Raw genomic sequence first — 55,024 nt, forward strand, 5'->3', positions numbered from 1 at the left:
CGCCAAACGGCTTAAGACCTTGCGCGGCCTCACGCCACATGAATTTGTCTGTGCCGAGTGGCAGAAAAACCCCGTTAACTTTACCCAGGACCCGACCCACCTCACGCTGGGACTATACATCTAGGTCATGGCCGTTGCGCTCAGTGAAGGAGTAGAACGGCGGGGCCTGCTTGGTTTGGGCATAATGGCGCGACAGCTTAATCAGGTCCGCATCGAGCAGGTTGCTGGTGTTGTCGCTCGGGTCAAAGAACTCGGCAATCCACCGCGCGGCTTGCTGCTGCATCACGGCTTCATCGAGGTTGTCGTCTTCCCACTGCGGGGGCAAATTGGTTTTAAGGTGCTCTAGGAAGCGTTCGAACTTGGGCTGCGCCTGCGCCGATACCACTACAAATTCGCGGTAGGTTTCGGTGTCTTCGGCCGTGGTGGCCAGCACTTCGGTTTCGTACCAGCCAACCGGCAGACTATCGAGGTAGGGCTGGTCGGCGAAAACCCGGCCGCTGTCTATCTGCCGCGACAACTCCTCGACCAGCGCAATGGAGATGAACTCGATGGGATAGGCCCCGCGGGTGCGCGGCTCCATTTCCTCGCGGCCGCCCTGGCCTTCGGGCGTGGCGAAGTTGATGACCTTCTTCCAGTTATCGACGAAGAAGACGATGTTAGCCACTTCCTTATCGGGGCCACCACCAGCGGCTTTACCGCGTAGGGCCCGGCCAATCATCTGGGTGAGAAGGATGGCGCTGGTAGTCTGGCGGGTGATGAAGACGGTGTTGACGTTGGGCACGTCGGTGCCTTCCGAGAGCATGCGCACGTTCAGCAGCACATCCAACTCGTTGTTACGGAACTGGTGCAGGATGCGGGTATTCTCGGCCGTGTTGCGCTGGTTGCGCTCGGCCACGGTGTTAGCGCGGGCGTCGACGTGTGAGTACACCGCATCCACATTCAGCTCAATACCCTGCTCCTGGGCCCGCTGCATCAGCTTTTCCTTGATGTAAACGCACTGAAACCAACGGTCAGCGAAGATGATGGTTTTGCCGTAGGTTTTGCGGTTAGCCAGGTAGTCGTCTACGATGTAGTCGTTGCGGCCACTGTCTCGCGCTAGGCGCTCAATGAGGTCTTCGGGCAGGTCTTTGTGCTGGCGCACCAAGCGGTCAAACAAGCTGTCATCGACGGCAATTTCCTGACCCGTGTTCTTCTGCACGTAGTGCGGCACGGCTAGGATATTCTGGCTTATCAGGTCGGCTTTATCTACCTGGTCGATGATACCGTCCTGGAAAATATCCCAGAGCCAGCCCCGGCGGCGGGCATCGGAGTAGCTCGGCGTAGCCGTGAGGCCCAGAAAGTAGCAGCCGGGCACCTTCTGGCGGATACCCTCGGCGAAGCGGCTGCCCCCGATGAGCAGGTTGCGGCAGCCGTAGGCGGGCGCGTGGTGGGCCTCATCGAGCACCACAAACAGCCCCGTCTGGCGGGAGTGGTCCAGGAACCGCTCGAAAGCAGTTTTGCGGGGCCGGCCCGTTTCGTCCAGCGCCGCCGGCTCGGTGTTGGATATAGCTGTCTGGGTGGTGATGATAAGGATGTCGTCGCTGGGGTCAATCTGCGAGGCGTTGGAGTGCTCGGGGTCACTCGATACCAGGCGCATGTTGATGCTGCGGCGCGACGGCGGCACTTGCAGCAGGTTGCTCTTGAACGTGTCGTAGGCCTGCTCCAGTAGGTGGCCGGTGTGGGCCAGCCACAGCACTTTGGCCCCTTTGGGTAGCACGTTCCGGCAAATCCAGTTCACCGACGTGAAGGTTTTGCCGGCCCCGGTAGGCAGCACCAGAATACCGGCCTTATGCTCCTTATCGGCAAACGTGAACAGCTTGCTGAGCTTCACAAACGCATCCTTCTGATGCTCGAAGGGAGTTTTGGAAATAGCCTGGGGATTGTCGCGGCGGAGCTGTTCGAGGTCGATAGATTGGTACATTATCAGTAAGTAACAAGGTATAGTGGTAGCAGGCAATGCGGCGGTGAGTTGCTGAGCAGCGGAGGGCCTAGTCGCAAGGTATCAATTGAGCTGGCAAAAGCTCGTCAGTTTTGCGGAGTCAGGTTTAACAACTGCCGGGAATCACCGTAAAATAACTACTTTGCTAAACCGGCGCACTTAACTAACCCGATTAGCGTTACCTTTGCGTCCCATTTAGCAAGATTCACGTCATTGCTTTTCCAACCCATGCTGACTGATGCCTTCGACTACGAGAAAGCGCTCAACGTACTGCTGTATGTGGTAGACCAGCTTGGTATGCCTGGGTATCACCAGACGTTTAAGACTTTATACTTTGCCGAGCAGCGTAGCCTGGCTACGTATGGTAGCGCTATTGTGGGCGACGGATTTGTGAAGATGGAGGCCGGCCCGGTGCCATCCGAAATCTACAACATGGTGAAAATTGCCGATGGCCGCAACCAGGACAATCGCCTAAGTGAGGGATATATCCAAACCGTTCGGCAGCACTTGAGGGCCGTAGCACCGCACCGCTTGCAAGCCCTAATGACGCCTGACCTGGATTTTCTATCCGATACGGACCGGGAATGTTTGGATGCCGCTATTGAGTTTTGCCGTAACAGGAGCTACCAGGACCTAAAGGATATTTCGCACGATACGGCCTGGGACGCGGCGTCGATGAGCAGCTTTATGGATACGCTAAAGATTGCAGCAGCTGGTGGGGCCGATGAGGTAGCCTTGAAGTACCTGGAAGAGGGGCTGATGGATAGCAGCTACTACGCGGCCTAAGCGCGCCATTTCCACCTGCGGCATTTTGGCAAACCTCGGCGATTTTTTCTCGGAAGAACAACGGGCGGCACATAGTCTGCGGGCCTTGGTGGTCGGGACGCTGGTACGCTCGCCGGTGCCGGATACCACGCCGCCAAAATTCAAGTTCTGGGTCATCATCGGGTTTGCTGATGAGGGCGCCGAAATGGGCGTAGTGTACCTGAATACGCAGCCCAATGCCTTTATTCAGCGTAATCCGGTGCTGGCCGCTTTGCAGATGCCGGTGCGCCATGATGCCCGCAACCTGGTGGACTATGACTGCTACGCGGATTGCACGGAGCTAAAACGTAAGAGTACCGCCGCCATTCAGCAGCAGCTGGCCGACGAGCCAGCCTTTGTGCGAGGCATTTTAGAACCGGCCGAGCTGGCAGTTTTACAGGCGGCCCTCCGGACGAGCCCTAAGATTTCGCCGCGAGATAAAAAGCGCTTTGGGATTTGGTAAGTCAGTCCCTATTACAAAGCAAAGGCTCCGCTGAAGCGGAGCCTTTGCTTTGTCGATTAGTTAGGAATCATCCAGCTACTTTAGGACTGAGAGAAGCAGACTGACCGGTTACTTAAACTGCTGATAGTGCTGTGGCTCCTTCCAGAACTCATGGCAGGCAGTTATTTGCTGAACGCCAAATATGTCACGCTCCAGCTTTTTCGCATTACCAATACCTAGCTGCTCGCACAACGCATAAAAGCCTTTGCCATGCTCAAATGTGTTTTTGAATACGGCCACCGCACTTAGCACCGGCCGCCCAGCTTGATACTCATGGGTACCAATGTCGCCCAGGATAACTGCAATGGCATTCCGGTGGTGGGCCAGGCCCATATCGAGGCCCAGCCCACAAGCGTTAGCCAACTCCTGGTAGGAGATAGTTTTGCTGGCGTGGGCCAAATCAATCAGGTGCTCCCGGACGGTGTTGTTCATCTGTTCAGGCGTTGGTGGGGCCGTCAATCATTTCGACCAGCGCCCGGGTTACGGCTTCGAGTTTTTGGGCGACGGGCTGCCAGTTCTCCGTGCTGGTATCGAGCTGCTGGAACTCGCTGTAGGGCAGGTAAACCGAAACAGCAAAGCCCAGGGCCACGGCCGCATAATTCCGGTCTGTATCGACGAAGTGCTTTTTCCAGGCGGGCTCTAGGCGGCGCCATTCCTTTTTCGTGTCCTGGTCGAGCAAGGCTTCCAACTCCGGCCAGGAATCCCGGTTCCATTTGCCGGCGTACTTATCGAAAGCGCTCCGGCTCATGAAGTCGTTGTAGACGGGAATCTCGAACAGGTAGCGGTTGAAGTGCGAGAATTTTATGTACTCTTCCACTTCTACTCCATAGACTTGGCCATCCACCGTGAGTTCGGTAGTATTGACCCAGGCCAACGACTTGCTGAAGATGGGCCATCCCTGCTGCTTGGTGTTGGCGGGCCACACACTTGCCACGATGTAGGGCTTGCCATCGTGCAGCCTTAAATTCGTGATTACTTCGCTGGCCCATTTTACATTGATGGGCATAGCTACCCGGCTGTTATACCACTTCAGCTTGTCGCCGAAGGCCTGCTGCTGAATGTAGTGCAGGCGCTTGTAAAGCGCCGATTCGTTGATAGCGCCGGCGCGCTCAAACGGAATGGAACGGAAGGGCAGCACCTCATCCCAGTGGGGATAATGATACTGGATGTATTGCACGAAATCGGTGGTGTAGGGGCTGGCGTGGCCGGTGAGCTGGTGCAGGTTGCGGGTGTTGGTAGCCAGGCGTACTACCTGCGCCCAGCTCAAGGCTTTAGCCTGCACGGTAGCGGCATGGTCCTCGCCCTGGGCTTCCTGGTAGGCTTCGACCTGGCCTTTCAGCTGGGCCAGGCAATCTTCGCCGGTGCGCTTCACTTCTACCAGTACCAGCACATCCTTATAGCGAATGGTGAGGTCGGTGATGGGCGACTCGTTGCGCCAGGCCCGGACCGTTTCGTAAGTGGCGGCATTCAGGCTGGCCCCGGTGATTGCCACCGCATAGATGGCGGCGTAGGGCCCCAGGTCGCGCACCGACTGCTGCACGTCTATTTCCAGCCGCTCCTGGTTATCGGTGAGGTCGAGGTGGCGGCGCAGTTCTTCTTCCCCCACGATGGTGCCCAGCAGGCTGTATAGGAAAAGCGTGTCGTGTTGCAGGCACAGGGCCAGGGCACGCGTCAGGTTGTTTTCGAGCACTTGCTGGTCTTCGCTGGCGGAGTAGTGCCGGAATAGATTTAGATGGGCGTTCACTAGAAATGGAGATAATGGATGAGAATGTATTTACAGCGCCAAGTGCAACTGCCCTGCTACCACCTTGCCGGCCGGTTTCGGCTGCCCCAACTCGCCGCGAAAGGCTTGCTGTAGCAGGCTATTGAACAGGGCTTCGGACTGAAGCTGAAGCTGCTGCGTAGTGGCTTTTTGAACTTCAATTTGAGCTACAATTTCAGCGAATTGATTTTGTAAGTCAACAGGTGGAATTGGAATGGAAATATTCTGCAACTCCTGCGCGTTTATGTTCGCCATACCCACAATGCTTTTACACATATTAAGTAGGGTCAGCTTTCCATATTTCGAGTTCAGGAAGGCAGAAATGTACTCGGTATTACTCCGTTCATTAGACCGAACTCGGATTAGATAGCCAGCAATTGCCATCTCCTTTTCCATTCGATACACAGCAGTCTTTCCAACAAGCTCCTTGCTGTTTGTACGGTTGAATAAAAGGTCACCTTTATGGACTAAGTATTTGGGCTCTTCCTTCTCATCTAGGTTGATGTACTTCAGTGATTTGAAATCCATCGAGCCCTCATAAGTAAGGTTATTCATGCGTAGGTATGGATAAGTACCAGCGTCTTCAGCGGGTTTGCTCGTTCCATACTTCGCCTCCGTAATGATGTCCCTTATTGTTCCCATCGGCCACCCCTTCTCATTGCGCACCGGGTCGCCGAACATATCCACGAACACGGCCTGCACCAACTGGTCGTAGTGAGCCAGCAGCTGCCGGTCCTGCTGGCGCAGGCGGTCAGCCTGATCCAGCACTTGGGCAATCTGGATTTGCTCGGCTAGGGGCGGGAGGGGGATTGGAATACTATCTAGCGCGCCTTTAGTTAATTTGCCGCGTGTTGAGCCAGTCACATATTGCGTTAAATCTTCTTGATTAAGGTAATACATCAAGTACTTAAGATGGGTACCGCTTTTTGCAGTAAGTACGTGAGCATGATTATTCACCCAGCACTTCTCATTGTAGATAACGGCGCATTTTTCCCCTTTGCCCCAACTGCCACCGTCCTCAGCTACACATAGAATTTCTTCGTCAAAAAGGTATTCATCAACCAAGCCCATAATATTATTAGCGCCGATGTATGGGTAGAGTCCTTTTTGCGTGATGACTTCGCGCTGCGTTGAGTTTAACGGTTTTCTTCTATTATCGAGGTTATTCGTTACGGCACTGAGTTTTTGCACCTTCATCTGAGTAGGTTTTAGAGCACTCATCCCAGTAACTCTTCAAGTTGCAGGAGCGACTGCTGGCGCTCCGAGTCCAGGGTGCGGATGGCGGCCAGGATGGCCTGCGGGGTTTCGTAGCTCACCTCGGCGTGCACGGTTTCCTTGTAGCGGTTGATGCTCAGGTCGTAGCCCTGGGCGCGGATGTCGGCCACGGGCACCAGGAAGCTCTGCTCGGTGCGGGCGCGTTGCTGCTCACCGGCCTCGTGGCGCAGGTGCCAGCGGGCCACCAGGTCGGGAATGTCGTTGGTGCCGGGCTTGGCCGCATCGAGCGGGGTGCGCTTGTCGTCGAGGGAGTAGCCATCGGCGCGCATGTCGTAGAACCACACCTGGTCGGTGCCGCCCGAGTTGGTTTTGGTGAAGATGAGCACCGCCGTGCTCACCCCCGCGTAGGGTTTAAACACCCCGCTGGGCATGGATACCACGCCTTCCAGCCGGTGCCCGTCAATCAGCATTTTGCGCACCGCTACGTGGGCCTTGCTGCTGCCGAAGAGCACCCCGTCGGGCACAATCACGGCGGCGCGGCCACCGGTTTTCAGCATGCGCAGCATCAGAGCCAGGAAGAGCAGCTCGGTTTTCTTGGTGTCCACGACCTTGCTCAGGCCCTTCTCCACGGTTTCCTTGTCGAGCGAGCCTTTGAAGGGTGGGTTGGCCAGCACCAGCGTGTACGCCTCCCGGATGCCAGCATTGGCCTCGCTCAGCGCGTCGCGGTAGTGCAGGCCGGGGTTCTCAATGCCGTGCAGCAGCAGGTTCATGGCCCCGATGCGAATCATGGTCGCATCGAACTCGATGCCGTTGAAGGCCTTGTTCTGGAAGTGGTCGGCGGCGGCGGCATCATTAAGCACCTCCGGGAAATGCTCGCGCAGGTACTCGCCGGCTCCCACCAGAAAGCCGCACGAGCCGGCCGAAGGGTCGCAGATGGTATCCTGGGGCGTGGGCCGCATCAGCTCCACCATCATCCGGATGATGTGGCGCGGCGTGCGGAACTGCCCGTTGGTGCCGGCCGTAGCCACCTTGCTCAGCAGGTACTCATATAGGTCGCCCTTGGTGTCCCGGTCGCTCATGTCGATGGCCGAGAGCATGGTCACCACCCGCTCCAGCAGGTTGGGCGTGGGTATCATGAAGGTGGCGCCCTTCATCTGCTCGGCAAACACGCCCTCGGTGCCGCCGGCTTCTTTCATAAACGGAAACACGTCCTGGCTAATCACCCGGTACATAGTGTCGGCGTCGGCTTCCTTGAAGTTGGTCCAGCGCAGCCCCTGCTGGTCGGCCCCAAAAATGGGGTTCTCGATGGGCTGCCCGGTCCACTGGGCCTGACTCTCGCGGGCGGTCTGCAGCTCGTCGAGGCGGCGGATAAACAGCAGATAGGTAATCTGTTCGATGACGGTGAGCGGGTTGGCAATGCCTCCGGTCCAGAAGGCCTCCCACACCCGGTCCACCTTATTGCGAAGGTCTCCGGTTAGCATTAGAAAGGGGGGGGTGATGAAATGCCGCCGGTAAAAGGCGGACATTAAAGGTAAGGCGTGGTATATGAGCCGATGTCTTATTCACTCACTGATTCTCCCGCGAGAACTATTTGTTTTTGGGCAATCAGGTTAGTAAACTCTCCGGCTCGATAGCTATTAAAAGCATCCATGCGGCCTATATCACCAGTGAATCTTTCATCCCAGCTGAATTCCGTATGATGCCATTGCTTTTCATCTTCCTTGTGCAGCAGTGCCTGCAGCCCATGAGGGAACATGTTGCATACATCTCCATAAAGGGAGTGCGCTTTTTGAAGCATCAGGCGTCGCAAAGGTCCATTCAAGTCCGTTGGCCGCATCAGTTCAGCGGGAATGAAGCACAGGTTTGCGGCACTAGTATATAAGCCTGAAAAACTGTACTCAGGTAATACTTCCGGCCAACCGCCCAGCCAATGGTCACCGCTTTTCTCTGAGGAATCACGCAGTTGCTTTAGCGTGTAATCGTTATGTGGAAACAAGTGCGCCAGATGGAAACCCACGTTGCGCGGGTCAGGTCCCGATTTAACTCCTCTTACCACATAGCGCCATAGCTCGTAGGGATAAGAATTGTCATCGGTAGCTAAAGATGCTTTCTGCCTATACATCTCCCGCAAATGTTGCGGCAGGCTTGGAGTCCAATGCGGGTCTTTCTCTAATGCCGATACTCCAGTTGGCTTGCGCTTTGCATCTTTGAAAGCAGATGGCTTATCACCACTGCCATGCCGCCTTACGCCTGGAAAAACACACGGACTACGCTCCCACAGATAAGATTCCATGGGTACCCCAACAGAATTTAATTGAGCAGACCACACAGTACGGTGTTGCTCATTAAAATCGGCAATGCTTTTTACGATGTCTGGGGAAAGCCATTTGATGTACGGCGTCACCAGCTTCACAAAAGCCTTTAACTGCTCATCGTTAGGCAAATCCCACTCATTCCAGTGGGTGTAATTATTCGTCATAGAAGTGTTTGAGTGAGTTAGAAGGTTAGTTACAAAAGCTGATGCAGTGCAGCACGCCGCCCAGCTTGGCCAGCTCCGTGCAGTTAATCGGCACGATGCTGCCGTTGGGGTTGAGCCGCTGGAGCTGGGCTAGCGTTTCCGTGTCGCTCGGCAGGTCGTAGGTAGGCACTAGCCACGTATCGTTGAGTTGCAGCAGGTTCACGTAAAGCCCCACAGCGCTATCAATTTCGGTTCCGGCCTGTTCCTCCACTGGATATTCCATAATACGCTCTACTTCCAGCCCCAGGGCCTGCACGCGGCGGGCCAGGGCAGTTACGCACTGCTGGTCCTCCGAATCGGCCCAGTGAGGTGGATAAGTGCTTACGAGGGCCGTGGTTGGCGATATAAACGTGATGTAGCCGTCCGTATGAGCGAGTTTATCGGCTTTAGGCAGTTTCACCCACTCCGTCTGCAAGCCTAGCTTCTGGCGGATAAGCGCCTCAATTTCCGGCTTTGAATAGTGCTTGGCGTTATCCTTGGCCAATTGCTCACTGACGAAAGCATACTGACCATTGGTTACCAGATTGCCCCCGTCCCATACTAGGTCCAGCAACTCCAGGTCGAGGTCTAGCAGCGAGTGCAGCATTTTCATGTTGTCGCTTATCTGCCGCGCAACCGCCATGCCCCCCCAGTAAACCTTGGGCTCAAACTTGGGCTTCACCAGGTGGGTGCCCATATTGAAGCCGGCGTAGTCGCGCAGCCAGACACCCCGTAGCTCGTTATTGACCACTACACGTAAGCGCGGATGCAGGCCGACGCTACGGAGCCGGTTGGCTATTTGGCGCGTTTTCACTTGCAGCACCACCTCGATATCGACAGGAATCAAGCCGAGTAGCTCCTCGTAAAAGCGCGTCAATACGCCGTAGTTGATTGGTTCGCCGTTACGGTCTGGCTCGCTTACTTCCTCCGGGTAAACAAGATAAAGTTGCCGCACGGGGGCAAAGTCGGTGCGCACGGCAGTAGCGGGCTGCTGCACTTGGCCGGAAGTGGCAAAATCTGCCTCGATACCGCCAAAAGCCTGTTGGGCCGCAGTTTTAAATTCTGCTATCAAGTCGTGTCCGTGACCGCGAATCTGGCGCCAGATGTGATAGTTAAGCACGAAGTTTTTGTGCCCTGCACCCGCGTACCAGGCATCCGTGGATTCAGTCGGCTGTAGGCGAATCATGTTTAACACCGTCTCTTGCACAAAAACGGTGTCTAAACGGTCAAGTATGCTGCGCAGCTCGGTGATTTGCTCGTTCTTGGAATTTTGCAGCGCTGGCGAAAGGCGCTTGGCTTCCTGCATCGCGTGTTGCTCGTTGGATAGTTCTTCTGGCATTATGGATAAACTGTAAAAAATGGGCGGCAATAGCATTACCCGATGCTAGGTCAGTGCAAATAGATTAACAGCACAAAAGCAGGCTTCCAACTTCCCGTTACATTCTATGCCTCAAGGGGCGAACGGCGCCAGAGGATGAAGCAAACTGCAGAACGGGTAGCACAGAAGTATCTTCTTCACAGCCATAACCTGGGAGCAACCACCAGACCACATAGATACAGGAACTCCGGCAGTTTCAACAGCTAATTTGTTTCCCGGCCATGATACTGCAGGCTGCCGCTCTCCATCGCTTTGTCCCCCAAATTCTTCCGCTGGTCGGCCCCCAACTATAAACCACCGGGAGGTAGTGCAATCCTGAGGGGTAAGTACTACATTTGAAATTGGGCCTCTCTTATCGGCCCGCTATTCAGCTGGTTATTTCGTTATGCAACAGCTTGCCGTTGATAATTTCCGGGTCTTCGCGTCCCCAGCGAACTTCGAGCTTTCTCCCATTACCATTCTTACCGGCCGTAACAACGCTGGCAAGTCCTCGCTCATCAAGTCGCTGCTACTACTGGCCGACTACCTGGAGCAAGATGACCAGACGGTACTACGTCTTGACGGCCCCCGGGCCCGACGCCACAAAATCAGCCAATTCAACAACCTAAAAAACTGGGAGACGGCCGCCGATACGGTGAGCCTGAGCTATACGGTAGGAGGCATCCGGCTTGAGTATGAGTTCGGCCGCCACCAAGAGCCCGTCATGGCCCGACTGCTGCGCTTTCGGGTCGTAGCGCCCGCTCTCAATGAGTACTTGGAGCTGCGCTTAATTGGGACTGAGCACACCACCTACAAACTTTCCGTACGGCAGGCGTTGATTGACTTTCTTATCAAGGAAGACGCTTATCTAGCCGCACAGAGCTTAGGGTATTTGGCGGAAGCCAATAAAGTGCGCGAAAAGCTAGACAACCTCGACAAAGAAATTGAGAGCAAAACAGCCCAGTTCGAGAAGTCGCCCGAAATGCTGAAATTCCTGGCTGTGGCTTCAGCATTCGAGCAGCTTAACGGCCGCCGTGGTAAGCTGCTGGCTCAGATTGACGAGCTCAAGGCATCGGCTGAAAGCAGCCGGACCCGCGACAAGGGCATTACCTACAGCGCCAACGTTACCCCCGACGAGTTGGAGCCCGGCTCGGCAAGTCTGCCCCGGCTCATTCAGGCGGGCCTACTCAGCTACCTCGATGACGACGCTACCCGCCCGGTGCAGTTTTTCAAGTATCGGGCCGAGCAGGAGCGCCACACGCTGGTCCGTTTCTACCAGGGTCTGCAGCTTGCGCTACGCTTCCCTTTAGTGCACCTCGGGCCCAACCGCACCTACCAGTCGCGGCTATACTTCAGCCACCAGGGCAGCAGTGAAATCATGGCCATTGTGGAAGCCTTCATGCACCGCGGCATCCGCCCGGGTAGCGAGGCCGACCAATTCCTACGCCATTGGCTGCCACGCTTTAATGTCGGCGACTCAGTTAATGTAACGCCAGTGGAAGGCATGGCCTTCAAAATTACCATTAACCCCACCAGCCGCCGCGGTAACCCCATCAACTTGGCCGATTTAGGTTTTGGAGCCGGTCAGATTTTAACCATTCTGCTGCAGATTGCTTCCGTGGTACAACAACAGGAAGAGCGCCGCAAAGCCGTCAAGTCCACTGACTCGCCACCCGTGCTTTTACTAATTGAGGAGCCCGAAGCTAACCTGCACCCGCGTCTGCAATCATTGCTGGCCGTGCTGTTCGAAGAGGTAACCCAGCGCTACCACATCCGGCTGCTGGTAGAAACCCACTCCGAGTATGTGGTCCGCAAGCTCCAACTGCTGGTGGCCACCCGCCCCGTGAACGATGGGCTACCCCCGCTCCCCGGAGCCGTCATCTACTACATGGACCAGCGTCTGGAGCCTACTTCGGACGAGCCAGAAAAGTTGGTAGCCGTGGCCCGCCGCATCACGATTTTGCCCGATGGCAAGTTAAGCGAAGCCTTCGGTGAAGGGTTTTTCGACGAGGCCGATGAGCATGCCATGGAACTCTACCGCCTCCAGAAAAAAGCAGCCCGCCAAGCTGCAGACCGCCTCTCCTGAGTTTAAATCGTTACTCTTTCGCTATTCATTATGGCTCGCAAAGCTTACTGTACTCTCGAAGCACTCGAAGAAATATTTGACGACCCCGTCACGCACGCCGACCTCTACCATATCCTGCGCGACTACCACGACGTAGTGCTCAACTTGCCCGAGGAAGACCTGGAACTGGAAATACTCCAAAACCAGTACCTGCGCACCCTTTGCAAGCGGGGCGTGTACCAGCTAGCTGGCGAAACCAATTTCTACGAGTGCCTGCCCGAAGAATTCATGGCCTGCACGGCAGGGGGCCTGTTCATTCTCGACGAGAGTCCGGCCGTCTGCGCCGACCTGTCGACCCGGTATGGGGCCTGCGTGCTTTCGCTGCGCGACCCGGCCCCTTCGCACACTCTCACTCACCACTATTACCGCCAGATGGCCCACCAGGACTCGTTCACTGAGTCTTCGCCTACCGGCTCCTCCCCGACCGATATCCCGGCAACATCGGCCCGCCAGGGTTGGCCGGCCTTGCTGGCACCAATGGGCCGGCTGCCCATGAACTCGCTGCTGCTTGTTGACAACTACCTATTCACCAACCTGCACGAGGGCCGTAAAAACTTGCTGAGTCTGCTCGACGGCCTGCTACCCCCAAGGCTCGACGTTGAGTTTCATCTGCTGCTGGTTACGACCAACCCCCGCAACGTACTAAGCCCCGCTGTGCTGGCCGATTTGTTCGACCAGATTCGCACCCACCTTAACCGCCCTTACCCGCTGTTGCTGGGCCTGCTCACCCATGGGGGTCAGGACCGGCGATTCCACCGCCGCGCTTGGGTAAGCAATTACCACTTCGGCAGCAGCGACCGGGGCTTTGTCTGCTTCGATGAGCAGGGCCGGGTAAAGGCGCACAACGATATCCGGGTGCAAGGGGCTTTCCGGGACGCCCGCACTCCTTACAGCGACGTCCCCTGGCGCAGTATGGTGCTGGAGTTGCAGTCAGCCGCCGCCCTGCGCCTGCATAACGAGCAACTTGGCGGGCTAATGGCCACTAATCTGCTCTACGGCAACTGCAATAACCGTCTGCTGCAGCTCGTGAACTAATCTTACTGGGGCAAAACGGGCAGCCGTCCTTCCCCGGCCTATTGGACGCCGCCTGGCTGGTGATGAACGATACCGTTCGTCACCAGCCGGGCCGGCGTTTTGCATGGAATCTGGCGTCGGCAACGCACGGCAGCCTGCCTATAACTTTACGATGCTTTAATTAATATCATAAAATGATATAGATGCTAGCACAATATGACATACACATAATTCATAAAACCCCTTTAAAACCTATTAAAGGGGTTTTAGCGCAGTGGCACAGACTTCGCAAATAGAGTTAATACCGCCGGCAACGTAGCTGCGGCCAATTCGCTGCCCCATGCACCTCGCCTACTCCGCCGCCGCTGCCACTTCGTCCGCCGAAACCCTGCAACTCTGCACTGGTGCTGACCTGCAGGCCGGGCTCCAGCAGCGGGTGCGGGCTGCTCTGAGCCAGGGCATCGAAGCGCTGGAGGCCACCGTTACCGAGCTGCTGGCTACCACCGGCCAAGGTCGGGGTTCGTGCCCAGTATTGGCCAGCATCATTGGCGAGCTATGCCAGCCCGACACCCTGCGGCTGCTGCTGGCCCAGCTGCTGGCCAGCGAGCCGGCCCTAACCGGTGTGCAGGACCGCTCCTACTACCACCACAATGGCTTCCGTAAGCTGGTACTGCTGCAGAACGCGGCATTCAAGCTGCGCCTGCACCTGTGGGAAGCCAACAGCGAGCGGCACCACGAAAATATCCACGACCACCGCTGGAACTTCGCTTCCTGCCTGCTGGCCGGTCGCTTCCAGACCGTAGTGTGGGAAGAAGACCCCACCGGCCCCGAGACCCGCCTCGACTGCACCTACACCCCAGCCCAGGGCAATGGCCACTACGGGGTGCGCGAAAACGGCCAGGTGCGGCTGCGCCAGCGGGCCACCCACCAGTTGCAGGCCGGCGACCTGTACTACATGCCGGCTAGCACCCTGCACCAGGTAACCGACCCGGGCCAGGGCGAAACCATCACCCTGATGCTCACGGCCACTCCCGTTTTGGACCACTGCAAGCTCTACGCCGAGCACTCCATCCCCGAGCAGGACAAGCAGAACGTCCCCTTCTCCCGCGCCGAGATTCAGCACGAGCTCCGGGCGCTGCTGCGCACCACCTGCCAGCCGGCCCTGGCTGCTTAAACCCGGCTAATCCCGCTGCTTCACTCAGTTTCCTCTTTACTGCTTGCGTTATGTATATCTGCCTCGAAGGCCTGAAAGGCTGCGGAAAATCCACCTTGCTCGGCCGCGCCCGCCAGCTGCTCACCACCCGCCAGGTTTCCTTCGACCTGGTGGCTCCCACCAGCTCAGCTCCATTGGAGCGCAGCTGGACCGAGCGAATGTCAGCTTGGGCGCCCTGCCTGCGGCGGCTCGATGCCTGGAATGAACGCCTGTACGCCGACCGCTCGCGCTACGCCACCGAAGCCGGCCAGTGGCAGCGCCCGCTGGTGCTCGGCGACCGCAGCATCGTGACCAGCTACGCGACCCGCTGGCACAAGTGGGCCGACCCGCACCAGTGCGTAAGCCGGGTCAATACGCTCGAAGCCCACCTGCCCGCCCCCGACCACATTATCCTGCTCGACCTCGACCCCGGACAGGCTTGGGAGCGCGCCCAGGCCCGCCAGCGCACCTACGGGCAATGCGACGAAACGCTGCCCCGGCTCCGGCAGGCCCGCGAGGCCTACGAGCAAATCCGGCGCTTCGGCATCCCCCGCCTGCGCCACACTCAGTGGCACGTGCTCGATGCCGGCCAGGAGCCCGCAGCCGTCTTCCACGACTGGCAGGCGCTAATGACTCGCTTGGCCCCCGGGGCTTTCGCTGGCGCACCAGCCTAGAGCTGACTCCTGTCTGCCCCTTGCCCCCTCTGCCGGCCACCGGGCCGGCTTTTACTCCCCTTGTAAAAACAAACCCCTTAGTAATGAAGCACTACATCACCGAAGCCGGCCGCCAACTCCTCGAAACCCGCATCAGCGCGCAGAACCGGAAAATTCGGACCATCCAGGCCGAGAAAAGCATTGCCTACACCGCCAGCGGCGACGGCTGGCACGACAATCCCGGCTACAACCAGCTTATCCAGCTTGAGGAGCGTGCCATCACCGAACTCAAGAACCTAGAGCAGCAACTGGCCCAGGGCGTGCTGTGGCTGAGGCCCGACCGCAATACGGAACAGGTGCAGATTAACTCAATCGTGCGCTTTTCCATGCAGGCCACCCGTGACCGTAGCGCCCGGGAAGTAACCTACGAGATTGGCGGGCACGGCGAATCAGACCTGGCTCGCCAACTCATCAGCTACACCTCCCCCATCGGGGCCGCCCTCTACGAGCTGCTGCCGGGCTCGGAAGTGGAAGTGCAAATTCCGGCCGGCCAGACCCGCCTGCGCATTCTGCAACTCTACCCCGACTGGGATACGGTGCGCGCCTCCCCAGTTCTGCGCTGATGCTTCCGCTGCCCGGGCCAGCCGCTCCTCCTCCGGCCCGAGTAGGTTAGCTCCGCCTACCACTCCACTTCTGCTTCTAGTCCTTTCTATGAACCACGAACTACTCCTGGCCTCACTCTGCCACTCTGGCCACCTGCGCCCTTTGGCCGATGAGCACTACCGCCGCCAAGAGCAGCAGAGTCTACTGCGGCTGCTGGCCAACCCCCGCCGCACGTTTCTGCAGGACTACGATGTATTGTTTCGCTACGTGAGCCTGTGGCTGCTGGCCCGTGGCTACGTGCTCAGCAACCACCAGCCCCACCAGGTGTTAAGCCGGGTTTGTGGGCAGCTGGCCCCGCCCGCCCTGGTCCAGCAGGTGGTCAGCAGCCGCCATGCCATCAAGTACGATGGCCGGCCGCCCACGCCCGCGGCCGTAGCCAGCTTAAGCCAGCTCACGGCGCAGCTGCAGGCGGCTGTCGGCACGGGCCCCATCGGCCGCTGAGGCAAACTGCCACAAAAACGGCCTTGGTTAAAAGTTTTGCACAGAGGTTAAAGGGGCAGTCACTCGGCGGGCGTGCCACCGCCCGCTAGCGTTACCTCGTTATTGTTCAACAAGGTACACCATACTGGCCCCCACCAATCAATAGCAGCTATTCCCGGAAATGAGGGGCCAGAAAGTGGGGCCAGCCATGTATCTTCGTGGCCCCACCTTTTTGACCTATTTTCCATGAACTTCGGCTACGCCCGCGTCTCGGCCAAAGACCAGCATCTCGATACCCAGCTTGACCTATTAAGCGCCGCCAGCGTTGACCGCGTGTTTCAGGAAAAGATCAGCGGCGCCATTACCCAGCGGCCCGTACTCACTGAGCTACTGGCCACCTTGCGGGCTGGCGATACGGTGACCGTGGCCCGCCTGAACCGGCTGGGCCGCAACAGTACCCACATCATGCAGCTGGTGGCCGAGCTGCACGCGCGCCAGGTGCGCTTCGTGGCTCTGGACCTGGGTATCGACACGGCCACGCCCGCTGGCCGGCTCGTGCTGGGCATCTTCGCTGCGCTGGCCGAGTACGACCGCGAGAGTATTCGGGAGCGGTCTGCCGCAGGCATTGCCCTGGCCAAAGCACAGGGCAAGCACTTGGGCCGTCGCCCGGGCGTGGATGCTGGCAAGTTGGGTAAGGTGCAGGCGTGTCTGGCCGCCGGCATGTCGGTGCACCAGACGGTAGCCGCCACGGGCGTAAGCGAGTCTAGTGTCAAGCGTTATCGCCGCCAATTGGCACTGGGCAATCTGGACATAGGGTGAGGAGATGTAATTCCGCTTACCCTATTGCGTACTCGCTAAAGCTTTAGGCTCCCCCATTACCATACTAGCTCAGTTTTCACACGCTGGTTCACATCTGCCAATTAGCCTCTCTTTTCGGGTACCTGTCTGGTTAGCACGTGCCGATTACCGTGCCCCAAAATTTATATACGCTGGCGAAGCGATGCTACGCGCAGCCATTTTACCTGCTTAGGTGCGCCCCATTGACTATCTGACCGGCAGTAGCCGATGCTGGTTCCCCAACCCCAGGAGGGGATGCTGCTTTTAGCGGACGGGTTTCTTTAACAAGCGGTTTTGCAGCGCCTCCCGGTAGCTCTCGGCCAGCGGAATAGGGACTGTTCCGACGGTTACCTGATGGCGCTCAATTTTGCGAATAGCCTTCAAGGCCACTATATACGACTTATGCACCCGGATGAACTCCTGGGCCGGCAGGGTGGCCAGCATGTCGGTGATCGTCATGCGAGTGCTCACCTGTCGATCCTGCTCCTGAATGAATAGCAAATTGGTATCCGACTGAATGTAGAGCACCTGCTCCACGTTGACGCGAATCCAGTCGTAGCCATCCTTCACGAAAATGCTGGGTGGGCCCTCCGGCGCGGGCATTACGTGGGCGTAGGCCCGGTTGCAGGCCTGCAGAAACCGGCCAAACTCGATGGGCTTGAGCAAGTAGTCGAGCGCTTGCAGCGAAAACCCCTCCACCGCATGCTCGGCATAGGCCGTCGTAAACACGATAGGCTTTTGCAGGGGCGCAATCAGCCGGGCAAAATCCACCCCGCGCACATCGGGCATCTCGATGTCGAGAAACAGCAAATCGACGCGTTGGGTGTGCAGGCAGGCCAGGGCCTCACTGGTGCTCAGAAAGGTATGGGTGAGCTGCATAAACGGCACCTTGGCCGCGTAGCGCTGCAATACCTCCAGCGCGGCAGGCTCATCATCGAGGGCGATGGCGTGTAACATGAGCACCTATAGGTCGAGGGTGAGAAGGACGATGAACGAATCGGCGGTTTGCTGAATGTGCAGCTCGTGCCGCCCGGCATACATGAGGGCCAGCCGCTGCCGGGCGTGGCAATACCGGTCCCCGGACCAGGCCGGTCGGCTGCTGCCGGGGCAATGCTGTTGGCTACCCGCATCCGCAGGCGCCGGTTTTCCACCACTACCTCCAACTCGATGAAGGCGGGCTGCACAAAGCTAATGCCGTACTGGTAGGCGTTTTCGATGAACGGAATCAGCAGCAGCGGGGCAATGTCGGCGCGCTGGCCGTCCCATTCCAGCTGAGTGGCCACCTGCAGGCCTTCGCGCTGGGGAAGGCGGGCGCGCTGTAGGGCCAGGTACTTTTCCAGAAACGAAAACTCGTGCTCGACAGAAGTCAGTGGCTGGGTCGACTCCTGCAGGGTGAAGCGCATGATGCCCGCCAGCTGCTGAATTAGGTCGGCCACCGTTTCGTTGTCGGCGCGCTGGGCCTCGTTGTAGATGGTGTTGAGGGCGTTGAACAGAAAATGCGGGTTTACGCGGGCCTTGAGCGCCGTCAGCTCGGCCTCTACTTTCTGCCGGAGTAGGTGGCCCTGCGCCCGACGGGCCCGAAACGAGTCGGCTACGTACCCATAAGCCCCGATGAAAGCCAGCAGCACCGCCGTCAGCAGCAGGTTCTCATCGATGAATTCGGGCACGTGCCGTGCGGATCTGCAGCAGTTCGAACAGCCCCCAGCCCAGGGCGCACAGCCAGTTACCGTACAACCAGCCGGCTCGGCCGGGGCCCAGCAGCCAGCGCTGGAACGCCAGCCGGTAGTTAAGGTGGGCCACGGCCCCCAAAGCGGCCAGCAGCAGCGCGATGCCGAGCAGGTAGCGCGCCAGTCCCCCCACGGCGGGCGCATCGGCCTCGTTTTGCCACATGGCCACGTATAGCAGCCGGCCCCAGTAGGCGAGCAGGCCGGTGAGGACCAGGGCAAAAAGTAGGGCCGGAGCCGGCCGGAGACGAGGCATAAGCGGGCAGTTACTTGGCGCGGGGCACGGTTAGCTTGAGACGCTGGGTTTCGCGCTGCCCCTGCTCCTCGCTCACGGGCGCCATCAGCAGCGTACGAGTTAGAAAATCCACTTCTTCCACGGCTTTAATATAGTATGTGCGGCCAGCTTGGACCTCCAGCCGCGTGATTTGGTTGTCGGATGGATAGCTCACCGACTCAATCTTTACCCGCCCCGGTGCCACCTCCAGCTGCAGGTACCGATTGGTGGGCAAGCTACCCCATTGTTTGTCGTTGATTTTGATGGCGTAGGAAGTACCGTAGAACTCGCGCTGCCGGTAAATTACTAGCCGCGCCGGGGTGCTCTGCGGCGCGGGGGGCGCCTCGACCCAGCCACTCAGCAGCAGCCACGTCGCCAGGAGTACGGACGTCCTCATTTGCCAGGGCGGAAGTTACTCGACACATAGAAGCCGACCTGCAGGTAGAGCTGACTGATCCGGTCGGCGGGAAACCCATCTACTACAAACGGCCCCGACTTCCACTTGCTCGGCTGCCACCCCCGCCGGTAGCCCAGGCGAAGGACGCTACCAACGTTTGCGCGGCGCTTCTCCCGCTGCGAAAGCTCCACGTTAAGGTCCCAGTACGGGTTGTCCAGCTTCAAAGACGAAATGTCACCATTATGGCTGTAACGCGCCAAGCTGCCCGTATAAGCCACGGTTTGATTGAAGCGGTTGATAACGGCGTAGTCGTAGCTGAGATTACCCGCGCCGAAGTTGAGATACAAGCGCATATTCCGGTCGTTGAGCACATCGTACCCCAGCATGGCGCCCGAATTGTTGGCGTAGGTGCGCCGCACTACGAGGGCATCGCGCTCATTCGGACCGTAAGCATTGACGCCGTATCCGAATTGTCCCAGGAATTTGAACCGCTTATAGCGCCCCCCCCCGTGGTAGTGTACGAACGGGTCGCCCGTAGCTTCCCGCTTGATCGCGTACTGGCGAAAAAACGAGTTCATATTGGCCATGTTGGTCAGGGCCATCATGTACCCCCCTTCGACTATAACGCTAAATCTGTAATCACTTTTGGGTAGGATGATGGCGGCCGGGGCAGCAGCCACCTGGGTCGAGTCTACCGCCGTTTGGCTTACGGCCGCCCGGCTCAGCAGCAGGAGCAATACAAGTAAGATGCGTGGCATACACGAAGGGGGCTAAGCAGTGATTGATGCTCCAAAACAACCCCCGCCTAGCCGCCCCCGCAACGCCGCGTGGCCAACACCCCCAACTTTGTGGGCAAATGCTTCTATTTTGTGTCGTCAGTTATGCACTATGCGCGTTGCACGATACAGTGCGTCCTTACCACAGCCTTTAGAAACCACCGTTTGGCTGAACACATCTGAGACCGACATACGCCTTCCTATTCTTTTTCTTTCTGTACGCGTACTGCGCCTGTTCCCTCCATGCCCGATATTACCTCGTTTGACTCCCTAGACTATGCCCTGCAGCAGGTGAGCGGCAAACCTACCGTACTAGAAGCGCTCTGGGATGGCGACACGCAGGGCTGGTATTTTGAGGTGGTAGGGTAAATGTGGACAGAATAGGGTCTTATCTTTCGAATGTCATGAAAGACAGCCCCAAACCTACTAAACGCCGGCACTACGACGCCGCCTTCCGGGCCGAAGCCCTGCGCCTGGCTGATGAAAGCCGCTCGACCCAGGCCGCGGCACGCGCCCTGAACATCGACCCTAAACGCATCTACAAGTGGCAAAAGGAAGCCCTTACCCCGGTGGCTGCTGCCCGTGGAGCGGAACTCGACCCGGCCACCGCCGCCGAATTGCGCCAGTTGCGGGCCGCCAATCGGCGGCAGGCGCAGGAGTTAGAAATTTTAAAAAAAGCCATCGCCAGTTGCCTGCTTTAAGCGCAGGCTCTCGCAGACACCGGACCAATGAGCCGCTACCGTTTCATCGAAGCGCAACGCGGCCACTATCCCGTGCGGCTGCTCTGCCAGTTGGTGCAGGTGCCCGCCAGCGGCTACTATGCGTGGCAACGGGGTCAGCAACAGGCCGTAACTCAGCCGGAGCCGGCCTGGGAAACGGCGTTGGTCAAGGTCTTTGGGGTGCACAAGCGCTGCTATGGTACGCGCCGCCTCCAAGTCGCGCTGCGCAAAAAGGGCCACTGGGTGGGTCGTCAGCGCCTGCGGGCGGCTATGCGCCGCCGGGGCCTGCACGCACTCCAGCCGAAAGCATTTACCCCGCGCACCACCGACTCCACGCACGGGCTGCGCTGCGCCCCGAACCGGCTGCTGGACCAGCCCAAGCCCGCTCAGGCCAACCGGGTTTGGGTCAGCGACATCACGTATCTGCCCCTGGCTAACGGCGACTGGGCCTACCTGTGCGCTTTTCAGGACATGGCCAGCAAGCAAGTAGTTGGCTGGCAGGCCGGGGCTGCCATGCCCGAGGAACTGGTGACCAGTGCTTTACAGCGCGCCTTATGGTCCCAACCGCCCACCCCGGGCCTGCTCGTGCACTCCGACCGCGGCGGGCAATACTGTGGCAACGCCTATCGGCAATTGCTCCACGACCACCACGCCCTGCGCTCGCAGAGCCGCCGCCGCGACTGCTACGATAATGCACAGGCCGAAAGTCTGTGGTCACGCCTCAAAACAGAGGTCCTCGAAGTCCGCGAGCGGCCCGTTTTTGCGGATTTGGCTGACGCGCAACGCAGCGTCGCCGAGTATTTTGACTACTATAATCACGAGCGGCTGCACTCCAGCATCGACTACCAGACGCCGTATCACACTCATCAACAGCTCCTTCAACTTAATGCCCTAAACTGTCCAGCGTAATCGGACCACCTCAGTAATACCTCCTATCATGACAGATTTCAGCGACCCCTCATTTGATCTAGAGGCCTATATGGCTCCCTTTGCAGCACGTTTAGCCGAAGATTTTGTAAAAGCAGAACTTGATAGCAAGAAGTTCTTGGCGCATTATGGAGACTTTGCTGACTTCCTTTATCGACCAGAATTTGACCATTTTTTGAGAAAAGAGGTGCTGTTCTTCTGGGACCCATCAGGAGAATACCTGGCCTTTTTAGACAACGACCACTGGCCAGAAAAGCATTCGTTCAACTTCCCCGGGCCATTCTATTCGGGAGAGTCCGATACCTGCGGCACAGGTGTTTGCCAGGCTCCCAGCAACGTGATGAATGATGAGCATTGCTGTGAGTATGTTTTCAAGCAACCGACCACCTATTATGAATTCCTCTGTGTGGTGAATGCGGCAGCTGTAGAAGTATTTGACAGTTTTTCTTCCAATGGAAATGACCACTGGACGGTTCAGGAATGCAGAACGTGGTGGCGCAACAGAGAGCACCTGTTAAGCAGCTTGGCCAATGAGGAGCTTGTAAAGATGAATGACGGACAAGCGCAGCTGTACATTGACTACCTCAATGGGGAAGCCGAGATGGACCTACGGCGTTACTGCTACTTCCTAGAAAACGGGGTCTATCCAACCAGTCCAAGCCTTATTCTACCTGAACTATAATTCTCGTTTCGCTATTCGGACCGTTTCTTTGAACGACATATAGAGTGCCTGTGAAGGAAAGTCCCCATATACTTAATAGCGGAAATCGATGTATTTTGGTAAGCTGTAACTTGTTGGCTCACTCCACATAACCCCTTTTACCCAATGGCTTTTATTTCCATCAAAGACCCTCAAAATCCCCAAAACCAACACATCATTAATCTTGACAATGTGGTGAGCATCAAACGAGAAGTAAACCAACAGACGCCTGATCGTTACGATCATGTCGTTGTCATCGCATATACATGCTCAGTGGCAACAACATTTACTTACCCTGACGAGGCAAGTGCAAAGAGTGGATATTCAGACATGATTAAGTACTTAGGAGTGGTATAATAAGCGTAAAGATTACCGTAAGTGGTCACTCTTTATGTTCCCCTGTTTCAGCCCCGACCCTTCACGGTTGGGGCTTTTTTTGTGTTCTTGCCGGACCGGTTCATAAGGGCAAATCTATGGTGCATGGCTTGTGGCACTTCTTAAACGAACCCTCCTTTCAGCAAACGGCACGCGTTTACCTTGCCACCGTTTTTGTGTACTTTAGCATTCGCTTAAATACAACGACGCACGTTTCGCCTCCTAGTGAATCCCCCCCCCTGCATTCGGGTTTTTGCCGACACCGACCACATTCAGCAGTGCCGGCAGCGCCTGACCCAGGTGGCCCCCGCCCTTAGCTCGCTGGCCAGTGTACTGGCCCTGGCTGGCAACGAAGTACGCCTGCAAATGCTCTTTCTGCTCGCCGACGAGCAGCTGTGCGTGTGCGACCTAGCCGACGTGCTGCAGATGACCGTCTCCGCCGTGTCGCAACACCTACGCAAGCTGAAAGATGGCGGCGTAGTCGCGGCCCGCAAAGTGGGCCAAACCGTGTTCTACACCCTTAATGCCGAGCACCTGCCGGTGCTGGAGCCCCTGCTCGCCCGCCTTACCACGACCCAACCCGAACCGACTCCATGACCAGCGCCCCCACCCAGCCCTCCAAGTCCTTGTTCGGCGCCGGCCTGCTGGCGGCGCTGGCCGCTTCGCTCTGCTGCATCACGCCGCTGCTGGCCGTGGTCGGCGGGCTTGGCGGCGCGGCCAGTTCATTCGCCTGGCTTGAACCGTACCGCCTTTACTTCGTGGCCCTCACGGTAGCTGTGCTCGGCTTCGCCTGGTATCGGCAGCTGCGTCCCGCTGCCGCAGCCGCCGACTGCTGCGCCGTGCCCGAGAAAAAGCCCTTGATGCAGACCACTGCTTTTCTCGGCGCCGTCACGGGGCTGGCCGCCCTGCTGCTGGCTTTCCCTTATTACGGGGCGGCGCTCCATCCCACGGCCAAGCCCAGCGCCCCAGCCGTTGCCGTCAACAACCCTGCCCCCGTGTGGCAGACCAAAACCTACCGCATCAGCGGCATGACCTGCGAGGCCTGCGCCCGCCACGTCGAAAGCGCCGTGCAGCAAGTGCCCGGCGTGCAAACCGTGGCCGTTTCCTACGACCAGGCCACCGCCCAGGTGCGCTTCGATGCCGCCCACGCGCAGGCGGCACAGGTCGAAAGCGCCATCAACAGCACCGGCTACCATGTCCAGAATCCCACCCGCTAACCGCCGCCCGCTGACCGCCGCCCCATGACCGCCGCCCCATGACCCCGACCCAACCCGTTACCCTGACCTCCGTGCTCACTTGCCCCGTCTGCCAGCACGCGCAGGCTGAGCAGATGCCCACCGACGCCTGCCAGTGGTTCTACGAATGCACCCGCTGCCACACCCTTCTCAAGCCCCTGGCCGGCGATTGCTGCGTGTACTGCTCGTACGGCTCCGTGCCGTGCCCGCCCATCCAAGAGCAGGGCAAAGGTGCTTGCGGTTGCTGCTAATTATTCCCTCCTTTCTTCAAACAGAGCGCGTTTAGCTTCGGACCGTTTAGGTGAACGTCAAATTATAATTAAGAGTAACGTGTATTTTCCTCCATTGAATGTAAGATTCGTTGCACCGCATATCTCTCCAAGGCGTTAGTAAGATGGAATGGGAGCAACTAAAACAAACCGTATATCGCCGCGACGGGGGATTGCGCGACATCTATGTCCGCGATGCAAGCCGGGCCGACTGGGCCGCGTGGATTGCCTTGGTTAACCGGGACTACCCGGTGCAGTGGACGGTGGAAGAGTACAACGATCAGGCGCCCGCTTGCGCAATTGACGCGAGCTTTATCGCCCGTTGGTGGGATGATGAAGAGCGTACGTCCACGTCCGCAACGATCTTCCTGGCCCATATTCATGTGCAGTGTTATTTTTTCGGAGATTTCGAACTGGAGAACGATATTTGCCCGAGCGAAATACAATGCTTGGCAGACCACGAAAGGCTTATGCAGTACCTGGTTGCGGTTTCCCTAACACTCGGTAAACAAGTGGTGATGACGGAGGAGGCCATTCATGACGCCCAGGTCTTTATACGCGTGAATGGCAGAAGCATTCATTACGAGGACATAGTCCAGGGCGCAGGGAGAAGCCACTAAGTCGTAGGTTGAATCTTCGTTTTGGCAAATCCGACCGTTTTCGTGAACACGCTGCTGCTGCATTTGACGCTTCATCCGATTGGGCAAGGAGCCCCCTACCTTGCGCGTCCCTGCCGGAGCCGGTTGTCGGTCGGCGTTTACTTTTCCCCTGCCCATGCGCTCTTGGTTGCTGCTGCCGCTCTTTTTCCTTACATCCGGTACGCCCCGCTCGCCCCGCATCGTGCTGCCAGGGTATTTTACCTGCCGCGGGGCCCTCATGCTGGAAAGCGGCAACGGGCTCTCATGCTACGCCAAGACCCAGGCCGCGTGCCAAAACGGCCAACTCGTCTTGGCGTTTGAACGGCGCCTTTCCCCCCGCACGGCCCGGGCTCGGTTTGAAATCGCGGACACGGTGCACCTGCGCGTGGCCGCGCCCCGGCGTCAAGTAGACATCACGTACTGCTCGGCGGCCACAGGCAAGCCCCGCCAGTACTTCGTGCTGTACAAACGGGTGCCTGCCGCTGAGAAACGTTACCTGCCCTATCCGCTGCGCGCCTGGGGAGTCAGCGCACAGGGCCACTTGGTGGAGGTGCCGGTCAAATCCCTTCGCTGCCTCAACAACGATTACGGAGCGTATTAATCCCTCCTTTCACCAAACAGAGCGCGTTTAGCTTCGGACCGTTTTCGTGAACAGTAGTCTACACCTTGATACTTCGACATCAATGAAGCGCCACGCCGCACAAGGGTACATAACCTCTTTCTTTACTGTTTTGCGCCCCGTTGCAAGCGTACTGCTCGGGTTTTTGGTCCTCGTGCTTCTGGCGTACGGGTACATCGCGTGGTGGAGTCCGGAGGCGATTTCGGGCGGACGCAACGAGCGCAATGCGCACCGAGTGCGGCCCGGCATGCGCTCGAGTCAGGCCCGGGCCATCATGGGGCCGGCCGAACGGACCACGTCCTCGTCGAACCCCGGCGACGGACGCACCATTTACGTCTACACGCCGCCGCCTTTCGCCTCGGACGCCATCTACTTGGCCGTGGGCCCTGACAGCACGGTCATAGGCATCTCCCACGGCGACTAACGGTAAATTAAGGCTCGTTTGTTTGAACAACGTGCGTTTACCCTCGGACCATCTATTTACTTGCTCCTCGGTGGGCTTTTCACGGGCCGGTCCTTTTCAGCGGCGGCGGGCGCTTCGGCCAGTGGGTAGCGGTCGATAAGCACTTGATGGGGGGCGGGCTTGCGCGCATCGGCAGGGCTGTCGAAGACCACGAGCAGGTGCTGGTCGTCGAGCAAGGCCATGCCTTCGGCCTTGTCCTGGCCGGCGGTGGGGCCATGGCCGTGGGGCACGTCGAAAAGGCGGCGCACTCGTTTGGCGTCACTCAGGCTGTCGGCCGCTTGCCGCGTGGCGTTGGGCCAGCGGTACACGGCAATGGTGCCGTCGAGGTCCATGGTGGGGCCGGCCAGCACCAACAGGTCGGCCCCGCACAGGCGCAGTTCGCGCACGCCCATGCCGCCCAAGTCCAAAAAGTGCTTGCGGTAGTGCTTTTCGGCCGCGCCGGGCACGGCGTGCAGGCGCAGGCGACCGGGCTTGTCTTCTTCCACGCGCAGCTCCAGCACCACGGCCCAACCGCGGAGCACGGGCCCGCGCAAGCCCACAAACACGTGGCTGCCCGACGATACCGACAGGCCTTCAATGTCGAACCCGTTGTCTTTGCCGGGGATGGATAGAAACAGCTTCAGGTGTGGGTCGTGGGCCAGGGCGTCGAGCAGTTCGTTGCTTTCATCGGTGCCGCGCAGCTGGGCGGCGTGTAGCGTCTGGGTGGGGTCGGTGGGGTGCGGGGCTTTTTTGTGCAGCTCAAAATTGCCGGTGGCGGGGTTGCGCAGCAGCGGGATGCGGGCCAGCAGGTTGCGGTTGGGCGCTGCTTTCACCTTGGCCAGGCGCGCAAGCTGCTCGGCGGTGTCGGCCCCTTCTTTTTCGGGTTTTTTCCGGTTGAGGCTGTGCGAGCCGACCAGCCAGAGGTAATGGCCGTCGGTGGCCATGCCTTCGATATCAATTTCGGCGTCTTCGCCGCTGGGCAAGTCCAGCAAATCGGCCAGTTGGTAAGAGCAATGCTCGCCGAACGTGTGCGGGCCCGTGCGCCGCAACCGCTCCAGGCTGGTGCGTTCGTCGCAGCTCACCCACAGGTTGTCGTCGGTGAGCAGCACGGAGGAGAGGCCATCGCGCACGTGTTTCTTCGCGGCGTTGAAACTGAGCGCGGGGGTGAAATGCAGGGTGAAAGGCTGGCGGCGCATGGGGTAGGGAGCAGCGAGGAAAGTCAGAACAACGGGCGGGCCCTGGGCAAACGGAGAATGGCGCGAGGGGGTTGGCGAGCGGCAGCTAAGGCCCTATGGAGACCTCGCTGCATTTGCTATTACACAATCTAAGGCGCCTTTTGTCGTTTGGACCGTTTTCTTGAACACTGTGTGGTAGTCCTCCTTTCTTGCTGTTTGCTGCATGGCGCTGTGCAATAACGACGGCTGGAGCATCTGCCATCTAGGTATCACGTTCTGCTGAGGGGCAGTTGGCCGGCCCCGCACCCTCCAGAGCGGCACAACCTTGTTTCGGTATTTACCATGACTCGTTCCAGCCTTCGCTTCCTCTTCCTCCTGGGTTTATGCCTCGTCACCCGCGTCAGCCACGCGCAGGAAACCACGACCTATAGCCGGCCGCAAGGCCCCATCGGCGACCCGGTATTCGTGCTCAATTCCACGGTCATTATCAACGGCATCATTGCGGATTATGCCGGCACTGACATCCAGAAAGTATGGGTGTACAAACGGGCAGACACCCTTGATGCCCACAACATACCGCCTCACCTGCGCAGTATTAGCGCCGCGGGCGTTATCGACATCACTTCTCCGAAGCGCGTAGCCAGCCGGTCCTTCCCCCAGCTGGGTCGACAACTCGGTCTGCGGGGCCCCGCCGTCTTTGCGCTCAACGGACACCCGCTCGACCCACCGGCTGTAGCCACCTTGCGGATTGCGCCCGCCGCCATTGGCCAAATTCACCTCGTGCGCCCGACCACAGACGCCCCGCACACGCGGGTGGATATCTGGTTGGTGTTGCCGCCGAAACCAGATACCAGCAAATACCCCCCCGGGACAATTTTTCTGCGCTAAGCAGTAAGAGCCGCACCGGATGATGGGCAGCAAGTAGCGTAGTGCCCAATTGGGGTTCGCTAATTGGCTCCTTTCAGCAAACGCTGCGTTTTGAGGTGGTCTAGGCAAGGCGGACAGAAGAAGGACGTATATTTCTTCTGTTATGGCAACCAAAACCAGCGGGACGTCGCCCGACAAACGACGTAAATACGACGAGGCGTTCAAGGCCGAGGCCCTGCGCCTGGCCTCGGAGAGCCGTAGCACCCAGGCCGCGGCCCGGCAGCTAGGCATCAGCCCCAAGCTGCTCTACCGCTGGCAGCAGGCCCAACTCGTGGCCGAAGTGGGTAGTGTGGAAGTGGCCCGCGACCCGGAAGTGCGCGCCCTGCGTGCAGCCAATAAACGGCTCGCGCAGGAGCTCGATATTTTAAAAAAAGCCTTGGTCATCTTTGGCCAGCCGACCCCGTGAGCACGTACCGTTACATCGCCCAGCGGGCCGCTCAGGTACCCGTGCGCCAGCTCTGCCACGTGCTGCGCGTGGCCCCGGCCGCCTACTACGGCTGGCAGCGCTGCCAGCAGGTGCCGGCGGTCGAACCGGCCTGGCAAGTGGCCGTGCGCGAGGCGTTTGCAGACCACAGTCAGCGTTATGGCACCCGCCGGCTGCGCGCGGAAGTGCAGGCCCAGGGCCATGCGGCGGGCCGCTGGCGCATCCGCCGCGTGCTCCGCGAGCATGGCCTGCGCGCCCAACAGCCCCGCTCGTTTGTCCCCCGCACTACCGACTCGGACCCAGCCGTGCGCGCCGCCCCCAACCGCTTGCTGGGCCAGCCAGCCCCCACGGCCCCCAACCGGGTCTGGGTGGGCGACATCACGTATTTGCCCCGCCAAGGCGGCGGCTGGCTCTACCTGGCCGTGTGGCTGGACCGCTGTTCGCGCAAGGTCGTCGGCTGGGACGTGCGCGAATCCATGCCCGAAGACCTGGTCAGCGAGGCCCTGCGCCGGGCCTTGGCCGTGCGTCGCCCCCCGGCGGGGCTCATTATTCATTCCGACCAGGGCAGCCAGTACACGGCCACCCGATTCAAAGACTTGGTCGCTAAACACGGCGCCCAGCAGAGCATGAGCCGGCGCGGCAACTGCTACGACAACGCCCACGCCGAATCGTTTTGGAGCCGCTTCAAAGCCGAGCTACTTGACGGCGGCTCCTTCCCCGGCCTGGCCGAAGCCAAGCTCGAAATCAGCCATCACATTGCCTATTACAACGCCGAACGCCGGCATTCTGCTCTCGGCTATCAATCGCCCAATCACTTCGAAACCCAGCTTCAAACAACGTCCCAATTGTGTCCGGCTTAGCTAGACCACCTCAATAGTAGTTTCCGCGTTCACCAGCGCGAGGAACAGACAAGGCTTCCATACTCACCGAATCATGGTGTATAATACGGATGTACCGGTTGAAGTACGGGTCCTGTGCAAAGAGTGAATCTACGTTTGCTACCTGTCGCAATTCCCTGCGAAACACTATTGCGTTGACAAAAGCGTCCTCATACTCGACCAGATGGCTTCCGTTCCGTTCACTGGAGGTCTGCACTTTAGTCATCGCCTTACTAAGAGTCATGCCGAGCACTACTCCAATGAGCGAAGAACCTAGACCTACCCATACTTTGCTGGAAAGAGCCATAATACAGCCTTGTAAATAGCCAGTTATTAAGAGGCTGGAAGCTAGAGAAAGTAAACGAAATGTAAATACTTGGGATTGCCTGTAAGACCTTATGGTATAGGAATAGGTCATTAACATAATGCGAGTTATATACCCCCCCCTACCTCGGAAAAGTGGTGATTTTAGCCTCCTTGTGTGGGCTGCTGCCGGCGTGGTACTTTGCCGGGGGACCAGGCTCCGGTTTGGGCGTTTACGAAACTCATCCCTTCGGAGCATTTCGTAAACTTTGAATCGTAGACGAGTTTCTTAAACTCGCCCTGCCCGATTGGGGCCAGCTGGCCACCAGGTGCCGGGCTGATTTCTGCCGTTCACGGAAAGGAGCCTTTGTTTAAACTATCGCACAGGCTGCGCAGTACCTTCCCGCTTTCACCAACTCTATGCGCAGAACTCACTGGCTTTTCTTCGTTTTACTCCTTTCCTTCGGGCAGGTAGAAGCGCCCGTTGCGGCCCAGCAGCGAAGGCCGGTAGTGGACACGATAGCGGTGCACTTCCCACTGCCCGGAGCGGATTGTGCCCTGTTTCCGGCCAAGGCCGCCCTTCCACCCTGGAACCCAACAGCTCCCTTACCGACCAAGCGATTCACTCCCTCCCGCGGCCAAGTACGAGCCGTTGAGAAAGCCTTGCAAGGGCTCTCCTTGGAACGGGTGAACGAACGCCCAGAAACGGGGTACTATGCTGGGTACGCCGCCCTTATTAAACAGCACCTACCCGACTACCAACGACAGTATTTCGGGTTTTATTCCCCGCAGGGCCACCGGTGCTTTTTCATTAATTTTTTTGTCGAGCGCCTCGATGAACCGGCGGGCTACGTACCGCGCTGGCTACGGACACCGATGATTACCCATGATGGTGGGTCTGCCTATTGGTCCATTTTTTACGATTTGACGACGCGCACCTTCTACCAGTTCGAGCACAATGTCGAAGGATAAGAACGCCCGTGCGAACATTGCTTCTATTTAGCCAAAGGGTGGTTTAGATAAGGCGCAAGCCCTTTTACGTGTTGTAAACGGTCGTTTACAGCACGTAAATCCCGGCTACGAGAGGCGTTACCGCGCTTTGGCGTACTGTATTTTCGTTTTCTGAAAGCCTTCTAAATACGCGATGCTCGCGAGCTTAAACGGGCCTGCTGGACCAATTCATCTAGGCCTTCTTATAGCAGCGGGGGGATAAAATTACTTTAAGCCTTCCCCAGCCTTTGCGGTCATGCGGCTCCCAAAATCCTGTTCGCCCAGGCCCAGGAAAGCACCTGGGTTTGAGTTTACGAAACTCATCTCCTTGGTGCGTTTCGTAAACTTTGATTCGCAGACGAGTTTCTTAAACTCGACCGGCTCAGCAATGGGCCACCAGCACCAAGTGTGGGCAGCTGCGATGAGTTCAGGGAAAGGAGCGTTAGTTTACGAACTCATCTAGACTTTTACTCCGTACGGCCCCTGCCTTCCCTCATTTGTTTCGACTGCTGCTGCTCATTAATAGCTACGTTCACACATTTTACGCGAAATCGGCACCAGACCCAGTTTTTCAGGCGTGTCTGGTGACGGTGCTACTCTTCTTTTTCAATATTCTCGAAATCCTGTTGGTTATAACCGGTATTTCCGGCGTGTCCTTCCGTGAACTGGTTTTGGGAGGCAGGGTCTTAACCGGCACATTTGAACACGCCATATTGGTAATCCCACTGCTGCTGGGGTTGGCGGTTCTCAACTACGGGCTGGTGTACCACCGCAATAAGCACCACGATTATTTTGTCCGCCTTTCGCATCAGGGCGAGTACATCCGGCACCGAGACTTCTATGTTTTCTGGCTGTACTTCCTTTTGACCGTCATGCCAGTGGCATGGTGGGTGATTCAACGAATAACCGATATGCCGCGCGGTTAATTGAGGGAACATGCCTAAAAAGTGGGTTCACGAAAAGGGTCCGAAGGTAAACGCGGCAATTCAGTTGAAGGAGGATTACTTTCGTGTATGGGCGCTAAACACGTATGCTTCGATTGCCGCAAAGCAGTTAATGCGCCTTATGGCGCCACTGGTCCAGTACGATGCACGGACTGTGGGGCTGAATTAGTGGCGTTGCCCCACCGCTTTCGTCCTCCTAAAAAACGCGAAGAGGACAAATGGGCAACCGCTCGTTACTTGGTAGAGCACGGCTATTGTTACGAACACCTCGCCCCGGGTCATTTTCCGGAATGGGCCACCACCAAGTTTGGAAACTATGTGCAGTACCCAGAAAATTTAAGAGAGGCGAAGGAGTTTGTGGAGAAGTATGGGGCGCTCGCACCCAGAATAAGGTGAAGTGCTTGCGTTCATTGAAACGGTGGCAAGGTAAACGAGGGATTATTGACTTCCCTAGTAGCAAAAGTGAAATCACCCAGGCTGAGTCCAATAGTCCCAAAACGAATGCATTTCGTTTTTGAGGAAAGCATTCAACAGAAATTTACAATCTTCAGAGATGGGGAAAGCAAGAATGTGGATGCCCAACTGCGGTTGGAAGGTCCACAGCCACATGAGCTGTTCATCCAATAACGGCGGTTCATTATCGGGACAAAACTGTATACAGCCTTCTGCCACGCCAATGGTGTTGGCATGAAGCACGCCCGCGGCGGCGATACGCTCGTCCAAGGTATCCACCTCCGACACGTCCGCTAAGGCCACTTCTTGGGGCAAGGACTTCAACCACTCGGCAACCGTGTTTGCGCCAGCTTCGCTCATTTGCTGAAGGTAGGACTACTGCTCAGATTCGAAGTGCCAAGCGAGGGTACATCCAGTCCACAGTAATCACTGTGGGCGTTCATGTTAGAAATAGCTGTTCAGGAAAACGGTAGGTCAGTGAACGCGCGCCGTCAGTGGAAAGCGCCTACTTGTGTAGTGTTGCCACCGGGACGTTTGTAAACACCCCCCTTTTAGCAGCTTGTGCCTGATAGGTTTTGACAAACTCCTTTGCTTCTGGCATCGTGGTGGGGTACTTCATAAACTGGCCTCCCCACGGGTGCTCGTAAACGGGCTGGTAGTAGAATCCGTGGTCTGCCAGGAACTGAGCCACTGCCCACTTTGCTGTTTCGCGCTTTTTAGGCGGTCGGAAGCGCTGTGTCATAATCACGACGGCGGCACCGCAGGTCGGGCACTTAGCCGGACCTATTGAGCCATATGGGGCGTTAAACGCGTGGCAGCACGTAAAACAAGCGTGTTTGGCTCCCATACAAATACCATTTAAGTAGTCGGAAGATAATTTGGGTTCACGCAAAGGGTCCCAAAAGTAAGCGTAGCACTATAGATTTACTGCCATGGAACTGGCCTACACAATTGAACAGTCTATTGAGTTACACACTGATGGGCGATGGGTTGATTTGCATAACGACTATGACTTGGTCAGTGCGCTGTGCGAGGGCAGCCGGGCATACCTCCACTTTGTCAAACGAACGGCAGATTGGGTAAAAGCAACCGACCCTGACCATCTCGCCTTGGTGTTTGAGCAGATAGACTACTTTGAACGAAGCCAAGGAACACTGCTTCCCACAGGCATCGAAGAAATTGGCTTCAAAGAGCCTGAAGATCCGGATTTGGACTGGCTCATGGGACAGCTCGAAGTGCCCGAAGCACACATTCTATTTCGGTTATATGGGGACGAATACATCCGCATAGGAGCCGTAAAGTCGTTTTTACTGGCCGATTGGTCTGCTAGCTAAAGCAACTAGGCAGGAGTTCAGCGAAACGGTGAAATCTATAGCTTGGTGCGTCGGGCTCATACAGCTGGTTCCACGTACCAGCTAAATCCATTTGTTACTATTAATGGATAAGCAAGTAATAGACGACAAAATGCTCGACCTTGAACTTAGTGTACCACTCGGCGGGGGCGACCTTGCTTTGGGCCAAGCTGCAATACTGAAGGTAGCCGTCGGCTTCGTAAGGCAGGGTGTAGACCAGAAAGGGCACTTTTTTGCCCACTGGAAAATGGTGCTCCAGTGTGGGCCGTTGGCCGGAGTCAGCTGCGGGGGACTTGCGGAGTTGGTAAGGCCAGATATCCGCCCGCATACTGTAGAGACTTCCTTTTGTGCCCATCGCTTGGAACGACTTCGTGTTACGGCCTGCGGCAAATACGAACACGTTATCCAGGCGTGAATCCGTGGCTTGCCGGGCATACACCTCCAGTCCAAAATGCCCCCGGGAGTCGAAGCGGGACAAGCGGCTCTCCGCGGCTACTACTTCCTTCTCCGGGCTTGCCACCCCCTGGCGATACTCCTGGTAGGTTAAGAGCAAATGCTTGCCGGCCAGGCGGGCCTCGGTTACTTCCACGCGCAACCGCTCCACCCCGAGTACATGGGACAGGAGTTGGTTTAACTCCGCGTCATCCGCGCCCTGGCGGAGGGCCACGCGGACGCTGTCCGGACGTGCGTCGGCGGATTGGGCATAAACATAAACAGGTGGGGTAGCCAGCACGGCGCAGCAAGCCAGGAGAATAGTTTTCATGGGGGTGATAAAAAGTGTGATGCAAAGCACGCCGCGGCGCCACGCGGGATAGGTTAACGCGCGTTAAGCAGTGTTAAAGAGTGTTAAACCCAGGCCGTGCTGCGAGCAAACCCGTTACTTTCGGGGCCTATGAAGCGACGTATAGGCCTGTTAGTGGTGCTGATGGCCGCCTGCACGGGGGTTCTGGTTGGTTTGCAGGCTTACTGGAACGGGCAAGCCTATCGCAATACCACCCGTGCCTTCCGCCGCGAGGTGCAGGAGGCGTTGACGGACGCGGCGGGGCAGGAAATCCGCTTGCGCCAACACGCTCTGCTGCACCGTTATCGGGAGTGGCTGGCCGACACTAACTCCATTCGCCTGCAGCTGAGAGCCCTGCCCCTGGACGGGTCGCCCGTTTTTGTGATTGCTGACAAGCACCCCTGGCCTGGGGAACGCCGGGCCCCATACGACATCGGTTTCGCGGATTTTCCGGGCCCGGTCCGGCGGCTGGACCCGGCCGCGCGGGCGTTTTTTCTGCGCCGTTTTACTGCGGGCCTCGTGGCCAGCGACGTACGCCAGGGACTGGTGTACTACTATACCCGAAGCTTGGGCGACCGCCTCCACGCCGCCTACCAAGCCGACCGGGTGGATTCAATGCGGTTGCGGCGCCTCTACGCCCAGGCACTGCACCGGAGGGGCATCGATACGCCCTTCCGGCTGGATTTTGCCGGTTCGCCGTTGGCATCGCCCGCGGCGACAGGCCTTGTCACCCGGGCGGTCAACGTGAGTGCGGTCAACAAAGCGGGCGTGGTGGTGCGGGCCGGCTTGCCCGACCCGGACCTGGTGTACCTGGACCAGATGAAGTGGGTGTTGCTGAGCTCACTGGGCCTGGTGGGCATCGTAGTAGGCTGCTTTGCCTACGCGGTGCGGGCCTTGCGCAGTCAGGAGCAGTTGGCGGAGTTGAAGAACGACTTCGTCAACAACATGACCCATGAGCTGAAGACGCCGGTCGCCACTATTGCCGTTACGGCTGAGGCGCTGAACGCCTATGCGCTGAACCCCGTCGATACGGCCGAGTACCTGGCTATCATCCGGGCCCAGGCAAGCCGGCTGGGCCGGTTGCTGGACAAAGTGCTGGAAAGTGCCGTGCTGGAATCTGCCCGCCCGGCGCTGGACCCGCAGCTGCTGGATTTGGCTGCCTTAGTGGCGCAGGCGGCGCAGCAGGCGCTGCCGCAGCTGGCGGAACGAAGGCAGCATCTTAATCTGCATCTGCCCCCCACTCCCCGCCCCGTGTTCGTTGCCGGCGACCCGCTGCACTTGGCCAATGTCCTGGCCACGCTGCTGGACAACGCCTATAAGTACGCCGACCCTGCCAGCGAGATAGTGTTGGGGTGCAACGTAAGCGACGGCGCGGCCGTGGTCCGTCTCACCTCGCACGGCGCGCCCATCCCGACGCACCACCAACCGCGGGTGTTCGAGAAGTTTTTCCGCGTGCCCACGGGCAACCGCCATGACGTGCCCGGCTACGGGCTGGGGCTGCACTACGCCCGGCAGATGGCCGCCCGCCACGGCGGAAGGCTGACGCTAGAATGCCGCGGCACCCGCACCACCTTCGTGCTCACCTTACCCCTTGCCGCCCATGCCACCCATGCCCCGGTTGCTGCTCCTAGAAGATGAACTGCCCCTGGCCCGCGTCGTGCGCGAGAGCCTCGAGCGCGAGGGCTTCCGGGTGCACCACGCCCCCAATGGAGTGCTGGGCCTCGCGGCCTTTCGCCGCGAGCCGTTTGATGTGTGCGTGGTCGACATCATGCTGCCCCAACTCGACGGCCTCTCGTTCGTGGCCGAACTTCGGCGTTCCCACCCACTGGTGCCAGTGCTGTTTCTTACCGCCAAAGTGCAGCCGGCGGACGTGGTGCGCGGCTTTGGGGTAGGCGGCAACGACTACCTAAAAAAGCCCTTTAGCCTGGAAGAACTGCTGGTGCGGCTGCGCGAGCTGCTGCGCCGGGTAGCGGCCGTTCCGGAGTTGGGGGCGTCCGTGCCACTGGGCTGCTACGTCTTTGTGCCCCACACCCAGCAGTTGTGGCTGGACCAGCAGTGCCACGCGCAGCTCTCGCATCGGGAGAGTGAACTACTGCGCTTGCTGGTGCAGCACCCGTTGCTAGACCGCAAAACAGCGTTACTGCAGCTCTGGGGCGATGATTCCTTTTTTCACGCCCGCTCGATGGACGTGTTTATCTCCCGCTTGCGCAAATACCTACGTCACGACCCGCGGCTTACTATTCTTAACGTGCGAGGGGTCGGCTATCGGCTGGTTGCCGCTCCTGCGTCGGATTAGCCCTTGATTTAGTCTGATGCCGGAGCGGCCCAAGATGGAGGCTTTAAGATGAAAAGCAACCAAGTACGGGGCGGTCGAATTAAAACAGCTAGAAAAGGACGCTGATTCGGCTAGAAACAGTAGTAAACCGTGCTCAAGGTAAGCACCACTTCGACGCACCTGAGCATTTTTGGCGAACAACACCATACAGTTCATCGAAAAGGTCGTGCCTTGAACGCGGCCTTTCACTGAAAGATACTGTGATAAAAAGCAAGGGATTGGGCGAGGTTTTTTACATTTAGGCCTCCTTAAGGAGGGCCTTTGGGTTCATCCTGCGTAGCCTCGGCCGGTTAACTGGCCGGGGCTACTTCTTTTTCCGGGCACCGGGCCGGGTGGTAGTGCGGGTCGTAGGCGCAGTCGTTTTTCCACAGCGAGTAGCAGAGCAGCAGTAGTTTGCGCATGACGGCAATCACGCCGGGCTTGCCGCTGGGCTGGCGGGCCCGCAGCCGGGCGTAAAAGGCGATTTGCTGCGGGTTATAGCGCAGGCTGCTGACGGCAGGCAGGTAGAGGGCAGTGCGCAGGCGCACGTTGCCGCGGCGGGAGATGCGCGTGGCCCCCGCCGAGAGGCCGCTTTGGCGCTGCACCACGTCCAGCCCGGCGTAGGAGGCGAGTTGGCGCTCGTTTTCCATCAGCACGAAGCCGTTGGTTTCGGCCACCACGACGAGGGCCGTCGTCAGGCCAATGCCCGGCACACTTGTCAGGTGGGCCAGCTTGCGGGCCAGTTCCGGTTCCGTCGCCAGCAGCGCGGCCAGGTCGTGGTCCACCGCGTGGAGTTGCTGCTCCAGCAAGTGCAGGCGGTTGTTGAGCCGGTCCAGCGTGCGCGCATCGGGCTGATAACTGTGCTCGTAGGCGTGGCGCTGGGTTTTGAGCCGGGCGGCCTGCTGGGTGAGGCTCTGCCGTTCGCGGGAAAGGGCGCGCAGCTGGCGCAGGGCGGGCGTGGGCGGCTGCCAGGCCGGCAAGGCACGTTCCAGGCCGAAGCGGCACAGCAGGCGGGCATCGAGTTGGTCCGTTTTACTCTTCTGCTCCGTGCTCTGGGCAAAGTGCTTGACCTTATTGGGCAGCAAGACGCTTAGCGCTTGCGCTTGGTCGGCTAAAAAGTAGGCCAGTTCTTCGTAGTACACCCCGGTGGCCTCCACCACAAACCAGCAGGGAGCGTCAACCCCCTGCTGCTTGCTGGCCCAGGCCAGCAGCGCGGCAAAGCCCGCCAGGGTGTTGGCAAACGTGATTTCTTTGCCAAAAGACATGTGCTGGTGGAGGTCGATGCGGCCGAAACAGGCCACAAAGGTGTCTTTGGCGATGTCAATCCCCACCACGTATTTGAGGGGAGCGGGGACGGTGCGTGCAGGAGCCATACACAAGAAAATAAAGAGAGAAAAACGCAGCCAGTCAGGTTTCTACCGCAACTATCCTTGTACAAATGCGGGATGCGCTGGTCCGGCCGGGCTCCCTCCATACTGTGCAGTCTTCAGGCAAAAACGGAAAACGGGGCACCGACTCTTTCACACACGGTCAGCCCCGAGGGGCCGCCGTTCGGAGCGTTGGGTGTCCCCGTTTCCTTTTCTGGCTACCTTTCGACCGAAAGGCAATGCAATCATACAAGGAGCGTAGTAACATACTTAGGGCTTAACTGCTTGACTTAGCCGAAATCGAAACTGACATGACAACCCAAGTGTGCGAGTTTGTCGCCTACGGCGAAACAGAAAGTGCGCCTTTGTGCGTCTGCTCCCTGGCCAGCGCGCAGGTTTGGCAGGGTGCTGAACACGACGAGACTCGGTATTGGGAGGTGGTCGAAGCAATAGGACAAGACCTGCTGTTTCGGTTCGACACGCAACACCACTTTTTCAACACGGAGACCGGCAATTTTGCCTTGTTCCGGTCGGCCGACGCAACGGAACTGGTGGTGGCGGAAGTCATTACCGCCGAAGAATCAGCCGCCCTGCCTTGGCGGGGAGTCCGGTTCTCGGTCAATCCTGACACGCGAACGCTGTTGCCGTTACGGGGCTGGATGTGCTTCTTCGACGCTACGCTGACCTTGCCCGCGTCCCTGTTGCCCCAGGCCGCGCTGTACGCCGTGGACAAAAGCGCCCCTTGGAATGCCGCCGTGCTGGACTGCCGCTATGATGCGGCCTACGAGGTCACTTTTAGGTCTGATACCCTACACATGGAAGGCATTTGCTTTCGCCAAGAGGCTATTTAGGACCAGTACCAGCCGTTTAGCGAAACGGTCCGAAGGTAAACGCGCTCTGTTCGTTCAAAGAAGGGTTTCTTTACTTTAATGAAATTAAGCCAGTTGCCCCTGTTGGCCTTTTTGGCCCTTTTTGGCTGCTCAAGTCGACACCAGTCCTCTTATCGCTACGGCGACATTTGCATCACCCGCGTGGACGAACCGGGGCACAGCTACTTCTACTGGGGCACTTCCGCCAGGTCCGCCACGGCCGACGTCTCGGTGGACTACCACGAATACGGTTCGTCCTTGGATGGATACATGGTATTCAATCCCGATAAATCCGTCAGTGTCATCGGGGTGTTGGGCTATTTCCAAACCACCGGCTCCACGCATCCAGTGCCGTAAAAAGCACTCCCAATGAACAGTTTATCTCGTGGCGCGACAGCATAGCAGGTCGCTACCGGAACGTGGTCCGGCTTCGTTCCGAAGAAGCTGTGGAACGCCAAGAGAACACGGCCAATAAATCGGCAGTACTGGTGTCGGCTCGTGAGTAGCGAGAGTTGATGGACAATTCCTACGCGAAGTTCATTGAAACGGTCCGAAGGTAAACGCGCTCTATTCAGTTGAAGGAGCGTTATTTCCTCATTTGCTAGGGTAGTAGGCCACTAGCTGCCACTTGCCTGCTCGGTACTCGATGCGGAATCCTGAGGGGTAGTACCCGGCCTCTAGGTCTAGTCGGCCCACTTCCAGCGCTGCTTGGGTCGGGCTCAGGAGCCGGACTCTCAGCGGCTCCTGTTGATACAACACGGCGAAGCGGCGTAGCGCTTCGGCGTACGCCGTTGGCTTGACTCCCTGCATCAGCGAGGCAAAGGCGGTATCGGTCATGAGTCCCTTGCTCGTAGCAAGTGAGCCGGTTTCCAGCTGCTTGAGCAGCCGGTGCCAGGCCTGTGCGACTTCCGTCTCTTGGGGGCTTGGCGCTTGCCCAAAAGAGGGGAAGGCGTGTCCAAGAAGAACGAGCATCACTACACAAGCGCATTTGGTCATCATCGTACGCGAAGGCAGCTGACAGTGAGGAGGGGCAACTTACAACAGTTCACATAAACGGTCCGAATAGAATAACGAGCTTATCTGTGAAGCTTAGAATAATATAAACCCCAGGACCGCGTACACGAACGCAGTCAAGGCCGTGTACTGGTATAACCTCACGCTACGCTCGTTAGACAAAGCAAAATACGTACGCACCGCTGGGGTCGTCAGCAAATACAAAGCCGCTGTCATCATCGCGATGTTGAGCCAATTCTCGATCACCAGAGCCCGCGGCCTGTGCGTACGAATAACCAAGGAGATAACGGGAACAACCCAGAAAAGCAGGTGTAAAAACAAGATGCCTGCGTAGGCCAGCGGGCGGCGCCTAAAGGCCGCCAATGCCGCGAGCACCGTTCCTACAAAAGGTAGCAGCATATACCCCAAGGCTAGAAGTTCAGCGTCGAGGAAAGGAATATTGTACGGCCCGATGTGGCCCGGATGAAACTTATAAAATACACTGATTTTTATGAGAATGCCGTTGGCGGCAAGCAGAACAAGTAGCCCCCAGTAACTACGAATTGCTGTTTCAATCAACCGCAAGGAAGGAAAAGAAGGAATAGACATGAAACAAGGCCGTGAGCGGCTGGAAAAAGCATAAAAAGGCGAAGCTTCGCCTGCACTGATTCAGTGAAACGGTCCGAAGGTAAACGCGGCCGTTTAGTTGAAGCAGCCATTGGGGCGTCGCAGGTTTCAGGCTTTCTTTTCGCTGTTTCGCGCCATCATGAGCAAGCCAAGCGAGCCGAATGTCACGGCCAGACCTGTCCAAGTAAGGGTGGTGCCCATCGACCGGCGTGCGGCTTGCGCCTCCGGGGTCCGCTTATCGTTCGGACGTGGGTGGTCGACTCCGTATACTAAGCCAATTCCCATACCACTTAAGAAAATGCCGAGTATGGCGATAGCAAGGCAAACTGCTTTTTTATGTGTTGGCTTCATGGTACACAACAGGCAAGAAGGGAAAATGAGAAATAAAGCAAAGGTGTCACCTCGTTAGGCATTCCCAACACCTACTTCCAAGTATAAGGCTGGGGGTGAACAGAAAAGCGCCAAGTCTAATTAGGATTGTTTTCCTAAATCAAAAATGCCAGCAACATGCCACAATGTGTTCAAGCAAACGGTCGAAAGCGCGAAACGGATAGCTAGATGAGGAGCGACTTACACGCCCTCGCTATAAGGTTCCTGCCGGCCGTTGGCCTGCTGCCAGCGCTACTAGCTGGTCCGCAGTGTAAGGTATAGTAAACACCTGCGGGTCGGTATGAAACGCCTGAAACAGGGCGAAGATGTAGCGCATGCGTTCCTTAATGCGCGCCCAGTCTTTGGCAGCGGTGTGAGCTACCGACGAACCTCCCGCCTGCGCGGTGCCACTTCCCAGGCGCAACAGGGCTAAGGCCGCCTGAACAGACGGGTCGCTGTCCGCCTCTAGGGGCTGGATGGGTGCCGGTACGTCGTGCGCCACCGCCAAGCGATGGGTCCCGATATCGAATTGAAGTAAGCGGCCCGTCACGCACCGACGGATAATGAGGGGCATAGCGCCCTGAATATAAGGCTCCAGCCGCACATGCTCGTGCCACACGGCAAAGCAGTTGCCTAGATAAGTAGCCCGCTGTTTTTGTCCAATATTGCTCGCGTGATAAGCAATATAGTACTGCGAAAATGCTTGCCGTAAGAGTTCCTGGTTCTGTTCGCCCACCGGTCCTGGGTGCAACTCATGCAAAAATAAGGCAATGTCCGCTGGTTGCATGGCAGCCGCTTTGGGGAGCCACTCTAAGAACCGGACTGTTTGCAGGCCAATGTCTTCGAGGACTGTGCGGTTGCCGGCCAGCACCAAGCTAGCGGACCGGCGCCGGCTACGACGGATAATCAAATGTCCGGCCGTCAGCCCACAGCCTGCACCCAACAGGGCAGCCAGAGGCAGCCACCCGGCTGCCCACCCCAGGAGCCTGCCGCACCCGATGCCCACCAGGCCGCCTACAAGGCTGCCTGCAATAGACCCATCGCGGCGGGCATCATCCAGGTCTTCCTGCCGAATCGTGACCCCGGCTTTGCGCGAGCCCCACACTGCCCAGCTGTGGAAATTGGCTCCGGCTCCTTCTCCCAAGGCCGCTTGCAGGGCCTGCGAGAGTAAGTAGTGACACCGGGTAATGAGCAGGTTAGCCAGCACTGGGTCAGGCTGACGTAGGGCGGCTTGAATCTGCTGGTGCAAAAACGCAGGTTGAGAAACGGGGGCTAAAGCAGACATAGGCTAGTACCAGCGCAAATGAGCAGGGAAGGTAACGCAAAGTCTGTACGCAGCAACTGCCGAGTAATGCCCTACATTCCGCAGTCGGAGTCGGAGTCGGTCAGCAAAGATGTCCAGCAGAACGGTGGCAAGCTAAACGGGCTCCGTTTGATGACTGGAGGGTTGCAAACGGTCATCTGTAAAACGCTATAAGAACTACCCAGCCTACTCAAATCACCGTTCCCAACCTATTCGCCTCTCATCACTCGGCCTGCAGGCTCAGCACGGGGTTGCGGCGGGCGGCCCGCCAGGCCTGCACGCTTACGGTGAGCCAGGCAATGAGCAAGGCCCCCATCCCGGCCGCCGCGAAGTACCACCACTGCCACGCCACGCGGTAGGCAAAACCCTCCAGCCAGCGCTGCATCAGCAGGTAGCTCAGGGGCAGCGCCAGCACGATGGCCACGACGACCAGTTGGGTCAGGCTGCTGGTCAACAGCCAGACGATGCTCAGCTCGCTTGCGCCCAAGGCCTTACGGATGCCGATTTCCTTGCGCCGTCGCTCGGCGGTGAAGGCCGCCAGCCCCAGCAGGCCCAGGGCGGAAATGAGGATGGCCAGCCCGGCGAAGTAGCGGGCGAGCACCGCCACCCGCCGCTCGGCCGCATACTGGGCCTGGTAGTCAGTATCCAGAAACGTGTAGTCGAGCGCAAAGCCGGGGTTGTAGGCGGCGTATAGCTGCTGCAGCCGCGCAATGGTGGCCTGCTCCGCGTTGGGCTGGAGCTTCACGAGCACCGTGTTCACCTGGGGGTCAAGTTGGAGAACAAGGGGTTTGATTTTCTCGTGCAGCGACTCGTAGTGAAAGTCGCCGACCACGCCCACGATGCGGGCGCCGTCGAGTTGTTGGCCCACGGGGTCGGTCATCCCCAGGCCGGTTACCAGGGCCTGGTTGACGAGGATGGCGGCGCTGTCGGCGCGGTACTGCGGCGCAAAGCTGTGGCCGGCGACCAGGTGCAGGCCCATCGTTTCCACCAGGTCATAATTGACCAGCATCGTCGCTACGGGTAGGCGCTTCCCCCGCCAGCTCCTCTCCGCCACGTAGCGCCCGCCCAGGAAGCCGCCCAAAACGCTGGACGCCTGCACGACACCGGGCAGTTTCTTCACCTCGGCCAGAAACGCCGCCTGCTCACGTGCCGCCTTGCCGCCCGTATCGAAGCGCAGCACGTGGGCCTTATCGTAGCCCAGCGGCTGGCGCTGCACAAACGCCAGCTGCGCGTTAACGACCACCACGGCCACGATGAACAGCACCGAGAGCGTGAACTGCAGCACGACCAGGCCCTGCCGCGTCCACACGTCGCCGGCCCGGGTCGGCAGCTTGCCTTTGAGCACGGCCGCCGGCTGGAACCCCGACAGGTAGAAGGCGGGGTAGCTGCCCGCCAGCAGCCCCGTGCCCAGCGCCAGGGCCAAGCCGACCCCCACCAGCGGCCACTCCCAGTGCAAGGCTAGCGGCTTACCCGTCAGCGCGCTGAACTGCGGCAGCACGAGCTGTACCAGCCCCACGGCCACGATCAGGGCCAGCAGGGCCATCACCACGGACTCGGTCAGGTACTGGCCCACCAGCGCGGCGCGGCTCGCCCCCAGGGCCTTGCGAATGCCCACTTCCTTGACCCGCCGCGAGGCCTTGGCGGTGAACAGGTTCATGAAGTTGATGCTGGCAATCACCAGAATGAGCCCGGCAATCAGGGCCAGCAGCCGCACGTAGGCAATGCGCCCGCCGGTGGCGACGCCGTTTTCGTAGGTGCTGTGCAGGTACCCCGCCGCGAACGGTCGCACAAACAGCGTGCGCCCCTGGGCCTGCGCGCTTTTGGTTTTTAGCAACCCCGCCAGCTTGGCCTGAAACTGCGCGGGGTCGGCCCCCTGCTTCAAGGCCAGGTAAGTGTTGAAGGGGCCGTCGTCGTCCCATTTGATGGTCTCGCTCATCTGCATCCGGTCTTTGAACGAGGCAAAAGGCAGCACGAAGTCAAACTGCTCGGACGAGTTGCGGGGCACCCCGGCAAACACCCCAGCCACCAGGCTGGTCTGCGTGCTATCGGCGGCCAGTTGCCATTGCACGGCTTTGCCCAGGCTGTTCTGCGGCGACCCAAAGAGCTTCGTAGCCAGGGCTTCGGAGAGCACAATCGCGTGTTTATCCCGCAGCACCGTGGCGGGGGTGCCCACCAGCAGGGGGTAGGAAAACAGCTGGAAGAAATCCGGGTCCGCATATTTGGGGACGGCAGTCAGGTGCTGCCCGCCCGCCGTAAGCGTGAAGGCGGGGAAGAACGGAACCGGCGTGGTGGTGGCCACAAACTCAATCTCCGGCATTTCCCGCCGCAGGGCCTCGGCCAGCAGCGGCACGGTGCCGGTTTGGGTCTCGATGCCGGCGGCCGTGCGGCGGTTTTCCAGCACCTGGTAGAGCCGGCCGTCCAGGGCGTGGTAGCGGTCGAAGCTGCGCTCGTCGCTTATCCACAGGTAGATGAGCAGCGCGCCGGCCAGGCCGGTGGAGAGGCCAATCAGGTTGAGAAAGAACGTGCCTTTGAACCGCTTGAAGTTGCGGTAAATAAGCAGCAAGGGGTAGGGAAGCATGGCCGCAGGAAGAGGAATCGGTTAGAACTGGGGGCGGCTGTTTTCCAGCACCACCTGCCCGTCGAGCAGGCGGATGACGCGCCGGGCGTAGCGGGCATCGTGCTCGGAGTGCGTGACCATGAGCACAGTGGTGCCCGCCTCGTTCAATTCAGTCAGCAGCCCCAGCACGTCGTGGCCGCTGGCCGAGTCGAGGTTGCCGGTGGGCTCGTCGCAGAGCAGCAGCGGCGGGGCGTTGACCACGGCGCGGGCCACGGCCACGCGCTGCTGCTGGCCGCCCGAGAGTTGCAGCGGAAAGTGGTTGCGCCGGTGCAGCAGCTGCATTTTCTCCAGTACCTGTTCCACCCGCTGCCGCCGCTCGGCTGCCCCCACGCCGAGGTAGCGCAGGGGCAACTCCACGTTCTCAAACACCGTCAGCTCGTCAATCAGGTTGAAGCTCTGAAACACGAAGCCCAGGCTGCGCTTGCGCAGCTCGGCCCGCTGCCGCTCCGAGTAGCGGCTGGTCTCGGTGCCCAGCAATTGCAAGCTGCCGCCATCGGGCTCATCGAGCAAACCTAGCAGGTTGAGCAGCGTTGATTTGCCGCAGCCCGAGGGGCCCATGATGGCCACAAACTCCCCCTGTTCCACCGTCAGCGAGACGTGGTTGAGCGCCTTGGTTTGCACCTCCTCGGTGCGGTAGAACTTTTCCAGATTTTCGGTCTTAATCATGGAGTTTGGGCGGTTAATTGTTTACTGATTGATTATGGTTGGTGCCATCCAGAACCAACTCCTGGTGGTCAGCGTAGCCTTCGTAACTGGACGTTACGACCCGGTCACCAGGACGCAGGCCTGCCAGCACCTCGTAGTAGTCGGGGTTCTGCCGGCCCAGCCGGATGGCCACCCGCTGGGCCCGGGTGCCGTCGGCCCCCAGCTTGAACGCCCAGTTGCCCACGGTTTGCTGATAAAAGCCGCCTTTGGGCAGCAGCACCGCCGGGGCCTTCGCACTCAGCGCCAGCCGGATGGGCAGGGTCTGGCCCCGCCGCAGGCTCGGTGGGGGCGCGCCGGTGAAGGCCAGGTCAATTTGCAGGCCTTTGGCCACCTGGGCGAAGACTTTGGTCACCCGCAAGGCATACGCCTGGCCCTCAATTATCACTTCGCCCACCTGACCGGTTTCGATGCGGGCAATGTAAAACTCGTCCACCGTGGCGTGTAATTTCACGCCTACCAATGCGTCAATCTGGCCCAGGCGCTGGCCCCGGGTTTTGGCCTCGCCCACTTCCGCGGCCAGCGAGCTGAGCCGGCCGCCGACCGGGGCCCGCAGCAGCAAATCGTCCAGTTTGCGCCGCATCAGGGCCAGGTTGCTGCTCATGCGCCGCACCGATTCCTGCATCGTGCCCAGCTGCTGCAGCATGGCTACCGAATCCTGGCGCAGGGTCTGCTGCGTGAGCTGCCGCCGGCGCCGCTGGTAGTGGTAGGCGTTCTGGCTTTGCAGGTAGTCCTGCCGCGCAATCACCTGCTGGTCGTAGAGCTGTTGGTTGGAGTCGAACACCCGCCGGGCCTCGGCCAGTTGGAAGTCGATTTCGGCCAGCTGATTCTGGCGCAGGATGCGGTTTTGCAGCAGTTGGTTGCGGGTATTGCGCAGGTTGTTCATCAACTCGTACACGGCCGTTTCGCGGTTCACCATTTCCAGCTGCAGGTCGGGGTTGGCCAGCTGGAGTAGGGGCTGGCCCGCCGTCAGGGTCGCGCCTTCTTCCACCAGTACCTGCTGCACGGTGCCGGCCTCCGCCGCGTCCAGGTACACGGTGCGCAGCGGCTGAACGACCCCATCAATGGCCGTGAATTCCTGAAAGTTGCCCCGGATTACGGGGCTGATAGTTAGCCGGCTGGCTGCGACGTGCAGCCGCTGGCCCGGCCGGGGCCAGTAGATACCGGCCGCGCCCGTGGCCGCCAGCACCAGGATTCCCACCCACCACCAGCGGGCAACAAACCACCATTTCTTCTTCGGTATCAGGACATCCATTCAGTTCGGCGCAGCAAGTAGCAGCAAGTAGCTATTGTCCCAAGGTGCCAAGAACGGTGCCTTACGCGAAAGCAACTGTGAATCAAGCGCATGAGCCGATAACCCACCAGCCCACTGTTGCCAAACGTCCGGTTTCGATACAGTTGACCGTTCGGTTCCGATACATTCTGAATGAGCCGCTGGGCGGAGCACGGCCTGGCAGATTGAAAACCAGTATTTTCCAGGGCCTGCACGGTTTATGTGGCCGGCATTGGCACAGACGCCTGCCATCCCCGACTTTTACGTTTTACCAAGCCCCTTTTCATGAATCTGAAGCACGCCTGCATTCTGGTGGTAGACGACGAGCCCGATGTGCTGTTTGCCCTCAAGCTGCTGCTCAAAACGGAGGTGCGGGAAGTGGTGACGGAGAAAAATCCGGAACGGCTGCTCTCCCTGCTTGGCCAGCAGCCCTTCGACGCCGTGCTACTCGACATGAACTACCGCAGCGGCCAGGCGACCGGCAACGAGGGCTTCTACTGGCTGGGCCGTATCCGGGAGCACGCCCCTGCCACGGCCGTTATCCTACTAACGGCCTACGGCGACGTGCGCACGGCGGTGCGCGCCCTCAAGGCCGGGGCCACCGACTTTCTGCTCAAGCCCTGGCACAACGACCAGCTGCTGCAAACGCTGGCCGCCGCCCTCCAACCTAAACCCGGCAGCAAAAGCAGTCCCAAAAAACCAGCCGATTCGGCCACTGATACCGTGCTGCTGGGCGAGTCAGTCGCCATGCAGGAAGTGCGCGCCATCATTGAAAAGGTTGCCCCGACCGAAGCCAACGTGCTGCTTCTCGGTGAGAACGGCACCGGCAAGGAGTTGGTCGCCAAAGCCCTGCACGAGCAGTCGCGGCGCGCTGCCCGGCCCTTCGTGGCCGCCGACGTGGCCGCGCTCAGCGAGGGGTTGTTTGAAAGCGAGTTGTTCGGGCACCTCAAGGGCGCGTTTACGGATGCCCAGGCCAGCCGCGTGGGCCGGTTTGAGGCGGCCACCGGGGGCACGTTGTTTCTGGATGAGATTGGTAACATTGGCCTGCCCCAGCAAGCCAAGCTGCTCACGGCCCTGCAAAACCGCCAGGTGGTGCCGGTGGGGAGCAACGCGCCCATACCGGTGAACATTCGCCTGTTGTCGGCCACCAACGCCCCGTTGCACGCGCTGGTCGCCCGCGGGGCCTTTCGCCAGGATTTGATGTACCGCCTCAACACGGTTGAAATTACGCTGCCGCCCCTGCGCGAGCGGGCCGACGACGTACAGCTATTGGCTCAACACTTTGCGCAGGTCTACGCGGTCCGCAACCGGCAACCCGTGCCGGAATTCAGTGCCGCCGCCCTGCGCAAGCTCCAGGAGCACCCCTGGCCCGGCAACGTGCGGGAACTGCAACACGCCGTGGAGCGGGCCGTTATTCTGGCGACCGGACCCGTGCTGCTTCCGGCTGATTTCTCGTTTCGGAGTCCCGAATCGGCTGCTTCCGCGCCGGTTACGGCCATGGCGGAGCAGCCGCTGCCGTTGCTGGAAGTAGAAAAAAACGCCATTCAACAGGCCATTGCGCGCCATCAGGGCAACCTCACCAAAGCGGCCAAGGAGCTGGGTCTCACCCGCACCGCCCTCTACCGCCGGCTCGACAAGCATGCTATTTAACCGCCTGGACGTGCGCCTGCTGGGGCGGTTGCTACTGCTGGTGGCCGCGCTGGCTGGGGGCGGCTACGCCATGCTGCACCATGGCTACGGGTTAGCCTTGGGGGCCTTGGTGCTGCTGCTAATCCTGGTGCTGGACCTGACCCGCTACCTGACACGCGGCCAGCAGGCCTTGGCCGATTTCACCCTGGCTCTGCAATACCGCGATTTTACGCGGCAGTACCCGGCGCAGTCCGGCCCGACGTCTCTACGGCCCCTGCACGAAGCCTTCAACCAAGTCAACGCCACGTTTCGGGAGTTGCGGGCCGAGCAGGAAGGGCAGTTTCAGTACCTGCAAACCATCCTGGCCCTGCTTGATACCGGCATCGTGTCCTACGACGCGGCGGGCACCGTGGGCTGGGTGAACGAAGCATTTAAGCAGACGCTGCACCTGCCTTACCTGAAAAACATCCAGGCGCTGCAATCCCGGCAGCCCGTGTTGTACGAGGCCATCTGCCGAGCGGTGCCCGGCCAGCCCGTAGTAGTCAAGCTGACGGTAGGCCCGCAAGCGGTGCAGCTGCTCGTGTCCGCCACCCGGTTTACGCTCCGGGGCGAAGCGTTTACCCTCCTGGCCTTCAAGAACGTGAGCCAAGCCTTGGCAGATACCGAAACGGCTGCCTGGCAGCAATTGCTCCGGGTCATGACGCACGAAATCATGAACTCCGTCGCCCCCATTGCTTCGCTGGCTGATTCGTTGGGCCGCCACGTGCGGGTAGCCCAGCAGGAAGATTCGGCCGCCGAGTTGCTCGATGATGTAGGCACGGGCATTCGCATCATCCAGCAGCGCAGCGAAGGGCTGCTGCGCTTCGCCCAGGTGTACCGCGACTTTAGCTCCCTGGCCTCGCCGCAGCGCACCACCCTTTACGTGCAGGAATTGCTGCAGGCCACCCGGCAACTCCTGGCGGAGCAGCTGGCGGCGCAAGGCATCGAACTCACCCTTAGCGTCCGACCCGCGCACCTCACCCTGCACGCCGACGGCCACCTGCTGGAGCAAGTGCTCATCAATCTGGTCCTCAATGCGGCGCAGGCAGTTGCGCAAACGCCCAATCCCCGCATCAGCCTGCGGGCCTGGTGCGCTGAACAGCAGCGGGTGGTTGTGGAGGTAAAAGACAACGGAACCGGTATTCCCGCCGACGTGCTGGAGAGCATCTTCGTTCCTTTTTTCACTACCCGTCCCAACGGCTCCGGGATTGGGCTAAGCCTGGCTAAGCAAATCATGCAATTGCACCAGGGCAGCATTCAGGTCCATTCCGTAGAGGGGGCGGGCAGCGCGTTTCAGCTGTGGTTTCCCTCGTCAATTCCCCTTTAGGGGATGTCCGGGAAGCTAGATTACGTTAAGCAACCCTTTTAAGACAGGCTACTTAGATGACCCAGCTTCCAAACGAAGAACCAACAGACGCAGGCCTGATGCAATCCAAGCCGCCAACGGAGAAGGAGTGGCAGGAAATTTCACATTTCATTGCCCAGAGCAAGCAACGAAGTGCGGGCCCGCGCAATGGATTGCCGCTATCCCCCAAGCGGCAACAATCCCGAGAAGAAGAACCGTAGCCTCGCCGAAATCCGCCGGCTACTCAATTCCTGCATACCCCCAGCGCTGAATCGGCTCATGAGCACGAGCCGAGCAGCTATCCGTCGGGCAGGCGGGCCTTCACCCGCCCGCTTCGGATGCGCGCCACTACGCTTTCAACCGATTAGTCATACTCGGCTTCTGAGGCGAATATCGGGTGCTGAAAAGGGGGAGATGAACCAGCCGGCGAACCTGCGTCAGGCGCCTGTTTCCTTTCTATACGAACGGCCCGAAGACGCTTTTTGGTTGACTTTGTCATGGCGTGAGCTGCCCAAGGCGCGATGGTTCAGAAGCGGGTGATGTAAACAATCAACCTTATAAAGAACCCCCGGCTGGTGGAACAACCGGGGGGCCTGAAGTGGGTGCTGATACACCCGGACTTCTACTCACTGAAACGGGAGGATCCAAAGTTAACCCGCATTTTTAGATTCGGTTAGCGATTACCGGGTGTTGTTAAACAGCTAGGGAAAACCTCCGAGTCCGTGGTCAACTGGGTGGGATGTTCGTGATAAGGTGCAAACGCGGCGCAAAGCCATCGAAAAACCGATAGCCTTACATACTCCTTCATTCAATCGGAAGAAGCTAGTGAAAACGAACGTTTACACCATCACTCACGCGGTTATATCGACTTTTATTTAATCTACAGCGCTTTGTATTTGTAAAGTAGGCGGCTGCGCTCCTAGCTCGGAGGTTTTCCCCTAGTTGTTTAACAACACCTTACATGGACGACCAAGACCTGCGCAAGCGCGTCGACGACCAACTGAACAAGCTCGAAAGTACTCACCAGTTCGCTCGCGCCGTGTTCTATGGGCAAAACGGGCAATTTCGCTACGCCGGCAAGCAAGAACAACAGGTCGCCGATGCTTACAGACGGCTCGTGCAAAACGTGCTTGTGTGTTAGAACTGCTTGTACCTGAACCGGCAGTTGTTCCAGGCCCCGCCTGCCGAGCGGCAGGCCCTGGCCGATGCCATCGCCCGCATGTAACTGGACCGCTGGTACACCGTCCCTACTACCCTCGTCAAGCACCAGTGTGTCAGCGCTAGCTCCCCCGTTTCATTGGACGGCTATGAGGTATAGCCAGCAGTCGCTCATGGAGGGTGCACGTTCGGACGCACATCCAAAAATTCAGTGATGCCCATCCCGAGCGACCGGTGCGGTTACGAGCGGTTCAGGGAAGTCGGCGGAGCAAAGTGGAGCAATTCCGGCAGGGAAATCTCCAGGCCTTCTGCCAGGCAGGTTAATACGTCCAGAGTGGGCGACGTCTGAGCCGTTTCGATGCGGTAAACCGTTTTCTTGGTGATGTCGGCAACGTCCGCAAGCGCCTGCTGGCTCCAGCCACGGCGCTCGCGTAAATGCCGCAAATGAAGCCCAAAAGCTTGCCCACTGGCTGGTTTTTTCACACCTGCAAGCTCCGGTGAAACCCGATATCAGATGTGGACATATAAGTCCACATTATCGAAGAAGCTTCGTATGTTTGCGCCGTGCCCATTCGCTACCATAGCCCCTTAGAGAGAAGAAACAATACGTTCCCAACCGCAGCGCAAATCAGCGTCAGCAGGCAACGTATTTCGGACCTTGCAACCCGACCTGTGGGTAACGCTGGACACCATCTCCCTCGACGCGCACCACCTGGACGCCCTGCCGGCCGTCATCGATGCCCGAGCGGGATACGGACCGCGCAAGCTCTATTATATCCGGCAGCCGATGAACTGCCCGGGCGAGATCCTGCGCGCCCTAGGCCAACTCGAAGCCAACCCGCGGGCTGGCGGCCCGGCGGTCTTCCAACTGGTCACAGGGATGGTTCGGCGCCACGACGAGGCCGAAGAGTTCTACTGGGCCAAGGTCCCGGACCCGCGCGAGGCAGATGGCGCAGACCCGGATCAAGCCCGCCCCGCCCTCCTTGCGCGGGTAGAAGCGCTGGGCCGCGCACGCGGCGGGCCGGACGCCACCTAGAACCCCGCGTGGTCAACCAGCCAGACCCTTCCCTCCTATCCTCACGCCCTTTTTCTTTCGAGAAGCCTTCCGCCTTTCTAGCGATGAGCAACAAGGTGGCCCTAGGGGTCTTACCGGGCCACGGAACCGGGCCCGCATCCTGGACCGAGAGCCAGCCTGCGTCGCCGCCCCCGGGCGGTTGCCAGCGCTTGGCGAGGTCCACGACGAGCCGACTGATGACCGCTCCCCCGGCGGCCGCCGAGCCCAGTAAACCAATTTTCCCTCGCCTAGTCTTTCCTCGCCCATGCGACTCTCTTCGCGCCGTCTCCTTACCCCTTTCGCGCTCCTGTTTCTCGCCAATGGATGGCTCCTTCCCGGTTGCTCGTCGCCGGACCCGACCATTTCACTAGCTGACGATACCGCGGAAACCTTCTCTCCCCTACCTTCCCGGTTTCCGTTTGGCGTCCTAGTGGATTGTCATAACGGCTTACCGGGCCATTCTTTCGGAGAGCCGCTGGATTCCTTCCCCAAGATGCGCCCAATTCCGCCGACGCCGGGCAATTTGACAAAAGGCTACGTGTTGGCGGGACCCACCCGCTGGTACGGTCAGCATCGAGCGCAGATACGTGGTCTTCACTGTTACTTTCTGGACAGCCAATTCTACCGCTTCCGGACCGTCGCCGACGGGGCCGTGCTGCGGCCCGAGTCTATCGAGCTGTTCGGCCCCGGTCAGGCGCAGGGCCCGCACCGGCTTGTCTGGGAGGGGTACCGGGCTCGGGCCGTGTACGTCGAAACCCCCACGCCCGGTGGCTTCGAAGGCCAACTGGATGTGGTGAGTAAGTTCCTGGAAGATACCCTGGCAGCCAGGCAACAAGCGCGACTCCAAGCCAAAAACACCCGGTAGAGTGCTGGCAAACACCGTTCATTCCCCTCCTGTGCCCTCCTTACTTCACTACATTCTTATGCAATCCACCAATCTGACCCTGGCATGCCCCGAAAGTCGTACCATCCCTTACCGCTGGGCCACGCCCGGCCAACACGCGCAGGCCGTGCTCTGGGTCGCCGAGCAGCTCCACGACCACTTCCCCACCTTGCCCGTGGCAGCATTTGCGCAGGCCTTCCACGCGTTTGAGCCCGATTTGTGGGAAGACGGCAATGGTCTATGGCTCGACTACGCGGACCTGGTCCGGCTGACCCAGCGAGTGGCCCGCTCACCGCTGGTGCCGGATCTAGCCCCACCCATCTACTGCGCTGATGCGTACTATCTGGCCGACGTATTAGACTACTATCACCGGGCGGCCACTGACTTACTCGCTGAACTGAAAGATGGTGCCCAAATTCCAAACCGGCGGCTCGTGTCGTTAATCGAAAGGCTGGCGATTGGCAATAGCGTCGTGGAGCGTGTACTGCGGGAAACCAAATCCAAAGCGGTGGCCCATGACGCGCTTGAGGTCGAGCCGCCCAGCCAGTTGTGATTCAACCAACCACGCCCAGCTACCACGCTTAGGGGACTGGTCCGATCAACGGCGCAAATACTGACCGTAAACCAGACTAATAGGAACACAGCGCCCCCAGGCCCGGCCACCCCGACAGCTGCCCTTTAACGTTTGGCGACGGATGATCGCTCCACGCGAACGGATGCGCGATCGTCGAAGTACGTCAACCGATGGGATACCTCTCCAACTCCGGCCCACCAGTCGCTCACTATCCCTTTTTTAAAGCCGGAAGACTGGATCCATTCCTTCTACCACTCCATTTCTCGCTCCGGCACCGTAACCCTTTCCTGCTCTTTTTCTGCGTCGCTGCGCACGTCCTGCGTCCGGCCTTCGACGGCCAGGGCCTTGCCCAGCTTGTTGACCGAGCGCTGCAATGCCGCAATGCCGGGCAACTCGGCCGGCTCCTGCTGGCGCTTGGGCAGGCGGGTGGCAAACTCCGTGTTTGGCTCCCGGTTGCGGTCGATGCGGAGCTGCGGTTCGCGGGTTACCCGCCCGGTTGTGAGGTAGGCATACGGGTCGGGCGTGTCCTTCCCCTTCTCGGCGTTGCGCTCGATTTGCCCCAGCGTGGCATAGAATACATTGTCGTACTTGCGCTCCTTGGCAATGTCTTTCACCCGGGCTGGGTCGAGCTGCTCGTGGGCCATGAGCTTGGAGTTTACCCGCGCCACCTGCCCGTCGAGCCGTGCATCCTTGGCGGCTATCTGCTCCGGGGTCAGTGGCTTTTTCTCTTTCCGGTTGGCCGCCGCCTTGCTCGTTATTTCCTCCACTTTCTCCGCTACCAGCTGCCGGCGCGTCGGCTCCTTGGCCGCAATACCCAGCGGCACCACCCGCCCAAACTGCACCTGCATCTGGGTGACGGCCTCGGCCTGGAACTGCACCCGGTTGAAACGGTCAGCCCTGCCCAGCGGGTTGAGCGTAATTTTCTGGTCGGCGTCGCGGGCCGATACCATGATGTGAACGTGGGTTTGCAGCCCGTCCTTTTTCTCGCCCTGCACCCCTTCGTCAGTGCCTCGGTTTTTCCGTTCCTGGTGGATGGTGGCTGCCCACACCAGGTTGGCTTCGCCCAACTCCCGCCCGTTTTTGAGCTGGAAGTTTTTGGCATAAAGGTCCATCACGTTCCGGGTGTATTCCTCCAGCGCCTGGGGGTTGTTGCCAATCAGCAGCAGCTCGTCGGAACTCGGACTCAGCACGAGCGAGTGGAACTTGGGGTCGTCTTTTCCCAGCCCTTTCACGTTGCCGTCGAGCATGGCTACCACCTCGGCGGCCGTCTTTGCCTCGGTGCCGGGGGCCCCAAAGAAGGTGGCTTCGCCGCCGGCCTCCTTGGCTTCCTTCACCAAATAGTTGGCGCACCGCTGGGAGCTGCCGGCGTTGTTATACACTTTTTGCCCGTTGGTTTTGGGGTTGATTACCTTGGCATACATCGGCAGGTGGGAGAAGAAAGCGGAAGAAAAAAGCGCGGTTGCACCCCCGGTTGTAAGGCCAAAAAGTTGCTGTTGCCTCCCGGGTTGTAGCGCCGGTTGCAGCGGCAAAACGGGCGGGGCGCTCCGGCCGGCTGGGAGCGCGGGCC

At 59.0% G+C, this 55,024-nt stretch carries 59 protein-coding genes and 1 pseudogene; 36 read left to right on the forward strand and 24 right to left on the reverse strand.

Annotation, left to right across the window (positions count from 1 at the left end):
- Nucleotides 1-124, forward strand: a pseudogene (locus D0N36_RS19700) (IS481 family transposase); the annotation flags it as partial.
- Here the strand turns inward: D0N36_RS19700 and D0N36_RS13850 are convergent.
- Entirely contained in the window at nt 113-1,960 is a 1,848-nt protein-coding gene (locus D0N36_RS13850; RefSeq protein WP_116942388.1) for a DEAD/DEAH box helicase, read from the reverse strand. The pseudogene D0N36_RS19700 and the gene D0N36_RS13850 sit on opposite strands and share 12 nt — an antisense overlap.
- Before the next feature lie 246 nt (nt 1,961-2,206).
- Between D0N36_RS13850 and D0N36_RS13855 the strand changes: the two genes are divergently transcribed.
- Complete coding sequence (locus D0N36_RS13855) at nt 2,207-2,764, forward strand: Panacea domain-containing protein (RefSeq protein WP_116942389.1); 558 nt, start codon at nt 2,207-2,209, stop codon at nt 2,762-2,764.
- A 25-nt stretch (nt 2,765-2,789) separates the two neighbouring features.
- Entirely contained in the window at nt 2,790-3,245 is a 456-nt protein-coding gene (locus D0N36_RS13860) for a hypothetical protein (protein WP_147320898.1), read from the forward strand.
- A gap of 108 nt (nt 3,246-3,353) precedes the next feature.
- Here the strand turns inward: D0N36_RS13860 and D0N36_RS13865 are convergent, their stop codons facing one another.
- From D0N36_RS13865 to D0N36_RS13890, 6 genes are all read right to left on the reverse strand, one after another.
- A complete protein-coding gene (locus D0N36_RS13865) occupies nt 3,354-3,716 on the reverse strand; it encodes a hypothetical protein (RefSeq protein WP_116942391.1) in 363 nt (120 codons plus the stop codon).
- Between the two features lie 4 nt (nt 3,717-3,720).
- Nucleotides 3,721-5,028: a hypothetical protein gene (locus D0N36_RS13870; protein WP_116942392.1), complete on the reverse strand. Its 1,308-nt coding sequence runs from the start codon at nt 5,026-5,028 to the stop codon at nt 3,721-3,723.
- 30 nt (nt 5,029-5,058) lie between these two features.
- Nucleotides 5,059-6,237, reverse strand: a complete 1,179-nt coding sequence (locus tag D0N36_RS13875; RefSeq protein ID WP_190242679.1) for a restriction endonuclease subunit S — start codon at nt 6,235-6,237, stop codon at nt 5,059-5,061.
- Nucleotides 6,238-6,263: 26 nt separating this feature from the next.
- Complete coding sequence (locus tag D0N36_RS13880; RefSeq protein ID WP_116942454.1) at nt 6,264-7,742, reverse strand: type I restriction-modification system subunit M; 1,479 nt, start codon at nt 7,740-7,742, stop codon at nt 6,264-6,266.
- A gap of 77 nt (nt 7,743-7,819) precedes the next feature.
- Nucleotides 7,820-8,740 carry a hypothetical protein gene (locus D0N36_RS13885; RefSeq protein ID WP_147320899.1) on the reverse strand — a complete coding sequence of 307 codons (921 nt, stop codon included), beginning with the start codon at nt 8,738-8,740 and terminating at the stop codon, nt 7,820-7,822.
- A 25-nt stretch (nt 8,741-8,765) separates the two neighbouring features.
- Nucleotides 8,766-10,133, reverse strand: coding sequence for an agmatine deiminase family protein (locus D0N36_RS13890; protein WP_116942395.1), 1,368 nt, complete (start codon nt 10,131-10,133; stop codon nt 8,766-8,768).
- Nucleotides 10,134-10,521: 388 nt separating this feature from the next.
- Between D0N36_RS13890 and D0N36_RS13895 the strand changes: the two genes are divergently transcribed.
- The 7 genes from D0N36_RS13895 to D0N36_RS13925 all read left to right on the forward strand — a co-directional run bounded on the left by D0N36_RS13895 (nt 10,522) and on the right by D0N36_RS13925 (nt 17,001).
- Nucleotides 10,522-12,201, forward strand: coding sequence for an AAA family ATPase (locus tag D0N36_RS13895; RefSeq protein ID WP_116942396.1), 1,680 nt, complete (start codon nt 10,522-10,524; stop codon nt 12,199-12,201).
- A 30-nt stretch (nt 12,202-12,231) separates the two neighbouring features.
- Complete coding sequence (locus D0N36_RS13900) at nt 12,232-13,275, forward strand: hypothetical protein (protein WP_116942397.1); 1,044 nt, start codon at nt 12,232-12,234, stop codon at nt 13,273-13,275.
- A gap of 319 nt (nt 13,276-13,594) precedes the next feature.
- Nucleotides 13,595-14,428, forward strand: a complete 834-nt coding sequence (locus tag D0N36_RS13905; RefSeq protein ID WP_116942398.1) for a cupin domain-containing protein — start codon at nt 13,595-13,597, stop codon at nt 14,426-14,428.
- A 50-nt stretch (nt 14,429-14,478) separates the two neighbouring features.
- Nucleotides 14,479-15,120 carry a nucleoside/nucleotide kinase family protein gene (locus D0N36_RS13910; RefSeq protein ID WP_116942399.1) on the forward strand — a complete coding sequence of 214 codons (642 nt, stop codon included), beginning with the start codon at nt 14,479-14,481 and terminating at the stop codon, nt 15,118-15,120.
- An 83-nt stretch (nt 15,121-15,203) separates the two neighbouring features.
- Entirely contained in the window at nt 15,204-15,722 is a 519-nt protein-coding gene (locus D0N36_RS13915) for a GreA/GreB family elongation factor (protein WP_116942400.1), read from the forward strand.
- Between the two features lie 88 nt (nt 15,723-15,810).
- The gene (locus D0N36_RS13920) at nt 15,811-16,203 is read left to right on the forward strand and encodes a hypothetical protein (protein WP_116942401.1); all 393 of its coding nucleotides are present in this window, start codon (nt 15,811-15,813) and stop codon (nt 16,201-16,203) included.
- A 225-nt stretch (nt 16,204-16,428) separates the two neighbouring features.
- Nucleotides 16,429-17,001: a recombinase family protein gene (locus D0N36_RS13925; protein WP_116942402.1), complete on the forward strand. Its 573-nt coding sequence runs from the start codon at nt 16,429-16,431 to the stop codon at nt 16,999-17,001.
- Between the two features lie 282 nt (nt 17,002-17,283).
- On the opposite strand, the gene D0N36_RS13930 is transcribed toward D0N36_RS13925, so the two are convergent.
- Genes D0N36_RS13930 through D0N36_RS13945 form a run of 5 tightly spaced genes read right to left on the reverse strand, consistent with a single transcriptional unit; the run spans nt 17,284 to nt 20,172 of the window.
- Nucleotides 17,284-17,976 (reverse strand): LytR/AlgR family response regulator transcription factor, encoded by a 693-nt coding sequence (locus tag D0N36_RS13930; RefSeq protein ID WP_116942403.1) that lies wholly within the window; start codon nt 17,974-17,976, stop codon nt 17,284-17,286.
- Complete coding sequence (locus tag D0N36_RS19705; protein ID WP_242478923.1) at nt 17,874-18,686, reverse strand: sensor histidine kinase; 813 nt, start codon at nt 18,684-18,686, stop codon at nt 17,874-17,876. The genes D0N36_RS13930 and D0N36_RS19705 overlap by 103 nt, the downstream gene beginning before the upstream one ends.
- Complete coding sequence (locus tag D0N36_RS19710) at nt 18,667-18,999, reverse strand: hypothetical protein (RefSeq protein WP_242478924.1); 333 nt, start codon at nt 18,997-18,999, stop codon at nt 18,667-18,669. The genes D0N36_RS19705 and D0N36_RS19710 overlap by 20 nt, the downstream gene beginning before the upstream one ends.
- A gap of 10 nt (nt 19,000-19,009) precedes the next feature.
- The gene (locus D0N36_RS13940; protein ID WP_116942404.1) at nt 19,010-19,414 is read right to left on the reverse strand and encodes a DUF2846 domain-containing protein; all 405 of its coding nucleotides are present in this window, start codon (nt 19,412-19,414) and stop codon (nt 19,010-19,012) included.
- The gene (locus D0N36_RS13945; RefSeq protein ID WP_147320900.1) at nt 19,411-20,172 is read right to left on the reverse strand and encodes a hypothetical protein; all 762 of its coding nucleotides are present in this window, start codon (nt 20,170-20,172) and stop codon (nt 19,411-19,413) included. The genes D0N36_RS13940 and D0N36_RS13945 overlap by 4 nt, the downstream gene beginning before the upstream one ends.
- Nucleotides 20,173-20,433: 261 nt before the next feature.
- On the opposite strand from D0N36_RS13945, the gene D0N36_RS19990 reads away from it, so the two are divergent.
- The 10 genes from D0N36_RS19990 to D0N36_RS13990 all read left to right on the forward strand — a co-directional run bounded on the left by D0N36_RS19990 (nt 20,434) and on the right by D0N36_RS13990 (nt 26,096).
- Nucleotides 20,434-20,559, forward strand: a complete 126-nt coding sequence (locus D0N36_RS19990) for a hypothetical protein (RefSeq protein WP_262895323.1) — start codon at nt 20,434-20,436, stop codon at nt 20,557-20,559.
- Nucleotides 20,560-20,594: 35 nt separating this feature from the next.
- The gene (locus D0N36_RS13950) at nt 20,595-20,891 is read left to right on the forward strand and encodes a transposase (RefSeq protein ID WP_116942406.1); all 297 of its coding nucleotides are present in this window, start codon (nt 20,595-20,597) and stop codon (nt 20,889-20,891) included.
- Nucleotides 20,892-20,918: 27 nt separating this feature from the next.
- Nucleotides 20,919-21,818 carry an IS3 family transposase gene (locus D0N36_RS13955; protein WP_116942407.1) on the forward strand — a complete coding sequence of 300 codons (900 nt, stop codon included), beginning with the start codon at nt 20,919-20,921 and terminating at the stop codon, nt 21,816-21,818.
- 28 nt (nt 21,819-21,846) lie between these two features.
- Nucleotides 21,847-22,518, forward strand: a complete 672-nt coding sequence (locus D0N36_RS13960; protein WP_147320901.1) for a hypothetical protein — start codon at nt 21,847-21,849, stop codon at nt 22,516-22,518.
- A gap of 618 nt (nt 22,519-23,136) precedes the next feature.
- The gene (locus tag D0N36_RS13965; RefSeq protein ID WP_116942410.1) at nt 23,137-23,508 is read left to right on the forward strand and encodes an ArsR/SmtB family transcription factor; all 372 of its coding nucleotides are present in this window, start codon (nt 23,137-23,139) and stop codon (nt 23,506-23,508) included.
- Entirely contained in the window at nt 23,505-24,128 is a 624-nt protein-coding gene (gene merTP, locus D0N36_RS13970; protein WP_116942411.1) for a mercuric transport protein MerTP, read from the forward strand. The genes D0N36_RS13965 and merTP overlap by 4 nt, the downstream gene beginning before the upstream one ends.
- A 38-nt stretch (nt 24,129-24,166) precedes the next feature.
- Nucleotides 24,167-24,397, forward strand: a complete 231-nt coding sequence (locus tag D0N36_RS13975; RefSeq protein ID WP_116942412.1) for a GDCCVxC domain-containing (seleno)protein — start codon at nt 24,167-24,169, stop codon at nt 24,395-24,397.
- 143 nt (nt 24,398-24,540) lie between these two features.
- Nucleotides 24,541-25,035 carry a hypothetical protein gene (locus D0N36_RS13980; protein ID WP_116942413.1) on the forward strand — a complete coding sequence of 165 codons (495 nt, stop codon included), beginning with the start codon at nt 24,541-24,543 and terminating at the stop codon, nt 25,033-25,035.
- Between the two features lie 154 nt (nt 25,036-25,189).
- Nucleotides 25,190-25,654, forward strand: coding sequence for a hypothetical protein (locus tag D0N36_RS13985; protein WP_116942414.1), 465 nt, complete (start codon nt 25,190-25,192; stop codon nt 25,652-25,654).
- Nucleotides 25,655-25,736: 82 nt separating this feature from the next.
- Nucleotides 25,737-26,096, forward strand: coding sequence for a hypothetical protein (locus D0N36_RS13990; protein ID WP_116942415.1), 360 nt, complete (start codon nt 25,737-25,739; stop codon nt 26,094-26,096).
- Between the two features lie 56 nt (nt 26,097-26,152).
- Here the strand turns inward: D0N36_RS13990 and D0N36_RS13995 are convergent, their stop codons facing one another.
- Complete coding sequence (locus D0N36_RS13995) at nt 26,153-27,310, reverse strand: DUF3616 domain-containing protein (protein WP_116942416.1); 1,158 nt, start codon at nt 27,308-27,310, stop codon at nt 26,153-26,155.
- A gap of 321 nt (nt 27,311-27,631) precedes the next feature.
- Here D0N36_RS13995 and D0N36_RS14000 point away from each other — a divergent pair, with 321 nt between their 5' ends.
- From D0N36_RS14000 to D0N36_RS14020, 5 genes are all read left to right on the forward strand, one after another.
- Nucleotides 27,632-28,177 (forward strand): hypothetical protein, encoded by a 546-nt coding sequence (locus D0N36_RS14000; protein WP_116942417.1) that lies wholly within the window; start codon nt 27,632-27,634, stop codon nt 28,175-28,177.
- A gap of 142 nt (nt 28,178-28,319) precedes the next feature.
- Nucleotides 28,320-28,622 carry a transposase gene (locus D0N36_RS14005; RefSeq protein ID WP_116942418.1) on the forward strand — a complete coding sequence of 101 codons (303 nt, stop codon included), beginning with the start codon at nt 28,320-28,322 and terminating at the stop codon, nt 28,620-28,622.
- Entirely contained in the window at nt 28,619-29,500 is an 882-nt protein-coding gene (locus D0N36_RS14010) for an IS3 family transposase (RefSeq protein WP_116942419.1), read from the forward strand. Before D0N36_RS14005 ends, D0N36_RS14010 begins: the two co-directional genes overlap by 4 nt.
- 741 nt (nt 29,501-30,241) lie before the next feature.
- Nucleotides 30,242-30,793 (forward strand): hypothetical protein, encoded by a 552-nt coding sequence (locus tag D0N36_RS14015; RefSeq protein WP_116942421.1) that lies wholly within the window; start codon nt 30,242-30,244, stop codon nt 30,791-30,793.
- Nucleotides 30,794-31,308: 515 nt separating this feature from the next.
- Nucleotides 31,309-31,737, forward strand: coding sequence for a hypothetical protein (locus D0N36_RS14020; protein ID WP_116942422.1), 429 nt, complete (start codon nt 31,309-31,311; stop codon nt 31,735-31,737).
- A gap of 486 nt (nt 31,738-32,223) precedes the next feature.
- On the opposite strand, the gene D0N36_RS14025 is transcribed toward D0N36_RS14020, so the two are convergent.
- Nucleotides 32,224-32,568, reverse strand: a complete 345-nt coding sequence (locus D0N36_RS14025) for a hypothetical protein (protein ID WP_116942423.1) — start codon at nt 32,566-32,568, stop codon at nt 32,224-32,226.
- 572 nt (nt 32,569-33,140) lie between these two features.
- Here D0N36_RS14025 and D0N36_RS14030 point away from each other — a divergent pair.
- Complete coding sequence (locus D0N36_RS14030; protein WP_116942425.1) at nt 33,141-33,542, forward strand: hypothetical protein; 402 nt, start codon at nt 33,141-33,143, stop codon at nt 33,540-33,542.
- Between the two features lie 100 nt (nt 33,543-33,642).
- Here D0N36_RS14030 and D0N36_RS14035 read toward each other — a convergent pair whose 3' ends face one another.
- Nucleotides 33,643-34,323, reverse strand: a complete 681-nt coding sequence (locus D0N36_RS14035; protein WP_116942426.1) for a hypothetical protein — start codon at nt 34,321-34,323, stop codon at nt 33,643-33,645.
- Between the two features lie 129 nt (nt 34,324-34,452).
- Here D0N36_RS14035 and D0N36_RS14040 point away from each other — a divergent pair, with 129 nt between their 5' ends.
- Together D0N36_RS14040 and D0N36_RS14045 are read left to right on the forward strand one after the other, a co-directional pair.
- The gene (locus D0N36_RS14040) at nt 34,453-35,979 is read left to right on the forward strand and encodes a sensor histidine kinase (protein ID WP_116942427.1); all 1,527 of its coding nucleotides are present in this window, start codon (nt 34,453-34,455) and stop codon (nt 35,977-35,979) included.
- Nucleotides 35,951-36,637 carry a response regulator transcription factor gene (locus tag D0N36_RS14045; protein WP_116942455.1) on the forward strand — a complete coding sequence of 229 codons (687 nt, stop codon included), beginning with the start codon at nt 35,951-35,953 and terminating at the stop codon, nt 36,635-36,637. Before D0N36_RS14040 ends, D0N36_RS14045 begins: the two co-directional genes overlap by 29 nt.
- A gap of 329 nt (nt 36,638-36,966) precedes the next feature.
- On the opposite strand, the gene D0N36_RS14050 is transcribed toward D0N36_RS14045, so the two are convergent.
- Entirely contained in the window at nt 36,967-38,028 is a 1,062-nt protein-coding gene (locus D0N36_RS14050) for an IS110 family RNA-guided transposase (protein WP_116942428.1), read from the reverse strand.
- A 305-nt stretch (nt 38,029-38,333) separates the two neighbouring features.
- On the opposite strand from D0N36_RS14050, the gene D0N36_RS14055 reads away from it, so the two are divergent.
- A complete protein-coding gene (locus D0N36_RS14055; protein ID WP_116942429.1) occupies nt 38,334-38,873 on the forward strand; it encodes a hypothetical protein in 540 nt (179 codons plus the stop codon).
- A 78-nt stretch (nt 38,874-38,951) separates the two neighbouring features.
- Nucleotides 38,952-39,248 carry a hypothetical protein gene (locus D0N36_RS14060; protein ID WP_116942430.1) on the forward strand — a complete coding sequence of 99 codons (297 nt, stop codon included), beginning with the start codon at nt 38,952-38,954 and terminating at the stop codon, nt 39,246-39,248.
- A gap of 237 nt (nt 39,249-39,485) precedes the next feature.
- Here D0N36_RS14060 and D0N36_RS14065 read toward each other — a convergent pair whose 3' ends face one another.
- The 6 genes from D0N36_RS14065 to D0N36_RS14090 all read right to left on the reverse strand — a co-directional run bounded on the left by D0N36_RS14065 (nt 39,486) and on the right by D0N36_RS14090 (nt 46,757).
- The gene (locus D0N36_RS14065) at nt 39,486-39,863 is read right to left on the reverse strand and encodes a hypothetical protein (protein ID WP_147320903.1); all 378 of its coding nucleotides are present in this window, start codon (nt 39,861-39,863) and stop codon (nt 39,486-39,488) included.
- A 117-nt stretch (nt 39,864-39,980) separates the two neighbouring features.
- Nucleotides 39,981-40,493: a hypothetical protein gene (locus D0N36_RS14070; RefSeq protein ID WP_147320904.1), complete on the reverse strand. Its 513-nt coding sequence runs from the start codon at nt 40,491-40,493 to the stop codon at nt 39,981-39,983.
- A 601-nt stretch (nt 40,494-41,094) separates the two neighbouring features.
- Complete coding sequence (locus tag D0N36_RS14075) at nt 41,095-42,165, reverse strand: hypothetical protein (protein WP_147320905.1); 1,071 nt, start codon at nt 42,163-42,165, stop codon at nt 41,095-41,097.
- 241 nt (nt 42,166-42,406) lie between these two features.
- The gene (locus D0N36_RS14080) at nt 42,407-44,761 is read right to left on the reverse strand and encodes an FtsX-like permease family protein (RefSeq protein WP_116942435.1); all 2,355 of its coding nucleotides are present in this window, start codon (nt 44,759-44,761) and stop codon (nt 42,407-42,409) included.
- Between the two features lie 21 nt (nt 44,762-44,782).
- Nucleotides 44,783-45,466: an ABC transporter ATP-binding protein gene (locus D0N36_RS14085; protein WP_116942436.1), complete on the reverse strand. Its 684-nt coding sequence runs from the start codon at nt 45,464-45,466 to the stop codon at nt 44,783-44,785.
- A gap of 13 nt (nt 45,467-45,479) precedes the next feature.
- Nucleotides 45,480-46,757, reverse strand: coding sequence for an efflux RND transporter periplasmic adaptor subunit (locus D0N36_RS14090; protein WP_116942437.1), 1,278 nt, complete (start codon nt 46,755-46,757; stop codon nt 45,480-45,482).
- Nucleotides 46,758-47,060: 303 nt separating this feature from the next.
- Between D0N36_RS14090 and D0N36_RS14095 the strand changes: the two genes are divergently transcribed.
- The 3 genes from D0N36_RS14095 (at nt 47,061) to D0N36_RS14105 (ending at nt 50,929) form a co-directional block, all read left to right on the forward strand.
- On the forward strand, nt 47,061-48,425 hold the full coding sequence (locus D0N36_RS14095; protein ID WP_116942438.1) for a sigma-54-dependent transcriptional regulator: 1,365 nt from the start codon (nt 47,061-47,063) through the stop codon (nt 48,423-48,425).
- Complete coding sequence (locus tag D0N36_RS14100; RefSeq protein WP_116942439.1) at nt 48,415-49,770, forward strand: sensor histidine kinase; 1,356 nt, start codon at nt 48,415-48,417, stop codon at nt 49,768-49,770. The genes D0N36_RS14095 and D0N36_RS14100 overlap by 11 nt, the downstream gene beginning before the upstream one ends.
- A gap of 979 nt (nt 49,771-50,749) precedes the next feature.
- Nucleotides 50,750-50,929 carry a Tn3 family transposase gene (locus D0N36_RS14105; RefSeq protein WP_116942440.1) on the forward strand — a complete coding sequence of 60 codons (180 nt, stop codon included), beginning with the start codon at nt 50,750-50,752 and terminating at the stop codon, nt 50,927-50,929.
- A gap of 257 nt (nt 50,930-51,186) precedes the next feature.
- Here the strand turns inward: D0N36_RS14105 and D0N36_RS14110 are convergent, their stop codons facing one another.
- The gene (locus tag D0N36_RS14110) at nt 51,187-51,429 is read right to left on the reverse strand and encodes a helix-turn-helix domain-containing protein (RefSeq protein WP_116942441.1); all 243 of its coding nucleotides are present in this window, start codon (nt 51,427-51,429) and stop codon (nt 51,187-51,189) included.
- Between the two features lie 175 nt (nt 51,430-51,604).
- Between D0N36_RS14110 and D0N36_RS14115 the strand changes: the two genes are divergently transcribed.
- From D0N36_RS14115 to D0N36_RS14125, 3 genes are all read left to right on the forward strand, one after another.
- Nucleotides 51,605-51,982, forward strand: coding sequence for a hypothetical protein (locus D0N36_RS14115; RefSeq protein ID WP_116942442.1), 378 nt, complete (start codon nt 51,605-51,607; stop codon nt 51,980-51,982).
- Between the two features lie 511 nt (nt 51,983-52,493).
- Nucleotides 52,494-52,865 (forward strand): hypothetical protein, encoded by a 372-nt coding sequence (locus tag D0N36_RS14120; protein WP_147320906.1) that lies wholly within the window; start codon nt 52,494-52,496, stop codon nt 52,863-52,865.
- A 58-nt stretch (nt 52,866-52,923) separates the two neighbouring features.
- Nucleotides 52,924-53,436, forward strand: coding sequence for a hypothetical protein (locus tag D0N36_RS14125; RefSeq protein ID WP_116942444.1), 513 nt, complete (start codon nt 52,924-52,926; stop codon nt 53,434-53,436).
- A gap of 269 nt (nt 53,437-53,705) precedes the next feature.
- On the opposite strand, the gene D0N36_RS19715 is transcribed toward D0N36_RS14125, so the two are convergent.
- The gene (locus tag D0N36_RS19715) at nt 53,706-54,878 is read right to left on the reverse strand and encodes a DUF5712 family protein (protein ID WP_242478925.1); all 1,173 of its coding nucleotides are present in this window, start codon (nt 54,876-54,878) and stop codon (nt 53,706-53,708) included.
- Between the last annotated feature and the right edge of the window lie 146 nt (nt 54,879-55,024).

The sequence above is a fragment of the Hymenobacter lapidiphilus genome (assembly GCF_003417065.2).
Lineage (GTDB): Bacteria > Bacteroidota > Bacteroidia > Cytophagales > Hymenobacteraceae > Hymenobacter.

Excerpts from the sequence above, each read along its gene's own strand:
- D0N36_RS14090 (WP_116942437.1), bottom strand. The coding sequence starts at position 46,757 with ATGGATGTCCTGATACCGAAGAAGAAATGGTGGTTTGTTGCCCGCTGG.
- D0N36_RS14000 (WP_116942417.1), top strand. The coding sequence starts at position 27,632 with ATGACTCGTTCCAGCCTTCGCTTCCTCTTCCTCCTGGGTTTATGCCTC.
- D0N36_RS14120 (WP_147320906.1), top strand. The coding sequence starts at position 52,494 with ATGCGCCCAATTCCGCCGACGCCGGGCAATTTGACAAAAGGCTACGTG.
- D0N36_RS14045 (WP_116942455.1), top strand. The coding sequence starts at position 35,951 with ATGCCCCGGTTGCTGCTCCTAGAAGATGAACTGCCCCTGGCCCGCGTC.
- D0N36_RS13955 (WP_116942407.1), top strand. The coding sequence starts at position 20,919 with ATGAGCCGCTACCGTTTCATCGAAGCGCAACGCGGCCACTATCCCGTG.
- D0N36_RS13865 (WP_116942391.1), bottom strand. The coding sequence starts at position 3,716 with ATGAACAACACCGTCCGGGAGCACCTGATTGATTTGGCCCACGCCAGC.
- D0N36_RS13980 (WP_116942413.1), top strand. The coding sequence starts at position 24,541 with ATGGAATGGGAGCAACTAAAACAAACCGTATATCGCCGCGACGGGGGA.
- D0N36_RS19990 (WP_262895323.1), top strand. The coding sequence starts at position 20,434 with ATGCCCGATATTACCTCGTTTGACTCCCTAGACTATGCCCTGCAGCAG.
- D0N36_RS13990 (WP_116942415.1), top strand. The coding sequence starts at position 25,737 with ATGAAGCGCCACGCCGCACAAGGGTACATAACCTCTTTCTTTACTGTT.
- D0N36_RS14125 (WP_116942444.1), top strand. The coding sequence starts at position 52,924 with ATGCAATCCACCAATCTGACCCTGGCATGCCCCGAAAGTCGTACCATC.
- D0N36_RS13920 (WP_116942401.1), top strand. The coding sequence starts at position 15,811 with ATGAACCACGAACTACTCCTGGCCTCACTCTGCCACTCTGGCCACCTG.
- D0N36_RS13895 (WP_116942396.1), top strand. The coding sequence starts at position 10,522 with ATGCAACAGCTTGCCGTTGATAATTTCCGGGTCTTCGCGTCCCCAGCG.
- D0N36_RS13975 (WP_116942412.1), top strand. The coding sequence starts at position 24,167 with ATGACCCCGACCCAACCCGTTACCCTGACCTCCGTGCTCACTTGCCCC.
- D0N36_RS13940 (WP_116942404.1), bottom strand. The coding sequence starts at position 19,414 with ATGAGGACGTCCGTACTCCTGGCGACGTGGCTGCTGCTGAGTGGCTGG.
- D0N36_RS13915 (WP_116942400.1), top strand. The coding sequence starts at position 15,204 with ATGAAGCACTACATCACCGAAGCCGGCCGCCAACTCCTCGAAACCCGC.
- D0N36_RS13995 (WP_116942416.1), bottom strand. The coding sequence starts at position 27,310 with ATGCGCCGCCAGCCTTTCACCCTGCATTTCACCCCCGCGCTCAGTTTC.
- D0N36_RS13950 (WP_116942406.1), top strand. The coding sequence starts at position 20,595 with ATGAAAGACAGCCCCAAACCTACTAAACGCCGGCACTACGACGCCGCC.
- D0N36_RS13905 (WP_116942398.1), top strand. The coding sequence starts at position 13,595 with ATGCACCTCGCCTACTCCGCCGCCGCTGCCACTTCGTCCGCCGAAACC.
- D0N36_RS14030 (WP_116942425.1), top strand. The coding sequence starts at position 33,141 with ATGGAACTGGCCTACACAATTGAACAGTCTATTGAGTTACACACTGAT.
- D0N36_RS13930 (WP_116942403.1), bottom strand. The coding sequence starts at position 17,976 with ATGTTACACGCCATCGCCCTCGATGATGAGCCTGCCGCGCTGGAGGTA.
- D0N36_RS14015 (WP_116942421.1), top strand. The coding sequence starts at position 30,242 with ATGCGCAGAACTCACTGGCTTTTCTTCGTTTTACTCCTTTCCTTCGGG.
- D0N36_RS14070 (WP_147320904.1), bottom strand. The coding sequence starts at position 40,493 with ATGTCTATTCCTTCTTTTCCTTCCTTGCGGTTGATTGAAACAGCAATT.
- D0N36_RS14040 (WP_116942427.1), top strand. The coding sequence starts at position 34,453 with ATGAAGCGACGTATAGGCCTGTTAGTGGTGCTGATGGCCGCCTGCACG.
- D0N36_RS14055 (WP_116942429.1), top strand. The coding sequence starts at position 38,334 with ATGACAACCCAAGTGTGCGAGTTTGTCGCCTACGGCGAAACAGAAAGT.
- D0N36_RS13890 (WP_116942395.1), bottom strand. The coding sequence starts at position 10,133 with ATGCTATTGCCGCCCATTTTTTACAGTTTATCCATAATGCCAGAAGAA.
- D0N36_RS14085 (WP_116942436.1), bottom strand. The coding sequence starts at position 45,466 with ATGATTAAGACCGAAAATCTGGAAAAGTTCTACCGCACCGAGGAGGTG.
- D0N36_RS14025 (WP_116942423.1), bottom strand. The coding sequence starts at position 32,568 with ATGAGCGAAGCTGGCGCAAACACGGTTGCCGAGTGGTTGAAGTCCTTG.
- D0N36_RS13885 (WP_147320899.1), bottom strand. The coding sequence starts at position 8,740 with ATGACGAATAATTACACCCACTGGAATGAGTGGGATTTGCCTAACGAT.
- D0N36_RS14095 (WP_116942438.1), top strand. The coding sequence starts at position 47,061 with ATGAATCTGAAGCACGCCTGCATTCTGGTGGTAGACGACGAGCCCGAT.
- D0N36_RS19715 (WP_242478925.1), bottom strand. The coding sequence starts at position 54,878 with ATGTATGCCAAGGTAATCAACCCCAAAACCAACGGGCAAAAAGTGTAT.
- D0N36_RS14050 (WP_116942428.1), bottom strand. The coding sequence starts at position 38,028 with ATGGCTCCTGCACGCACCGTCCCCGCTCCCCTCAAATACGTGGTGGGG.
- D0N36_RS13855 (WP_116942389.1), top strand. The coding sequence starts at position 2,207 with ATGCTGACTGATGCCTTCGACTACGAGAAAGCGCTCAACGTACTGCTG.
- D0N36_RS14100 (WP_116942439.1), top strand. The coding sequence starts at position 48,415 with ATGCTATTTAACCGCCTGGACGTGCGCCTGCTGGGGCGGTTGCTACTG.
- D0N36_RS13960 (WP_147320901.1), top strand. The coding sequence starts at position 21,847 with ATGACAGATTTCAGCGACCCCTCATTTGATCTAGAGGCCTATATGGCT.
- D0N36_RS14065 (WP_147320903.1), bottom strand. The coding sequence starts at position 39,863 with ATGCTCGTTCTTCTTGGACACGCCTTCCCCTCTTTTGGGCAAGCGCCA.
- D0N36_RS14060 (WP_116942430.1), top strand. The coding sequence starts at position 38,952 with ATGAAATTAAGCCAGTTGCCCCTGTTGGCCTTTTTGGCCCTTTTTGGC.
- D0N36_RS13850 (WP_116942388.1), bottom strand. The coding sequence starts at position 1,960 with ATGTACCAATCTATCGACCTCGAACAGCTCCGCCGCGACAATCCCCAG.
- D0N36_RS13900 (WP_116942397.1), top strand. The coding sequence starts at position 12,232 with ATGGCTCGCAAAGCTTACTGTACTCTCGAAGCACTCGAAGAAATATTT.
- D0N36_RS13910 (WP_116942399.1), top strand. The coding sequence starts at position 14,479 with ATGTATATCTGCCTCGAAGGCCTGAAAGGCTGCGGAAAATCCACCTTG.
- D0N36_RS14105 (WP_116942440.1), top strand. The coding sequence starts at position 50,750 with ATGGACGACCAAGACCTGCGCAAGCGCGTCGACGACCAACTGAACAAG.
- D0N36_RS13925 (WP_116942402.1), top strand. The coding sequence starts at position 16,429 with ATGAACTTCGGCTACGCCCGCGTCTCGGCCAAAGACCAGCATCTCGAT.
- D0N36_RS13945 (WP_147320900.1), bottom strand. The coding sequence starts at position 20,172 with ATGCCACGCATCTTACTTGTATTGCTCCTGCTGCTGAGCCGGGCGGCC.
- D0N36_RS14035 (WP_116942426.1), bottom strand. The coding sequence starts at position 34,323 with ATGAAAACTATTCTCCTGGCTTGCTGCGCCGTGCTGGCTACCCCACCT.
- D0N36_RS14080 (WP_116942435.1), bottom strand. The coding sequence starts at position 44,761 with ATGCTTCCCTACCCCTTGCTGCTTATTTACCGCAACTTCAAGCGGTTC.
- D0N36_RS19710 (WP_242478924.1), bottom strand. The coding sequence starts at position 18,999 with ATGCCTCGTCTCCGGCCGGCTCCGGCCCTACTTTTTGCCCTGGTCCTC.
- merTP (WP_116942411.1), top strand. The coding sequence starts at position 23,505 with ATGACCAGCGCCCCCACCCAGCCCTCCAAGTCCTTGTTCGGCGCCGGC.
- D0N36_RS14005 (WP_116942418.1), top strand. The coding sequence starts at position 28,320 with ATGGCAACCAAAACCAGCGGGACGTCGCCCGACAAACGACGTAAATAC.
- D0N36_RS13880 (WP_116942454.1), bottom strand. The coding sequence starts at position 7,742 with ATGCTAACCGGAGACCTTCGCAATAAGGTGGACCGGGTGTGGGAGGCC.
- D0N36_RS14075 (WP_147320905.1), bottom strand. The coding sequence starts at position 42,165 with ATGTCTGCTTTAGCCCCCGTTTCTCAACCTGCGTTTTTGCACCAGCAG.
- D0N36_RS13985 (WP_116942414.1), top strand. The coding sequence starts at position 25,190 with ATGCGCTCTTGGTTGCTGCTGCCGCTCTTTTTCCTTACATCCGGTACG.